This window comes from Lentilactobacillus kisonensis DSM 19906 = JCM 15041, from assembly GCF_001434135.1.
Lineage (GTDB): Bacteria > Bacillota > Bacilli > Lactobacillales > Lactobacillaceae > Lentilactobacillus > Lentilactobacillus kisonensis.
In genome coordinates this window covers 1-57,191 of the sequence record NZ_AZEB01000019.1, presented here as the reverse complement: position 1 = coordinate 57,191, position 57,191 = coordinate 1, and the positions used below count along the sequence as shown (strand labels likewise).

43 protein-coding genes, 1 tRNA gene and 2 pseudogenes are annotated in these 57,191 nt (G+C 41.3%); 30 read left to right on the top strand and 16 right to left on the bottom strand.

Annotated elements, in window-relative coordinates; translation table 11 throughout:
• Window positions 1–106: helix-turn-helix domain-containing protein (locus tag FC98_RS14320; protein ID WP_156637283.1), on the bottom strand; the 106-nt coding region annotated here is incomplete at its 3' end.
• 176 nt (window positions 107–282) lie between these two features.
• Window positions 283–795, bottom strand: a complete 513-nt coding sequence (locus tag FC98_RS09795) for an RNA 2'-phosphotransferase (protein ID WP_008855722.1) — start codon at window positions 793–795, stop codon at window positions 283–285.
• A 385-nt stretch (window positions 796–1,180) separates the two neighbouring features.
• Between FC98_RS09795 and FC98_RS09790 the strand changes: the two genes are divergently transcribed.
• Together FC98_RS09790 and FC98_RS09785 are read left to right on the top strand one after the other, a co-directional pair.
• Window positions 1,181–1,819, top strand: coding sequence for a histidine phosphatase family protein (locus tag FC98_RS09790; RefSeq protein WP_082602862.1), 639 nt, complete (start codon window positions 1,181–1,183; stop codon window positions 1,817–1,819).
• A 77-nt stretch (window positions 1,820–1,896) separates the two neighbouring features.
• Window positions 1,897–2,766: a helix-turn-helix domain-containing protein gene (locus FC98_RS09785; protein ID WP_056949503.1), complete on the top strand. Its 870-nt coding sequence runs from the start codon at window positions 1,897–1,899 to the stop codon at window positions 2,764–2,766.
• A gap of 100 nt (window positions 2,767–2,866) precedes the next feature.
• On the opposite strand, the pseudogene arfA reads toward FC98_RS09785, so the two are convergent.
• From arfA to lepB, 4 genes and pseudogenes are all read right to left on the bottom strand, one after another.
• A pseudogene (gene arfA / locus FC98_RS09780) lies at window positions 2,867–4,369 on the bottom strand (arabinosylfuranosidase ArfA).
• Window positions 4,370–4,384: 15 nt separating this feature from the next.
• A complete protein-coding gene (locus tag FC98_RS09775) occupies window positions 4,385–5,755 on the bottom strand; it encodes an MFS transporter (RefSeq protein ID WP_056949502.1) in 1,371 nt (456 codons plus the stop codon).
• A gap of 236 nt (window positions 5,756–5,991) precedes the next feature.
• Window positions 5,992–8,358: a hypothetical protein gene (locus FC98_RS09770; RefSeq protein ID WP_056949501.1), complete on the bottom strand. Its 2,367-nt coding sequence runs from the start codon at window positions 8,356–8,358 to the stop codon at window positions 5,992–5,994.
• Window positions 8,359–9,202: 844 nt separating this feature from the next.
• Window positions 9,203–9,790 carry a signal peptidase I gene (gene lepB, locus FC98_RS09765; protein WP_008855711.1) on the bottom strand — a complete coding sequence of 196 codons (588 nt, stop codon included), beginning with the start codon at window positions 9,788–9,790 and terminating at the stop codon, window positions 9,203–9,205.
• Window positions 9,791–10,095: 305 nt separating this feature from the next.
• Here lepB and FC98_RS09760 point away from each other — a divergent pair, with 305 nt between their 5' ends.
• On the top strand, window positions 10,096–11,301 hold the full coding sequence (locus tag FC98_RS09760) for a multidrug effflux MFS transporter (RefSeq protein ID WP_054655709.1): 1,206 nt from the start codon (window positions 10,096–10,098) through the stop codon (window positions 11,299–11,301).
• 311 nt (window positions 11,302–11,612) lie between these two features.
• Here FC98_RS09760 and FC98_RS09755 read toward each other — a convergent pair whose 3' ends face one another.
• From FC98_RS09755 to jag, 4 genes are all read right to left on the bottom strand, one after another.
• Complete coding sequence (locus FC98_RS09755) at window positions 11,613–12,362, bottom strand: SDR family NAD(P)-dependent oxidoreductase (RefSeq protein ID WP_008855707.1); 750 nt, start codon at window positions 12,360–12,362, stop codon at window positions 11,613–11,615.
• A 556-nt stretch (window positions 12,363–12,918) separates the two neighbouring features.
• Entirely contained in the window at window positions 12,919–14,868 is a 1,950-nt protein-coding gene (mnmG, locus tag FC98_RS09750; protein WP_156637281.1) for a tRNA uridine-5-carboxymethylaminomethyl(34) synthesis enzyme MnmG, read from the bottom strand.
• 17 nt (window positions 14,869–14,885) lie between these two features.
• Window positions 14,886–16,280, bottom strand: a complete 1,395-nt coding sequence (gene mnmE, locus FC98_RS09745) for a tRNA uridine-5-carboxymethylaminomethyl(34) synthesis GTPase MnmE (RefSeq protein WP_008857223.1) — start codon at window positions 16,278–16,280, stop codon at window positions 14,886–14,888.
• A 596-nt stretch (window positions 16,281–16,876) separates the two neighbouring features.
• Complete coding sequence (gene jag, locus FC98_RS09740; RefSeq protein ID WP_008857213.1) at window positions 16,877–17,587, bottom strand: RNA-binding cell elongation regulator Jag/EloR; 711 nt, start codon at window positions 17,585–17,587, stop codon at window positions 16,877–16,879.
• 235 nt (window positions 17,588–17,822) lie between these two features.
• Here jag and FC98_RS09735 point away from each other — a divergent pair, with 235 nt between their 5' ends.
• Window positions 17,823–18,785 (top strand): cation diffusion facilitator family transporter, encoded by a 963-nt coding sequence (locus FC98_RS09735; RefSeq protein WP_054655705.1) that lies wholly within the window; start codon window positions 17,823–17,825, stop codon window positions 18,783–18,785.
• Between the two features lie 741 nt (window positions 18,786–19,526).
• Here the strand turns inward: FC98_RS09735 and yidC are convergent.
• Genes yidC through rpmH form a run of 3 tightly spaced genes read right to left on the bottom strand, consistent with a single transcriptional unit; the run spans window position 19,527 to window position 20,918 of the window.
• Window positions 19,527–20,363: a membrane protein insertase YidC gene (yidC, locus tag FC98_RS09730; RefSeq protein ID WP_008857209.1), complete on the bottom strand. Its 837-nt coding sequence runs from the start codon at window positions 20,361–20,363 to the stop codon at window positions 19,527–19,529.
• Window positions 20,360–20,725, bottom strand: a complete 366-nt coding sequence (gene rnpA / locus FC98_RS09725) for a ribonuclease P protein component (protein WP_008857208.1) — start codon at window positions 20,723–20,725, stop codon at window positions 20,360–20,362. The genes yidC and rnpA overlap by 4 nt, the downstream gene beginning before the upstream one ends.
• 58 nt (window positions 20,726–20,783) lie before the next feature.
• A complete protein-coding gene (gene rpmH / locus FC98_RS14310; RefSeq protein ID WP_008857207.1) occupies window positions 20,784–20,918 on the bottom strand; it encodes a 50S ribosomal protein L34 in 135 nt (44 codons plus the stop codon).
• Window positions 20,919–21,420: 502 nt separating this feature from the next.
• On the opposite strand from rpmH, the gene dnaA reads away from it, so the two are divergent.
• From dnaA to rpsR, 15 genes and pseudogenes are all read left to right on the top strand, one after another.
• Window positions 21,421–22,773, top strand: coding sequence for a chromosomal replication initiator protein DnaA (dnaA, locus tag FC98_RS09720; RefSeq protein WP_008857206.1), 1,353 nt, complete (start codon window positions 21,421–21,423; stop codon window positions 22,771–22,773).
• Window positions 22,774–22,966: 193 nt separating this feature from the next.
• The gene (dnaN, locus tag FC98_RS09715) at window positions 22,967–24,106 is read left to right on the top strand and encodes a DNA polymerase III subunit beta (protein WP_056949500.1); all 1,140 of its coding nucleotides are present in this window, start codon (window positions 22,967–22,969) and stop codon (window positions 24,104–24,106) included.
• 419 nt (window positions 24,107–24,525) lie between these two features.
• Entirely contained in the window at window positions 24,526–24,756 is a 231-nt protein-coding gene (yaaA, locus tag FC98_RS09710) for a S4 domain-containing protein YaaA (protein WP_040471654.1), read from the top strand.
• Entirely contained in the window at window positions 24,753–25,871 is a 1,119-nt protein-coding gene (gene recF / locus FC98_RS09705; protein ID WP_056949499.1) for a DNA replication/repair protein RecF, read from the top strand. The genes yaaA and recF overlap by 4 nt, the downstream gene beginning before the upstream one ends.
• Window positions 25,872–25,886: 15 nt before the next feature.
• Window positions 25,887–27,830 carry a DNA topoisomerase (ATP-hydrolyzing) subunit B gene (gene gyrB / locus FC98_RS09700; RefSeq protein WP_008857201.1) on the top strand — a complete coding sequence of 648 codons (1,944 nt, stop codon included), beginning with the start codon at window positions 25,887–25,889 and terminating at the stop codon, window positions 27,828–27,830.
• Window positions 27,831–28,120: 290 nt separating this feature from the next.
• Window positions 28,121–30,682 (top strand): DNA gyrase subunit A, encoded by a 2,562-nt coding sequence (gene gyrA / locus FC98_RS09695; RefSeq protein ID WP_054655701.1) that lies wholly within the window; start codon window positions 28,121–28,123, stop codon window positions 30,680–30,682.
• Window positions 30,683–31,281: 599 nt separating this feature from the next.
• On the top strand, window positions 31,282–31,968 hold the full coding sequence (locus FC98_RS09690) for a response regulator transcription factor (RefSeq protein WP_008857198.1): 687 nt from the start codon (window positions 31,282–31,284) through the stop codon (window positions 31,966–31,968).
• Window positions 31,958–32,953, top strand: coding sequence for a sensor histidine kinase (locus FC98_RS09685; protein ID WP_056949498.1), 996 nt, complete (start codon window positions 31,958–31,960; stop codon window positions 32,951–32,953). Before FC98_RS09690 ends, FC98_RS09685 begins: the two co-directional genes overlap by 11 nt.
• 80 nt (window positions 32,954–33,033) lie before the next feature.
• Window positions 33,034–33,792, top strand: a complete 759-nt coding sequence (locus FC98_RS09680) for an ABC transporter ATP-binding protein (protein ID WP_008857196.1) — start codon at window positions 33,034–33,036, stop codon at window positions 33,790–33,792.
• Window positions 33,789–35,705, top strand: coding sequence for an FtsX-like permease family protein (locus FC98_RS09675; RefSeq protein ID WP_056949497.1), 1,917 nt, complete (start codon window positions 33,789–33,791; stop codon window positions 35,703–35,705). Before FC98_RS09680 ends, FC98_RS09675 begins: the two co-directional genes overlap by 4 nt.
• An 84-nt stretch (window positions 35,706–35,789) precedes the next feature.
• The gene (locus FC98_RS09670; protein WP_008857194.1) at window positions 35,790–36,155 is read left to right on the top strand and encodes a hypothetical protein; all 366 of its coding nucleotides are present in this window, start codon (window positions 35,790–35,792) and stop codon (window positions 36,153–36,155) included.
• A 462-nt stretch (window positions 36,156–36,617) separates the two neighbouring features.
• Window positions 36,618–37,728 (top strand): annotated as a pseudogene (locus FC98_RS09665) (lactate oxidase).
• A 390-nt stretch (window positions 37,729–38,118) separates the two neighbouring features.
• The gene (gene rpsF, locus FC98_RS09660; RefSeq protein WP_040471652.1) at window positions 38,119–38,415 is read left to right on the top strand and encodes a 30S ribosomal protein S6; all 297 of its coding nucleotides are present in this window, start codon (window positions 38,119–38,121) and stop codon (window positions 38,413–38,415) included.
• 34 nt (window positions 38,416–38,449) lie between these two features.
• Entirely contained in the window at window positions 38,450–39,013 is a 564-nt protein-coding gene (gene ssb / locus FC98_RS09655) for a single-stranded DNA-binding protein (RefSeq protein WP_008857190.1), read from the top strand.
• A 32-nt stretch (window positions 39,014–39,045) separates the two neighbouring features.
• Entirely contained in the window at window positions 39,046–39,282 is a 237-nt protein-coding gene (gene rpsR / locus FC98_RS09650) for a 30S ribosomal protein S18 (protein ID WP_008857189.1), read from the top strand.
• A 221-nt stretch (window positions 39,283–39,503) separates the two neighbouring features.
• Here the strand turns inward: rpsR and nhaC are convergent, their stop codons facing one another.
• Window positions 39,504–40,922: a Na+/H+ antiporter NhaC gene (gene nhaC / locus FC98_RS09645; protein WP_008857188.1), complete on the bottom strand. Its 1,419-nt coding sequence runs from the start codon at window positions 40,920–40,922 to the stop codon at window positions 39,504–39,506.
• Between the two features lie 806 nt (window positions 40,923–41,728).
• Here nhaC and FC98_RS09640 point away from each other — a divergent pair.
• The 4 genes from FC98_RS09640 (at window position 41,729) to dnaB (ending at window position 47,812) form a co-directional block, all read left to right on the top strand.
• Window positions 41,729–43,123, top strand: coding sequence for an amino acid permease (locus FC98_RS09640; RefSeq protein WP_040471649.1), 1,395 nt, complete (start codon window positions 41,729–41,731; stop codon window positions 43,121–43,123).
• A gap of 198 nt (window positions 43,124–43,321) precedes the next feature.
• On the top strand, window positions 43,322–45,334 hold the full coding sequence (locus FC98_RS09635) for a DHH family phosphoesterase (protein WP_172633922.1): 2,013 nt from the start codon (window positions 43,322–43,324) through the stop codon (window positions 45,332–45,334).
• A gap of 42 nt (window positions 45,335–45,376) precedes the next feature.
• Entirely contained in the window at window positions 45,377–45,829 is a 453-nt protein-coding gene (gene rplI / locus FC98_RS09630; protein WP_054655859.1) for a 50S ribosomal protein L9, read from the top strand.
• A gap of 594 nt (window positions 45,830–46,423) precedes the next feature.
• A complete protein-coding gene (gene dnaB / locus FC98_RS09625) occupies window positions 46,424–47,812 on the top strand; it encodes a replicative DNA helicase (RefSeq protein ID WP_008857183.1) in 1,389 nt (462 codons plus the stop codon).
• Window positions 47,813–47,993: 181 nt separating this feature from the next.
• Here the strand turns inward: dnaB and FC98_RS09620 are convergent.
• Window positions 47,994–48,066, bottom strand: a tRNA-Lys gene (locus tag FC98_RS09620).
• A gap of 264 nt (window positions 48,067–48,330) precedes the next feature.
• Here FC98_RS09620 and yycF point away from each other — a divergent pair.
• The 6 genes from yycF (at window position 48,331) to FC98_RS09590 (ending at window position 55,252) form a co-directional block, all read left to right on the top strand.
• Entirely contained in the window at window positions 48,331–49,047 is a 717-nt protein-coding gene (gene yycF, locus FC98_RS09615; RefSeq protein ID WP_054655861.1) for a response regulator YycF, read from the top strand.
• Between the two features lie 34 nt (window positions 49,048–49,081).
• Complete coding sequence (walK, locus tag FC98_RS09610; protein ID WP_056949496.1) at window positions 49,082–50,935, top strand: cell wall metabolism sensor histidine kinase WalK; 1,854 nt, start codon at window positions 49,082–49,084, stop codon at window positions 50,933–50,935.
• Window positions 50,925–52,223 (top strand): YycH family regulatory protein, encoded by a 1,299-nt coding sequence (locus FC98_RS09605; protein WP_054655864.1) that lies wholly within the window; start codon window positions 50,925–50,927, stop codon window positions 52,221–52,223. Before walK ends, FC98_RS09605 begins: the two co-directional genes overlap by 11 nt.
• A gap of 17 nt (window positions 52,224–52,240) precedes the next feature.
• Window positions 52,241–53,077: a two-component system regulatory protein YycI gene (locus FC98_RS09600; RefSeq protein ID WP_008857179.1), complete on the top strand. Its 837-nt coding sequence runs from the start codon at window positions 52,241–52,243 to the stop codon at window positions 53,075–53,077.
• A gap of 21 nt (window positions 53,078–53,098) precedes the next feature.
• A complete protein-coding gene (locus FC98_RS09595) occupies window positions 53,099–53,902 on the top strand; it encodes an MBL fold metallo-hydrolase (protein ID WP_008857178.1) in 804 nt (267 codons plus the stop codon).
• A gap of 96 nt (window positions 53,903–53,998) precedes the next feature.
• The gene (locus FC98_RS09590; RefSeq protein WP_008857177.1) at window positions 53,999–55,252 is read left to right on the top strand and encodes a S1C family serine protease; all 1,254 of its coding nucleotides are present in this window, start codon (window positions 53,999–54,001) and stop codon (window positions 55,250–55,252) included.
• A gap of 360 nt (window positions 55,253–55,612) precedes the next feature.
• Here the strand turns inward: FC98_RS09590 and FC98_RS14715 are convergent, their stop codons facing one another.
• The gene (locus FC98_RS14715) at window positions 55,613–55,756 is read right to left on the bottom strand and encodes a hypothetical protein (RefSeq protein ID WP_155805134.1); all 144 of its coding nucleotides are present in this window, start codon (window positions 55,754–55,756) and stop codon (window positions 55,613–55,615) included.
• A 605-nt stretch (window positions 55,757–56,361) separates the two neighbouring features.
• On the opposite strand from FC98_RS14715, the gene rlmH reads away from it, so the two are divergent.
• Window positions 56,362–56,841 (top strand): 23S rRNA (pseudouridine(1915)-N(3))-methyltransferase RlmH, encoded by a 480-nt coding sequence (rlmH, locus tag FC98_RS09585; RefSeq protein ID WP_040471647.1) that lies wholly within the window; start codon window positions 56,362–56,364, stop codon window positions 56,839–56,841.
• The last annotated feature ends 350 nt before the right edge of the window (window positions 56,842–57,191 follow it).

Here is a 57,191-nt window from a genome sequence, read left to right as displayed (position 1 = left end):
TTAACATTTGGTTCCAGACAAACCGATTATAACCAAAATTCAGCTTAATCTTGAGCTGTTGGGCCTGATTCGGATAGATTCTTAACTTCACCCCGGCCAAAACCATTTGGATCCCCCCTGATATTCAGATTCGATAATCATATTATATCATGGCGTTAACAATTTTTAGAAACTGAAGGCGGCCAAAATGGGGGAGTCGGATCCATCCCAACAATCACGGATTCATTTTTCAAAAACCAAGCAACAGCTCCAGTATGCCAAAGTCGTTGATTCATCTCGGCATTAAAATACCGGGTTTTCCCAACATCTATTGTGATAAAACAACCCACCATCATTGGCAGCTTCCATTGCCGCCACTTCAAAAATAACTGGTGATGGATCCCGGCGTTTACCCACTTGGACAGCCATCTGTTGATTAGCGGAAAGATGGACAAAATCACGGTCCATTTTTTTCAGCCCCTCATCCACAATAAACTTGGCCGCCGCATGGGTCGTGCCGTGATATAAAAATTTCGGTGGCATCTTCGGCGCTGTTAGCGGCTTGACAGGGACACTATGCCCATATAGTGCCCTAATTGTACCACCTTCAATGGCATAACGTTGCTTGTCACTTTGAGCCATAATTTCTTTAATTAAAGCTTCACTAATCGGCGTGCCATAGTGATGATTGAAATGGCTAATAAATGATTTTAAGTCCACCCGGCCATATGGATCCAAAGAGAGCCCAATCTTCTCAGGGTGATGGCGTAAGGTGTATGAAATTCGTTTACTAATTCTAGTTAACTGATGATCCATGCGGACTGGCCCTCTATCTCAAATTATAATAGCAATCCCATTATAGGCTGCAACATGCGTATAACCAACCCCCCTATCCATTACCAAAAAATACCACTAAACGCAAAATAAGGCTGAGACAAAATTTCCGTTTTGTCTCAGCCTTATCAACTTCGCATATCATATATTGAGGGGTAATTCTATGTTGAGGGGTTAGTAAAACTTGGGTTAAATTCGCTACTAGAGGGGGGTAGTGAATTTATTAATCAATATGGCTGTTCGTCATATTTGATTGTCTATAGATTACCGTCCCTACCTTAAATGGACCTTAAAATTCAAAAGTTTTTGCGGTGTTCTATTGTGATAAAATCAATGTAAAGCTTGTTTTGAAAGGACGAATCATCAAATGAAAACCATTTATTTCGTTAGACATGGACAGACCCTCTTAAACCAGTTTCATCGGATGCAGGGATGGGTGGATTCGCCCTTAACTAAAAAGGGGGAATCCCAGGCAAAGGCAACCGGTGAACGCCTTGCCGACGTAACCTTCAGCCTTGCCATTAGCTCCGATATGATGCGGGCAATTCACACCCTGGATATCATTCTAGCCCAAAATAAGCATGCTGATACCATCAAACGGGAAGTTCACCAAGACGTCCGCGAGATTTACTTTGGCTCTTTTGAGGGAATTGATAGCGTCCAAACCTGGAACATGATTAGTCGTCCTCTCGGTTACCTTACCCAAGAAGCTTTAATCAACCAGTATGGTCTCTTGAAGGTCCGCGATTTTATGCACGATGCGGATCCCTTTCACGAAGCAGAAACAGCCGATCATACTGAAATCCGAATCAAAAATGCCGTCAGCAAAATTACGAATGAACTGCAGGATGGCGAAAATGCGCTTGTTGTTTCCCACGGAACGTTGTTACGAAACCTCGCAACCATTTATTCAGCAGATGGAACGATTGCTAAACAACCTCAGAACGGCAGTGTCACTATTTTGGATGTTACTAGTGCGCCAAAAGTCATCCCAAGCGGTCAATAAAGCGCTTTCCAACCACCCTAAAAAAGGGCTATACTTTAGATACTGTAATCCGCTATTTCAGAAAAGGGGTGCCTCGCTTGGAAGACCATTACATATCAATTTCGTGCCTACCATTACCAACATTTATTCAAGGCGGTTACGCGATTTTTGAACCGGGTGAAAACCATCCGAATAGAAATGACCTTCAGTATTTCCTTCTCATCTTTATTGTGAAAGGACAGTTATTTATTTCAGAGGATGGCGAAAACTATACCATTAATGCCAACGAAATGTTTATCCTCCTGCCCCGTCATCACCACTATTCATGGAAGCCGACTGAAACCCAAACCGAGTACTACTGGGTTCATTTTTCCATCACGGGAAAGTGGGTACAAGCTAAGGAACCCGTCAAAGTTGGCTCAGAAATTGATATTCCTACTCTGCACTATTTCACTCCCACGGTCACCATGTATTTAAAAAAGAAACGGTCCTTTACCAATAAAGAGAATCTATTCTCCTTAATAAACCGAATCTTTAAAAATAGTGCCTACCAAAACAACGTTGGCTTCTGGCAAGCCCAACAACTATTTATTGATTTACTACAAATGATCCAACTGCCTAATCTAGGCGAATCACCAGCGACAGTACTAGCTGAACAAATCCAACGGTACCTCCGTGATCATTTTGATGAAAAAATTACCAATGAATCACTTGGCCAAGTATTTCACGTCCATCCCAATTCAATTGCTTCCAGTATGAAAAAGACCTTTGGTATCACGCCAAATAACTTTCTCCAGCGTTATCGATTAGAAGAAGCGGTAAAACGATTACTGACAACCAGAAAGCCAATTAGCACAATCGCATTGGAAGTTGGTTATAGTAATATTTATTATTTTTCTAATGCATTCAAACGAACCTATAACCTATCACCAGCAGAATACCGGAAGAAGTATACGAATGATGATTAGTGACACAGAAATGTCATGATATCCTATAATTTAATTATAGTGATTTCCTACTATGACAAATAATCGCACGCAAAAATAATCGAAATGTAATTAATTAGATTTAATGGTTAACCCTAACCCGAATCATATTCCACGACAACGGCTGTAAGGTTGCTGTGATCTGGTTATCGTCAATTGATGCCGTCAATGGTTGCAATCTCATTTGACCATCTCGGTTATCCTGTTTAGGATCATAACCATAAAATTGGGTCGCTTCAATGACCTCCGTAGCGTTTAATTCCTTTAATACGGTATTAAACGTTAGGCTATCCTTTTGATTTTTATTCTCCGCAAAAATGGTCAATTCATCAGTTTTCTGATCATAGGTTGCAATGCTATCCAGATAAGGAACTTCTGGAAACTCCCGGGACCGGTACGTTTCAACGGCCACGTTGGGTGCCAGCGCAACGCCCTTTCCAAAATTAGATACCTGCATAAATGGATAGAAGATCGACTGATACCAAACACCCTGGTCGTCCGTCATAATCGGGGCAATCACATTAACTAACTGAGCCAAGCAGGCAATTTTGACCCGGTCACTATTCTTCAACAATGTAATGAGCAGGCTACCAACCAATAATGCATCCTCAAAGTTATAAATATCCTCTAGCAGATGTGGTGCTTTCTGCCATGGTTTGACCTTGGTATCAGCGTCATTGGAATGGTACCAAACATTCCACTCATCAAAAGATAAATTAATTGTTTTATCGGTTCGTTTCTTGGCCTTAACTGCATCACAAATGGCTACCACGCCCTTGATAAACTGATCTAGGTCAACGTTTTTACCGAGATAATTATCCAATTCTTTTGGATCGTCATCGTTGTAGTAACCATAGTATCGATGCAAGGAGAGGTAATCAACATTGTCGTAGCACTGATCAAGAACGGTTGCTTCCCAATCACCAAAGGTTGGGTTATCCATTGATGAACTCCCACAGGCGACCAACTCAATTGAGTCATCTACTGCTCTCATTGCCTTAGCAGCTTCGTTAGCTAGGTGACCATACTCATAAGCTGTCTTTTGACCAATTTCCCAGGGGCCATCCATTTCATTACCTAGACACCACGTCTTGATATTGTAAGGCTTTTCTTGACCATTTTGCCGCCGTAAGTCACTCCAATAGGATCCTTTTTCAAAGTTACAGTATTCTACTAAGTTAGCTGCGGCCATAATCCCTCGGGTTCCTAAGTTAACCGCCATGTTAGCTTTTGTACCAACTTGCTTGGTCCAGTTCATAAATTCATGAAGACCAAACTCATTGGTTTCAATCGACCGCCAAGCCAAATCAAGCCTGGTTGGCCGCTTTTCCTTTGGCCCAATACCATCTTCTCATTTATATTGAGAAACAAAATTGCCCCCAGGATATCTCACAATTGGGACATTTAATTTTTTAATTGCATCAATCACATCTTGTCGAAGGCCATCCTTATCAGCGGTCACCTGACCTGGCTGATAAATACCGTTGTAAACGGCCCGGCCAAGCTGTTCAATAAACGAGCCATAAATTCTTTCATCAATCCTTGAAATTTGGTTATTTGGATCAATCGTTAACGTTCCCTTCATAATTTCCTCCTGTTATTATCCTTCATTGAGTTCACCACGTCGTTCAATTAAGGTTGTTCGAATCGTTTTCTCTTTCCGTTCAAATCGAACATAGAGCAAAATCAGTAACCCTCCGATGATAAAGAAGATAGCGGGTAACCATGAAATACTAAACTTGATTGCGGAAAGAACGCCAGCATTTTGAACAGCACCAGCTTTGTATCCCGCGTGTGCAAGCACCATTGAAGGCGCCCAGCCACCAAGACCAGAACCCATCTTAATCGCAAACGAACTTCCAATAGCGGTTAAGAAGCCACTAGCCCGGATCCCATTTCGCCATTCACCATAATCAACAGTATCCGCAAGCATTGCAAATGGTAATGTAACCGAGATTCCCGTTCCAACTGAGGCAAGTGCCCAAGCAAGCGATAAGCCAATAAACGAATTGCCGGTAAACGAAATTAAGATCTGACCAAAGGCAGCTAAGAACATCCCCGCCATCAAAATATAGGATTTTCGGAACTTCTTAACCAGGAACGGAATGGCAACCATCCCAATAATCTGGAACATTACGAGTGCATTTAGAATTGAGGCAAAATCTTTGTGTCCTAAGTTATATTGCGTGTAATAAACCACCACTGATGTTCGCGAAGCATTTCCTAACCAGTAGAAAATAAAGACAATTACTAAGATAAACCACGGCCAATTAGCTTTAGCAGCTTTGATAGACTTGAGAATTGAAATTCCTTTTTTAGGTTTGTTGATTTCACGAGTATCGAGAAAGGCAAACATCAAGAGCGCAAATCCGATCACAGCTAAGATCAACGCTGTGTTTCGCCAACCAGACTGGGGATTACTGCCAAAGAAGGCAGCGAAGCTCAAAGTAAACGTTGCGGTGATAAAGTAGCCAATCATCCCACCAATACTTCGGGTACTATTCAAGCGAATTCGTTCATTTGAGTCATTACTTAAATTAGGTAAGATCGACGTAATTGGGGTTCCAATTCCGGTGTATGAAATCCCAAATAATAGATAGGTTACTAATGCCCACCAGAACTTTCCAGATGTACTTAGATCTGGTGACCAAAACATCAGAATAAAGAAGATTGCAAACGGAAATGCCATCCATAACCAGTACGGGCGGCTTTGACCCCACTTGGTATGGGTATGATCAATGATGAATCCCCAAATTGGGGCATCAAAAGCATCTAATATCCGGGCTGCTAGTAAAATTGTTCCTGCAGCAGCGACTGAGATACCAAAAACATCTGTGTAGTAGTACAGGATAAACGTTGATACCGTGGTATAAAGCAGGTTACCAGCTGTATCTGTACTGGCATACGCCAACATTCGATGAAACGGGATTTTTGCTTTACTATTAATTGCGCTACCTAACGAACTTTTCATGATGAAACCTCCTAAAAATAAGTGAGCGGAGCCAGGCGGTTAGAAACTGGAACATAAGTCTCCTCTGACAGAAATCCCTGGTTTTGGGGATTTTTGGCAGAGGTGCTTATGTGGAAGTTTCTGCCTGGCGCAGCTGTCCTAAAATAAGTGAACGATGCACAACGTTTCTCCATAAATATAAATTCCCGGGCTTAGAATTTGTGTTTATGGTGCGGTTATTGATTTGCAAAGCTTTCCTAATTTTGAAACTTACGACTTCCAGCATCAAAGGTAACTTGTTTGGCATCGGATTTAAATTTTTCGTTTGTATTCAAGTTAACGTATTGATGGATATAGGGTGCAAAACTTTGAACTTGGTATTGATTACCGTCAGCTTTTTGAACCGTTCCATTAATTGCTTGATATTGGCCTTTATGATCAACGTATAGATAAGTTGTCTGGCCGAACCCGTTCAGATAAGCGACAAGCTCCTCACCCATATCCCAATCGTCTTCACCGGTATAACCATCCGGAAATAATCGGCTAAAAATACCGCCATCAGCAGCAAAAATGGACTGTCCAAACCGGTTTCGAGATAAGTCTGGTCGATTTAAGTTAGGACCAGCAATGCTATAGGTTGAAGCCGCCTCGCCTGGTTTTAGCATTCTATCAGTTGTTGAAGCGTTTGAATCATACATGTATAAAACAGCGTTGGTAGCCCGATAGCCAGCAGCCACCAGTTCAATATCCTGCAAACTCTCGCCGGTAATTTGAGCTGCCGCAGCAGTTACGCCACCCCACAAAGAATGAATCATGTAGGAGAGCGCTTCCCACCAACGATCAGGGCTCTGGGCTCTAAAGTCATTGCTAAAGCCAATATTCGCCTTTAATAATTCACCATACTTCTTAGCAGCAGCCACGTTCCCGGTTAATGCGAGTGCACCAGCAGCTGGTCCAAAGCCAGCGTTATCAAAGAAGTGCTCAGTCATAGCAGCAGCTAGTGTGTCACTGTTAGCAGTAACCCGACTCGTCGTTGCCTGCCAAGAGTTTGAAATCTCTTGATACTCTTTTGTAAGGTCTGCCTTTTTAACATCCTGTAATAAGTCTTCAATATATAAGAAATAGATTCCCAGCATTTGAGCTTCTTCCTTGCCTCGTTGATTATCATGAAGATCTGGATTAACCCGAACGTCAAACACCTGTGCTGCCCAATTGAGGTAATCCTTTGGGGAATGAAGTTTTAGGTATTTCGCAGGAACTTTTGATAATAGGTAGAATAAGTGAGCAATGTATTCTAAATCCATTACCCGATAAAAATCACCATACAGCTTGCGTGGCCGTTTAAAATCACCGGCCACAAACCACTTTGGCCGAACATACTTCACAGCACTTTCTTCGACTTGGGCAATCTTGTGTGCCAGGTCGTTCACTTGATTATCAAGTAAACACTCCTGAATAATAAAAGTCATCTTCCCAAGTGACTCCCCTTGATTAGAAACTGGTCCAAAGCTATATGGAACCTTACCAGTGCTACCAGCATAGGAATGGCTTGAAAGATAATCGACTCGGTTTCGTAATAACTGATTGATAGAACTCATGACGTTAAACACGCCCATATCAACAGTCCCGTCAGTAAATTTTAGAATAGCCTCGTGCTCACCGACGCTAGTGGGATTGTATATTAATTCATTATCATGAAATTGACTGGTAACATCATCTTCAATCAATTTAGAATTCTGCTTATGTTTAATCAAAATCTGTTTAATTGTTTGGTTAGCCGCAAGAGAAATTTTGAATTTTTGGGACTGTCCTTCTTGCACAAGCGGCTCAAAACTAAATCGGGGATGGCCAAACGATTTGGCAACCTGATAGAAATCTTGTTGATCACCAAACGGCTGTAAGGCAAATTCCCAGGTGAGCGTCTGTTGTGGCTTCATTTGGACCGCATTTTGAGGATAAATCCAGTCGTTATGGGGCCGCTTATCAGAATCGTAGCCACCGGCAAGAATAATTTCATGAAATAACATCCCATCTAATGACGGGGAAACGTTTTCAAAAAACCGGTTAGTATATTCATTGAAGGTTCCAACTGACAAAACGTTGCCACTAAGCTGATATAGCCCCATATTTGGTTTGGTATTATCCCGGCGAACCGCTGCGAGTTTAGTATAATTTTTGGAAATTGATGGAAAAACAGCAGTTGATTGATTAGCATTTCGATGAACATCCTTATCCCTAAACATTACGTAGGCTAAACTTACCCACAAACCAAGGTTATCAATTGTAACCTCTTTGGAATCATGATTAGTTACCGTGAATCGCCACCGAAGCGATTGGTCAATCAGTTCAAAATGTTGAACAAGCTTAAGCTGACCAAGTTGGTAAGTAATTTCGCTGGCCAAGTCACTGGTGACAACTTTCGGTGACTGATCAACACTGCGATATGCTTTACCGTTTATCGTAATATTAAATTCACCAAAGAGTTTATCTAAATCATGGTATTCTAATGACTTGAGATACGTTGGATCAATCACCCAGTTCATCTTTGATGGGTCATTGTTAATCCGAAAAGCTGTAATTGCCCCTCTTTCATTTTGAGAAATTGTCATAAAATCAGACTTCATTCATAAAACCTCCTATATGCGCACTAATTTAGAAATGTCCTTTAAGTATCTGTAACCGCTTACGTATATAAGGATACTGAGATTACTTAATTATTAAAATGGCAGATAGATCAGAGTTGTTACATAATTTAAACAAGTTAATTTATGTTTTTGCTAATAAAATTTATAAAAAATAAGCCAACTTGTAAGGAAGAAATCCTAAGTTGACTTATTGATAGTAAAGAATTCAATTGTGAAGGTCATTTGATTGGCATGATCGTTTTTAAAAGTTAATTGTTTATTTATAATTAATCACAATGGAGCGAGCAAAGTAGACGCTTGTACCGAAGTGCGATATGACCAAATTTCTCTGGTTATATAGATTGGAACCACTCCGCAAAGCAGGGATCGGAGCACAAGTAGCCTAAAAATTCTCAACGCCAAAAGATCAACCATTCTTGGCAACATTGTGAAAACGTGCTCAGACGAGCAACAATCGGAGTGTAATCACCTCCAGCAAAAATTCCAAACCCAGGAATTTCTGCTGGAGGAGACTTACACTCCGATTGTTAACCGCTCGTTTTCGCACTCTGACCAAACTTCTCTGGCTATACAGATTAGGACCGCTCCGCAAAGCAGAAACCTGCACCTAAGCCTCCTTCACCAAAAATCCAAGCCCAGGATTTCTGGCGAAGGAAACTTAGGCTCCGGTTTCTAATCGCTTGGTTCCGCTCACTTTTCTAGGACCGCTACGCAAAGCAGGAATCTGCGCATAAGCACCCCAGCCAAAAATCCCCAAGCCCAGGGATTTCTGGCTGGGGAGACTTATGCTCCGATCCCTAACCGCTTTGCTCCGCTCACTTTTCTAATACCCCAACCGGTTCACATTGGTTCGTTTTGTCTTATTGGTTTCCCAGAAGTAGGTCTTGGCAACTCCAATAATCTTCTTTTTTGGAACAAATCCCCAATAACGGCCATCATTTGAGACGCTTCGGTGATCTCCCAAGACGAAGTATTCACCCTTTGGAACCTTGGTAGCATGGGTATTTTTGGGCCAACTCTTTGATAATGACTTAATATCCCAATTCCCAGTTCCGGCTGTCCGTTCATTCATACTAATGAAGTTCTGCGGAACCACCTTACCGTTGACGTAAATATTACCGTCTTTACTTGATACGGTGTCACCAGGCAAACCGATTACCCGCTTAACATAATCGGTCTTGGGCTTCGTTGCCGTCGGATCTTCTCCATGAGCGTCAAAAACAATTACGCTAAGATGTTTAATCTTGGCTTGCTTCCAGACGATCAATCGTTCATTATTAATAAGGTTAGGTTCCATCGATGGCCCATCCACGCGGGCCATCGTGAAAACAAATTTTTCGACGATAAAGGCAATTGCCAATCCGACAAGAATTGGAACCACCCAGCTCGCAATTTCTCTGATTACTTTCATTACAATGCTCCTTTAAGGACTACAATAATTTACAAATTTTTACTAGAATGCAGTCGCCATTAATTTTAGCATACTTTCCCATCATGACAACATTTTAAGGAATAATTAACCGATTGGTAATCAGATTTTAAAGCAGCTAATTACTTTTACACTATGTTAAATACAAAGACAGTTGCTCCAGGCAGAAACCTGCGCGTAAGCACTTATCGAATAAATTCCAAACCCGGGAACTTACTCGATAAGAGACTTACACTCCGATTTCTAACCGCTTGGATCCGCTCACTACTTTATTAAGAGGTAAACTTATGAAAACTAGTTTCAATTTAGGTAAACGTATCTGGTTAGTATTCATATTAGGAACAATTAGTGCAACCGGGCCGCTGTCAATTGATCTTTACTTGCCGGCGCTACCCGAAATGACCCGAGACCTAGGAACATCAGCATCCTTGATTCAAATGAGCTTAAGCGCCTGCCTACTTGGTTTAGCACTGGGCCAGCTAATCTCCGGGCCACTAAGTGATAAGTATGGCAGAAAACGGCCACTAATGGTTGGTTTCTCAATTTTCGGCCTGGTTTCCATCCTAATTGCCCTGACAAATTCCGTTTATCTATTAATTTTGCTTCGATTTATTCAAGGCCTTGCTGGGGCCAGTGGTCAAGTACTGTCCCGAGCAATTGCTTCAGATATGTTCTCCGGCTCCTTATTGACCAAATTTTATTCAATGCTATCGGCAGTTAACGGTATTTTCCCGGTAATCTCACCAGTAATTGGTGGCTTCATGATTCAATACGTTAGCTGGAAAGGTATCTTTATTTTACTTGCCATCATTGGTTTTGTATTGGTTATCGCGCTCCTATTTGGCGTAGGTGAAACTCTGCCGGTCGAGAAACGAACTAGCGGCCATCCCCTCGAATCAGTGAGAGAAATGTTTGGCTTTCTTAAAAACGCTAAGTTTGTTCGTTTAATTTTAGCAACCGGCTTAGTTTCTGGTGGCCTGTTTAGTTACATATCAGCCTCGTCATTTGTTTTTCAGAATTTCTTTCACATGTCAGTTCAAAATTTCAGTTTTCTCTATGCATTAAATGGCATTGGAATCGCAATCGGCTCAATTATTCCGGGTGGTCTGGCAGCCCGTTTCTCGGAAGTTAGTCAAGCTAAATTTGTACTGTCGTCAACGGTACTCACAACCATTCTGCTAACGTTGAGTGCACTATTTTTCAACAACTTGCCCCTAGTTATTATTCTCGTTTTCCTAACAGTGACCCAATTTGGAGTACTATTTACCCTCACGACATCGATTATTATGAACCTCTCGCTACGAAACAACGGTGGCTTATCAGCATTACTCGGCCTATCGCAAAACGCAATCGGTGGCATAATGTCACCATTAGTCGGCGTCATGGGCAGTAACACTTATCTACCAATGGCCCTCTCAATTATGGGATGCATGCTGCTCAGTATGATATTGTTCTTTTCGATTCATGGTAAATTGGGTCGGGGTAACTTGTAAAAATTGAGCAGTTGTCATTTACTTCCACAACAGCAAAATTAAGGCCACCGTTCTTATTTCGAACGATGGCCTTTTGTTATTTGACAAAAATAATGGCCCAGTGAAAAGGCGCACTACATCACGCGGAAATGGGCTAAGCTTTCTTTTGATATACAGAAGTTCTTTAGTGATTGTTTTTCATTGGATAGATTAGGACCGCTCCGCAAAAGCAGGGATCTGCACATAAGCACCCCACCCAAAAATCCCCAAAGCCCAGGGATTTCTGGGTGGGGAGACTTATGCTCCGATCCCTAACCGCTTTGCTACGCTCACTATACTTTTACATCCGGATATCCCGTAATTTCCCAGCCACCATCGACAACCAACGTCGTACCATTGATATAACTTGCTTCATCACTAGTTAAAAAAATAGCTGGGCCAGCAATTTCTTCCGGGTCTGCCGGTCGCTTTACTGAAAGTCGCTTTTGCTCTGCCAGTGGGCGGCCAGTACTCGTTTTGACTACAGATTTTTTCCTAACAATCCCCGGAATGATCGTATTGACCTGAATATTGTCTTCTTCAAGTTCGAGCGCTGCGCTTTTGGTAAATAGACTAATTGCTGATTTGATGGCTGAATAATCTTTTGGATCATACGATTGAACGTGAGCGGCTAGCGACGAAATATTGACAATCTGGCCACTCTGCTGTCGTTTCATTTGGCGGCCAACGTACTTAACGAACGAAAAAACGCCACTCAATACTAAATTAATCATATAATTCCAATCAGCCAATCGCCTTTTAACAATCAAACCAAATTGCGAATCAGCCGCAATCTGAAAAGAATAGTTAATTTGACCATAACTATCAACAACATATTCCACAAAATTCTTGACTGCTGCTTCATTAGTTGCATCCACATATTGTCCATCAAAGAGTTTATAATCATGACTGACTTCCCCTAAGGCATCTTTATTGTCTCCGGCAGCAACAACCTGGATTCCCCGATCCATTAATTTCTTTGAAATTGCCAAGCCAATCCCATCAGCGGCATTTGTCACAACTGCAATTTTGTTACTCATCATATCTTTCCCCTTAAAAACAAGTGAGCGAAGCAAAGCGCTTAGAAGCTGGAGCCTAAGTTATCTTGGCCGGAAATCCTGGGCTTGGATTTCTGGTCGAGATGGCTTAGGTGCAAGCTTCTGCTTTGCGTAGGCTCTTTCCATAAATTAACGATGCCTTGATCAACAGAGTAGTAAAAAGAACAACCGGTTTGATATATTCTTGATCAGCGGTTTGAAAAGCAAGCAATTATTATTGAGTGAAGCATCAATAATCGCTGAATCATGGAAAGAGCCTTTGCGTAGCTGTCCTATAAACAAGTGAGCGGAGCAAAGCGGTTAGGGATCGGAGTGTAAGTCTCCTCTAACAGAAATCCCTGGTTTTGGGATTTTTGTTAGAGGTGCTTACGCGCAGATCCCTGCTTTGCGTAGCTGTCCTAAAATAATACATATCATAATTCGCATCTGTATCATAACTCATAGGTAATTATTAATGGGGATTTTTGCCTCGCTATTTTAAAAGAACATCAAAAAAGGCGGCAAGACAATCTCTGTCCACCACCTTAGCAAAACAAACGCACTATTGGGCTAATTTAGTTATTTTTCCTTGTTGAATATACACACTCAATATCGCAATGTCAGCAGGATTAACCCCACTAATTCGCGACGCTTGGGCAATTGTTTCTGGATGAATTTTCTGTAGCTTTTGACGAGCTTCAGTCGCGATTCCATCGATCGCATCATAATCAATTCGGTCAGGAATTTTTTTAGCTTCCATCTTTTTCATCTTGGCAACGCTCTGTTCAGCCTTTTTAATATAACCCGCATACTTGGTCTGAATTTCAACCTGTTCAATCACGTGGCGATCTAATTGTTGATCCGACGCCGGGATGAACCGCATTAAGGTCTGATAATCTACGTAAGGCCGTCGCAAGAAAATGGCCGCAATAACCCCATCTTGTAATGGTTTATCACCGTGCTCTTGAACAAAGGCGTTAACTTCATCAGAAGGCTTAATCCGAATGTTGCTTAAGCGGTCCAATTCTGCGTCAATCGCCCGCTTCTTAGCCAAGAATTTTTGATACCGGGCATCAGAAATCAACCCAATTTCATGGCCCTTCTCAGTTAAGCGCATGTCAGCATTATCCGTTCGTAGTAACAACCGGTACTCTGCCCGGCTGGTCAATAATCGATAGGGTTCTTTGGTTCCCTTAGTGACCAAATCATCAATCATAACGCCGATATAAGCTTCGTTACGCTTCAACACAAACGGTCCCTTTCCAAGTGCCCGCCGACCGGCATTAATCCCAGCAATCAAGCCTTGACCAGCCGCCTCTTCGTAACCAGAAGTCCCGTTAGTTTGACCAGCCGTAAATAGGTTTTGAACCACTTTTGTTTCCAAAGTTGGCTTTAGTTGATATGGCGCAACCACGTCGTATTCAATCGCATAACCTGGCCGCATCATTTGTGCATTTTCCAAACCGGCAATTGTATGGATCATACTTTGTTGAACTTCTTCTGGCATTGAAGTTGATAAGCCATCGACATACCACTCCTCTGTCTGACGTCCCTCTGGCTCTAAGAAGAGTTGGTGGCGGCTCTTATCCGCAAACCGAACAATTTTATCTTCAATGGATGGGCAATAGCGCGGGCCAACCCCTTCAATAACCCCAGTAAACATGGGTGCCCGGTCTAAATTATCACGAATAATTTTATGAGTTGTTTCATTTGTGTAAGTTAACCAGCAAGACAGCTGGTCCTTGACCGCTAAATAATCAGCATCATCCGACTCAAAACTAAAATGATGTGGATTTTCGTCTCCGGGCTGCTCTTCGGTTTTTGAATAATCAATTGTGGTACCGTCAACCCGTGGTGGGGTTCCCGTTTTGAATCGTTCCAGATCAAATCCCAACTCCTCAAGGTTACCAGATAGCTTTTCGGCTGGCTGTGAATTGTTAGGACCAGATGCATACATCAACTCGCCAATAATGATCTTACCGCGAGCAGCCGTTCCAGCAGCGATGACAACTGCTTTAGCTTGGTACTGGGCGCCTGTGTTCGTCACCACACCCTTGCAAATGCCGTCCTCAACAATCAGGGAATCAACAATCCCTTGGCGCAACGTTAAGTTTGGTTCTTTTTCAATCGTATGTTTCATCTCAGCGTGATAGGCATGCTTATCTGCTTGGGCTCTTAGCGCTTGAACCGCTGGCCCTTTTCCAGTATTGAGCATTCTCATTTGAATGTAGGTCTTATCAATGTTTCGGCCCATTTCGCCACCTAACGCATCAACTTCTCTGACAACCGTTCCTTTGGCTGGACCACCAACCGATGGATTACATGGCATAAATGCAACCATATCCAAATTAATTGTCAACAGAAGGGTTTTATTTCCCATACGGGCGGCCGCCAAAGCAGCTTCACAGCCAGCATGACCTGCACCAACCACAATAACGTCATAATCTTGTGCGCGATATTTTTGCTTAACATCGCTTACTCGTAAACTTTTCAACAAAATTCCTCCATACATGTTTCACATGAAACACGCTATTTTCCTAGACAGAATTGACTAAATAGTTGATCAATCAGTTCATCTTGGTAACTGTCACCCGTAATTTCGCCGAGAAAATCCCAGCATCGTGTCATATCAATCTGCACTAAATCAACTGGCATCTCAGCATCAAGTCCCTTAATAACATCTTCGAGTGCTGACTTGGCTTGGTTTAATAGCCCAATGTGGCGGGCATTCGTCACCATAATGTCATTTTGACTCGTTTCAATTCCTTCGTTAAAGAACATGTTTGCAATGAGTTCTTCAAGTTGCGACAAACCATTCGCCTTAATTGCAGAGGTCGAAATGATGTTTTTCCCGTTCGTAATTGCTTTAAGTTGTGTCAACTCAATTTTGGTTGGTAAGTCCGTCTTATTTAAAACGATAATTCGCTGTTTGGCTTTTGTTGCTGCCAATAACTTCTTGTCCTCATCAGTAAGGGCTTCGCTTGCATTAAGAACCAGCAGGACTAAATCAGCACTATCAATTGCTTTTCGAGATCGGTCCACACCAATTTTTTCAACTTTATCCTGGGTATCCCGGATACCGGCCGTGTCAACCAGTTTTAGTGGTACCCCGCGAACGTTAACGTATTCTTCCAAGACATCTCGTGTGGTTCCAGGAACGTCGGTAACAATTGCCTTGTCTTCGTGAAGTAAATTATTCAGCAAGCTAGATTTACCAACGTTAGGGCGTCCAATAATCGAAGTGGCTAGCCCTTCGCGGAGAATTTTACCTTGCTTAGCAGTGCTCAATAGCTGGACAATTCGGGCATGGACGTCAGTCGCTTTTTCACGAAGTAGTTTACTCGTCATCGTTTCAACATCGTCGTATTCCGGATAATCAATATTAACCTCAACCTGAGCAAGAACGTCGAGGATATCCTTTCTAAGGTGCTTAATCAGATGGGATAGATTACCATCTAACTGACTGATAGCTGCCTTCATCGATCGGTCAGTCTTAGCTTCAATCAAATCCATAACGGCTTCTGATTGTGATAAATCAATGCGCCCATTTAAAAATGCGCGCTTAGTAAACTCGCCCGGTTCAGCCATTCGTGCGCCAGTACTTAAAACTAGCTGTAAAATTCGGTTAGTTGCAACAATCCCACCATGACAGTTGATTTCTACAATATCTTCCTCAGTGTATGTGTGAGGCGCCCTCATCACGGAAAGCATGACCTCATCAATTTCTTCATTAGTCTCCGGATCGACGATATGACCGTAGTTAATGGTGTTGCTGGCAACTTTATCAAGGTTCTTTCCCCGATAGATTTTTTTCGCAACGTCTAAGGCTTCCTCGCCACTAATACGCACAATCGAAATACCACCTTCACCAGGTGGTGTCGAAATTGCGGCTATTGTGTCAAATTCTGTTGTTGTTAAAACCATGATTAAGCTTCCTTCCGAAATAAAGTGAGCGGAACAAAGCGCTTAGAAACTGGAACATAAGTCTCCTCGGACAGAAATCCCTGGTTTTGAGGGATTTTTGTTCGAGGTGCTTATGTGGAAGTTTCTGCTTTGCGGAGCTGTCCTACTAAATTAAGTGAGCGGAACAAAGCGGTTTACAATCGAGGTGTAAGTCTCCTCCAAGAGAAATTCCTGGGTTTGGAATTTTTCGTTAGAGGTGCTTACGCGCAGATTGTTGCTTTGCGCAGCTGTCCTATAATAAGTGAGCGGAGCAAAGCGGTTAGGAATCGGAGTGTAAGTCTCCTTTACCAGGAATCCCCGGTTCTGGGATTTTTGGTAAAGGTGCTTACGCGCAGATTCCTGCTTTGCGCAGCTGTCCTATAAAACCAACTAATCGTGTGACTATTAAACCACAAAACCATTATTAACGCACAAAAAAAGTGCCACTCCACGCTAAAAAGATCTAGCATGGATAAAGCACTTTGACTGCTTTACCTAGTTAAGATAAGAATGATTAACCTTATAATATTTTAAAGTGAGTACTTTGTCAATTGTAAATCGCGTTAGCACCGATGAATTTACTTTGGTGCAACAACAATTACCCGGTGTGGTTCTTTACCAGTGGAATAGGTAATGACATATTCATTATCCGACAACACGTTATGAATTTGTTTACGTTCAAAGGACGGCATTGGGTTAAGGTAAACTGGTTTTCCGTTCGCAATTGCATTTCGTGCGGTTTTTTCAGCCAGTTGTTTTAAAGCGTCACTTCTTCTAGAACGATAGTTGGCCGTATCTAGTTCGACATCGACATTATTAGCGCCCAACCGGTTAATAAATATTTGAGAAAGGTTCTGCAGTGCGTTAATCGTTCGCCCGTGCCGACCAATTAAGCGGCTCTCCTGATCGGTATCAATATCGATATAAATTGTGTGCTTATTTTTAATATCCAACTTTAATTTAAACGAAAAGCCCATCGCCTTAATGACATCACTTAAGTAGTTAGCGAGCTGTTGCGAAACATCTTCTAAGTCGATCGTTTTTTCGTCACTTGTAGTTGATTCATGGTCTTTATGATTGGTTTCTGATTTTAAATGAACGTTGCTATTATTAGCCTTAGCGAGGTTCTTCTTCGTTATTTCGATTTGAGCTGGTTTGCGACCGAAACCTAAAAATCCCTTTTTGGGTTGTTGAATAACCGTTACTTCAACTTGGTCCTGAGTGAGTGATAATGCAGTAAGTCCTTGTTCTACGGCGTCTTGGATGGTTTTTCCAGAGTAAATTGTCATAATAAACTCCCTTTATTTGAATGGATTTAACTAATTTATATTAGCATAAAAACAATCATTTATAAATGGTTTCCGATAAAAAACGCAAACTAATCGGAAACTTTGAAATAAATGATGACTTTAGAGCCATCATTTAACCAAACCTTTATCAAATCGGTATAATAGACGGTAATAACTTCTATATTTTTATTAGCTTAACAGTGATATAGAAATCTAATAGTTTTCGTTTTAGGAAGTGTCAATTTTGGCAAATATTAATCAGTATGATGCTGGTCGAAACATTCAAATAGACCGTCAGCACCGGCTTAGTAAGCTTCAAGAGGCCCAGAAGATAACGTACGCAAACTTAACGTCCTATGCACTTATCATGACCGCCGAACTAATTGTTGGTTATTGGAACCATATCACCGTCTTGATTGCCGATGGTCTCAATAATTTAACCGGTGTCTGTGGCGCGGCAATTTTAATTATTGGCCTCAGAGTTTCTCGCCGGCCACCAGATTCAAATCATATTTTAGGCCACTGGCAGTATGAAAATATTGCCGCCCTTTTATCAGCCACCATTATGTTCGCAGTTAGTATTCAAATTTTGGTTGATGGTGGTTTTGCAGTTCGTAATTTCTTTGAGGGCCACTTGGTCAATCCGAATATTTGGTCGCTAGGCATTAGTCTTTTGTCAGCGTTCATCATTTCGATTTTAGCAAAGTACAACTCATTAAAGGGAGCGGAATTAAATAACCAAGCCCTTAAAGCATCTGGTCAGGATTTAAAAAGCGATGCGTGGACTAGTTTAGGGACATTCCTGTCAATCGGTGGTGCCTACTTAGGTGCTCACTGGCTTGATGGGGTTGCAACCATTGTCGTTGGTTTCTTAATTTTACACGCCTCAATTTTGATCTTTAAAACAACTATTATGAGACTCACAGAAGGTTTTAACCCTGCCTCAATTGAAAAATATAGTAAGACAATTAGTGAAATCCCCGGGGTCCTCGGTGTTCAAGGGATTGAACCCCGCTGGCTGGGCGATCAAGTGGTAATGAAAATCGGTGTCTACCTAGATGACGACACCAACTTAAAAACCGCCTTCTTAATTGGCGAAAGGGTTGAACATGCTTTAATGACTCAGTACGACATTTTGGATGCAGACGTTATGGCCTATCCGGTAAGTTTGAAGGATAATCCGGTGAACGTAGATTAGTGAGCAAAGCAAAGCGCTTAGAAACTGGAACATAAGTCTCCTCGGACAGAAATCCCTGGTTTTGGGGGATTTTTGTTCGAGGTGCTTATGTGGAAGTTTCTGCTTTGCGGAGCTGTCCTACTAAATAAAGTGAGCGGAGTCAGGCGTTTAGAAACCGGGGTGTAAGTCTCCTATCCCAGAAATCCCCGGGTCTGGGATTTTTGGGATAGGTGCTTACGCGACGGTTTCTGCCTGACGTAGCTGTCCTAAATAAAATGAGCAAAGCGGTCAGAGTGCGGAACCAAGCGTTTAGAAAGCGGAGCCTAAGTTAGGCCGTTCAGAAATCCTGGGTTTGGATTTTTGAACGGCCTAGCTTAGGTGCAGCTTTCTGCTTGGTTCAGCACGTTTTCTCTATGTCGCCAAGAACGATTAATCTTTTGGATTTGGAGATTTTTCCTTAACAGGTGCTTACGCACAGATCCTTACTTGGCGTAACAAGTTTTCACTATTTTGCCAAGAAGTCTAATCTCAACTGGAATACTTATAGGCAGTTGCCTGGAGAAGCTGTCCTAATGACAAATTGCCCAAGTCGCCGCAAACAATCAAAATAGCACTATCTCAATCTAACTATTTTCAAATCAAAAACTCCCCATCCAAGGCTGTTGCCAGCCCTAGACGGGGAGTTTTTTTGAATCTTATAAGTAAGCATCTCAGATAACGATTCTGCGACCTTAACTAATAAAGATTTATTCAATGACATATTTACTTCTTTTTACTTCGTTTTGCTTTTCGAATTGCCTTCTTAACGGCTCGTTCCCGATCACGTTCTTCTCGCTGTTTTTGCTCACGCTCACGACGAATCTTCCAAGGATTTTGAATAACCAATGTTTGGCCTACTTGGAAGGCGTTGGTGATCACCCAGTAAAGTGACAAAGCGGATGGTAAGCTAACGGCCATAATTAGAATAAAGAATGGCATTCCAACAGTCATCATCGTTGTCATTGAATTTGACTCTGGCTGGCCCTTCATTGCTAACCAAGATGAAATAAACGTAAAGACAGCAGCTAAGATCGGCAAGATAAAGTACGGATCCGGATGTCCTAATTGTAACCAGAAGAAGGTGCCGCTTCTTAAGATATGTGTTCGCCAGATTGCTTGGTACAAAGCAAACAGAATTGGCATCTGAACAATCAGTGGCAAGCAACCAGCAATTGGGTTAATTCCAGCTTCAGCGTAAAGTTTCTTTTGTTCCGCCTGTAGCTTTTGCATCGTCTCAGCATCCCGTGAAGAATACTTCTTCTGCAAAGCTTTCAGCTGTGGTTGAACCTCTTGCGTCTTTCGCATACTTCTGGTTTGGTAAATCATCAGAGGTAAGATCACAATTCTAACTAAAATGGTGAAGATAATAATTCCCATTCCATAGTTATCGCTAAAGAACCGAGACAACCAGATAATCGCCCGTGAGAAGTTCAGGACAACCCAACCATCCCAAATTCCCGTACTGTGCTCAGTAATCGGGGCATTACTACAAGCTGAAAGAACAATGGTTAAGCTCACTAATGATAGTAATACCAGTATTTTTTTTATTCTCTTTTTCAACGTTTTTCCCCACTATCATAGTTGGAATCGATCAGCTTTGCCAACTTAAGTACGTGAATTAAACCAGCCTTAATTTCGGTCATCGCCATCTGATCGGTTGATGGGCGTGCTATCACGATAAAGTCAACATCTTGTCGCAAATCAGGCTTCAACTCCAGCAAAGCTTGGCGAATCCGCCGTTTGACCCAATTCCTATGTACGGCATTGCCAATTTTTTTACCAACAGAAATACCGACGCGAAAATGTGGCTGGTTAGGTTTGTCTAATGAATAGACAACAAATTGACGATTTGCAACCGAGTTATGAGTTTCAAATACTTTTTGAAACTCCGCCTCTTTTTTTACTCGATATGATTTTCGCATGATCCATCTCCACAAATTTATAAAAAAATATGAAAAAGACCACTGAATGGTCAGTGGTCTATACAGACAATGATTTTCTACCCTTTTGACGGCGACGTGCTAAGACTTTACGACCATTGCTGCTGCTCATGCGTTTACGGAAACCATGAACGCGAGCGCGATGACGCTTCTTTGGTTGATATGTTCTCTTCATTATAAAATCCTCCTTTACTTCGAAGTCGCGTTTAAGCATTTAATGACAGATGTTCAAATGCATTTCCCAAACATATTAACATACATTGCTCATTAATGGAATAGGGTTTTATGTTCTAATCAAAAAATAAAAAAATTTAAAATTTGTTTCATGAACAAATAGTGTGGATAACTTAAGTTAAATTTTGAGCAGAATATTGAGATATGAACAGGGTTATCCACAGAGTAACAGATTGTTTTTAAAGTTATCCACAGGTTGTGGATAGCTTTCTGTTTTTCACGCGCAAAGTTGGTAACATCAGTTTTAGTTATCCACAGATACCTGTGGGTGACACGTCATTTCTAACCTGTTTTCCACTTTTCCACAGGTGGATTATACCTTTTTGCACTCCCTGTGAAACATTTATGCACAGGTCCCTTTTGCCTGTGGAAAACTTTTATAGACAATGCTAGAATTAATTTGCATTTCGTAACCGACTCAAATCAGAGGGGGAAAAATCACCGTGCTCGATAAGGATGCTTTATGGCAAAAATTAAGCAAACAATTTCGTAGTAATACGACTGATCTCACATATGACACGTGGATCAAGCCGGTTACTCCTGTTAGCTTTGATGGCGCCACACTTACTTTATCTCTACCTTCTGAATTACATCTGGACTATTGGAAACAACAATTGGCCCCTAACTTGATTGAATATGCCTACATCATTACTAAGGGAAATATCGAACCAAAGTTTGTTCTCGACTCCGATGTACAAAAAGAAGAACCAAAGACAGCAGACCTTCACCAACAAGATAGCGATAATTTATCAAACGATGATCTCTCGTTTAGCAAAGATAACCATTTAAATCCGAGTTACACTTTTGACAACTTTATTATTGGCAAGGGAAACCAAATGGCCCACGCAGCGGCGTTAATCGTTTCAGAAGAACCTGGGAAGCTGTATAATCCCCTGTTTTTCTACGGTGGAGTTGGCTTGGGAAAAACTCATTTAATGCAGGCTATCGGCAATAAACGGCTAGAAGACCATCCGGAAACTAACGTTAAGTACGTTACCAGTGAAGCTTTTACAAACGACTTCATCAACGCAATCCAAACTAACCGGACAGAAGAATTTCGCCGTGAGTACCGGGACGTCGATATTTTAATGGTCGATGATATTCAATTCTTTGCGCAAAAAGAAGGTACGCAAGAAGAGTTCTTCCATACCTTTAACGCGTTATACAACAATAACAAACAGATCGTGTTAACATCCGATCGGGTTCCCCAAGAAATTCCAAAGCTGCAAGAACGACTGGTATCAAGGTTTGCCTGGGGACTCCCAGTCGATATTACCCCACCTGATCTAGAAACGAGAATCGCCATTCTAAAAAACAAGGCCAAGCTTGACAACTTAGCAATTCCAAACGACACATTGGCCTATATTGCCGGTCAAATTGACTCTAACGTTCGGGAGTTAGAGGGCGCACTTTCCCGAGTCCAAGCTTATTCCAAACTCAAAAATGAGCCAGTAACAACGGACCTCGTTTACGAAGCGCTCCGTGGCCTCAAGTTAACTAAGGCTAACCGTGAACTATCGATCGTCGACATTCAAAATAAAGTTGCGACCTACTTTCATATCTCAATTAACGACTTAAAGGGCAAAAAACGGATGAAATCCATCGTGATGCCTCGACAAATTGCGATGTACCTTTCAAGAGAGCTAACCAGCAACTCGTTGCCAAAGATTGGTAAGGAATTCGGTGGCAAAGATCACACGACTGTGATTCATGCTTGCGATAAAATTGCCGAAATTGTCAAAATCGATGCCGATTTAAGAAAAGAAATCGCCGATATAAAAAGCGCACTCAACTAAAATGGTATAATTGGCTGTGGATAATTAATAACAAAAAGTAAAAGTTATGCACAGATTTATCCACAGCTCTTTAAGCGATAACAAAAGACTTAAGAAAAGTTATCCACATTTCCACAGTGCCTACTGTTACTTCTTTTTCTTTTATTAATTAAATTAATCTTATTCACCACTTTCCGGGAGGATGATTCAACGTATGAAATTTACAATTGGCCGAACAGCATTTACTAAAGCTTTAAACACCGTTTCTAGAGCAATCTCTACTAAAACAACAATTCCCATTTTAACTGGCCTTAAATTAGTGGCCAGTCAATCAGCAATCGTTTTAACTGGTAGTGACGCTGATATTTCAATTGAAACAACCATTAAGGCTGATAACCCAGATAACTTATTAGCAGTTGAATCTGAAGGTGCCATTGTGTTACCCGCACGATTCTTTACTGATATCGTTAAAAAATTACCTCAGGACACCATTACCCTTGAAGTTGGTGAGAATTTTCAGACAATGATTACATCCGGCCAATCTTCATTTACTATCAATGGATTAGACGCTAATAATTATCCTCATTTACCTGAAATTCAAACAAACACATCGATTCCATTAGCTTCCGATTTATTTAAACAAATTATCAGTCAAACGGTTGTTGCTGTATCCAATCAAGAAAGTCGGCCAATTCTGACAGGGGTTCATTTTGTTATTTCTGAAAACCACGTAATGGCAGTTGCAACCGATAGCCATAGATTAAGTCAACGGAAAGTGACCCTCGAGAAATCAATTGAAGGTTCCTACGATTTTGTTATTCCTGGAAAAAGTTTAACTGAGTTATCTCGAATGATTGATGACGATCAAGAAGAAGTTTCATTATCAGTCACTGAAAACCAGGCTTTATTTGTTATTGGTGATACTTTGTTCTATTCACGGCTTCTTGAGGGTAACTATCCAGATACTGGTCGCTTAATTCCAGATTCACACGACACCCGAGTTTCATTTGATGCCCCAGACTTGTTGGCGGCAATTGAACGAGCTTCATTGCTATCCCATGAATCCAGAAATAATGTGGTTAAAATTACCATTGATCCAGACAAAAAGACCGTTACTATTTACGGGAATTCTCCTGATGTTGGTAACGTTGAAGAAGATATGGAACCTAATCAGGTTGAAGGGAATCAACTTGAAATTTCATTTAACCCAGATTATATGAAGGATGCTTTGCGGTCGTTTGGCCAATCGACAATTAATGTTGACTTTACATCGGCCCTAAGACCTTTCACGTTAACGCCAACTGAAGATAGTGATCGTTTTATCCAGTTGATAACACCAATTAGAACGTTCTAACTAGCGATAATGACTAGTAGGAACTAAGTGTGATCTCTAAGGTAGCATCCACCATCCTAATAGAAGGCTGAGCAAGAACCCCTTTGTTTCAGTCTTTTTTTCTGCTTTGAATTAGTCACTTGCCAGTTAATTGGGGGCTAAACTGATGTGTCATTTTTCCCAAAGCAATGACAACCTAACTGTCATGAACTTTGTGAAAGATTCCTAATAAACGGCACTTGATTAATTGTGTTAAGAGTAAAAAAATCGCTTATCCTTATTTAATTGCTCATATACGGACTTTTTAGCAATTTTCGCTATTTTTTGATAAAACTATCTAAAAAGTCAAAAAGGTTCTGAGAGTGCCCAAGAATCGTTACTATCATGTACTTTTAATAAAATAAGGGGTATAATGTTATATGTAAAAGGTGGGTGAAATTGTGAAAAAAGAGATACTCATTGATGGACCATATATTACGCTCGGCCAATTGCTTAAAGAAGAAGCCATTATTAGTAGTGGTGGTCAAGCTAAATGGTTTTTAAAAGAAAATGCAGTTAATGTCAATGATGAACCGGATGATCGTCGTGGCAGAAAACTATACGACGGGGATCATGTTGAAGTTCCTGATGTTGGCTTATTTTTTATTCATTTAAAGCAGGAATCTGAATGAAATTAACGAAAATTGAGCTCCATAATTTTCGTAACTATGTTAATCAAAGCCTTGATTTTTCGGATGGTATCAATGTCTTTTTAGGTGAAAATGCTCAGGGAAAAACAAACTTGCTTGAAGCAATTTATGTTTTAGCCTTAACCAGAAGCCACCGAACAAATAATGAACGGGAATTAATTAATTGGGACAGTCAGACTGCTCAAATCAGGGGCATTCTGCAAAAAAGACTCGGATCCGTCCCGATTGAACTTGATTTGGGGCTAAAAGGAAAGCGTGCCAAAGTTAACCATTTGGAGCAGGCCAGACTATCAAGTTATGTGGGCCAGCTAAACGTTATTTTATTTGCCCCCGAGGACCTTTCAATCGTTAAGGGCGCTCCTCAAGTCCGCCGAAAATTTATGGACATGGAATTTGGCCAGATGAGTAATCGCTATTTATACAATTCCACTCAATATAAGAAGATTTTAAAACAACGCAACCGGTATCTAAGAGATTTACATCACAAGACTCAGTCCGATCGGGTTTATCTAGATGTTTTGTCCGATCAGCTTTCGGCTTATGGGGCGGAAATCATTTTCCAACGACTTCAGCTAGTTAAAAAGTTAGAGAAGTTTGCTAAAGTGGTGCATTCAGAAATCTCTCAGGGCAAAGAAAACTTAGCGTTTGCATATAAAACAGCGGTGGCTGATGACCAATTAACGTCAGTTGAATCGGTATATCAAAATCTATTGAAACAATTTTCCAAAATTAAGGAAAAAGAAATTATGCGTTCAACGACGTTAATTGGGCCGCATCGAGATGATTTACACTTTGTCATCAATGATAAAGAAGTTCAATCTTTCGGTTCTCAAGGCCAGCAGCGGACAACTGCGCTTTCAGTTAAGCTTGCTGAGATCGACTTAATGAAGGAACAGACCGATGAATATCCGATATTGTTATTAGACGATGTGTTATCGGAACTTGATGATTTTCGGCAGACGCATTTATTAACTGCCATTCAGGACAAAGTTCAAACGTTTTTAACCACTACCAGTTTGAGTGGTGTTCAACAGGAATTATTAACTAACCCGAAGATATTTCGAATCGATAATGGCAATGTAAGTTTGGAAAAGTAGTTAAGGAGAAACAATATGGCTGATGAAAAAGAAACTAAAAAAGAGTTAGCTCATGAATATGATGCGAGCCAAATTCAAGTTTTGGAAGGACTTGAGGCGGTTAGAAAACGTCCCGGGATGTATATTGGAACGACTAGCTCACAAGGCCTTCACCATTTAGTATGGGAAATCGTGGATAACGGTATCGACGAGGCTTTAGCTGGTTTTGCAAGTAAAATTACTGTGACGGTTGAGAAGGATAACAGTATTACCGTTATTGATGATGGCCGGGGAATTCCCGTTGATATTCAAAAGAAAACTGGTAAGCCCGCTCTTGAAACCGTTTTTACAATCTTACATGCGGGTGGTAAATTTGGCGGTGGCGGCTATAAAGTTTCTGGTGGTCTTCATGGTGTGGGGGCTTCGGTTGTCAACGCATTGTCATCTGAATTAGACGTTGAAGTTACCCGTGACGGCAAAGTCTATTACATGGACTTTACCCGCGGTCATGTTAAAACAAAGATGAAGGTTGTCAAGGAAGTTTCCGATGATCTTCATGGAACTAAGGTTCATTTTCTTCCCGATCCAGATATTTTTCGGGAAACAACAACTTATGACATTAAGGTGTTAACTGCTAGGCTTCGTGAACTAGCCTTTTTAAATAAAGGATTACGAATTGTCATTCGCGATCTTCGTCCTGAGAAGCCCACTGAAAAAGACTTTATGTATGAAGGCGGAATTAAACATTACGTCGAATACTTGGATAAGAGTAAAGAGACGTTACTTGATGAGCCGATTTACGTAGAGGGTGTCATGAACGGCATTACCGTTGAAGTTGCGATTCAATATACTAATGATTATCATAATACGTTAATGACGTTTACTAATAACATTCATACTTATGAAGGTGGGACCCATGAGGAAGGCTTTAAGCGGGCATTAACCCGGGTAATTAATGATTATGCCCGGAAGAATAAGCTACTTAAGGATAATGAAGCTAACCTGTCTGGTGAAGATGTTCGTGAAGGTACAACCGCCGTCGTCAGTATTAAGCATCCTGATCCTCAATTCGAAGGTCAGACTAAGACGAAGTTAGGTAACTCAGATGCGCGAACCGTCACTGATCGGATTTTTAGTGATCATTTTGCAAAATTCCTGATGGAAAATCCTAAGATGGCCCGCAAGATTGTTGACCGCGGCTTGTTAGCATCTAAAGCCCGTTCAGCAGCTAAACGAGCCCGGGAAGTGACTCGGAAAAAGAGTGGCCTTGAAATCAGTAATTTACCTGGTAAGTTAGCCGATAATACTAGTAAAGATCCCCGAATATCTGAATTATTCATTGTCGAAGGGGATTCAGCCGGAGGTTCGGCTAAGCAGGGACGTTCCCGGTTAACCCAGGCAATCCTACCCATCCGTGGGAAAATTTTGAACGTTGAAAAAGCCAGCATGGATCGAATTTTAGCAAATGAAGAAATTCGGTCGTTGTTTACGGCAATGGGAACCGGTTTTGGTGAAGATTTTGACCTGTCAAAGATTAATTATCATAAGTTAATCATTATGACCGATGCCGATGTCGACGGTGCCCATATTCAAACGCTATTGTTAACTTTGATTTATCGCTATATGAGACCGTTGATCGATGCCGGCTATGTGTACGTTGCTCAGCCGCCACTGTACCAAGTCCGTCAGGGAAAGATGTCTCGTTATATCGATTCAGACGAGGATTTAAGTCAATTTTTGGGAACGCTCCAGCCATCCCCTAAGCCGGTTATTCAACGGTACAAAGGGTTGGGTGAAATGGATGCGGAACAGTTATGGGATACAACAATGAACCCAGAAAATCGTCATCTGTTACGCGTGGAATCGTCAGATGCTGCGGAAGCTAACAAAGTCTTTTCAATGCTAATGGGAGACAAGGTTGAACCCCGACGCGAGTTTATTGAAGATAACGCAACGTTTGTGGAGAATTTGGATGTATAGAGATAGTGAGCGTAGCAAAGCGGTTAGAAGTCGGAGCCTAAGTTGCTCCGTTCAGAAATCCCTGGGTTTGGGATTTTTGAACGGAGTAGCTTAGGTGCAGACTTCTGCTTTGCAAAACGGTCCTAATCTGAGTTGCTAAGCGATTCATACCCTAATTAAAGAGGACTACCACATAGATTTTTCTCTTACGAAACGTGTTTCACAAAGTAATTTCCGCGTTACTACAATTAATTCAAAATTAAATTTCATCAATGTTTCACATGAAACATCTGCTTCTTCCCTTGATATGAATGGAGGTAAATAGTTTGGCCAACGAAAATGATAACAATGGCGACTTTCCAGGTCGAATAACGAATGTTGACCTATCCAAGAAAATGCGGACATCTTTTCTTGATTACGCAATGAGTGTTATTGTTGCGCGTGCTTTACCTGATGTTCGTGATGGATTAAAACCAGTTCATCGCCGTATTTTATACGATATGCATGAATTGGGGGTTACCCCAGATAAACCTTATAAAAAGTCTGCCAGAATCGTTGGGGATGTTTTAGGTAAGTATCATCCCCACGGTGATACAGCCGTTTATGAATCGATGGTTCGGATGGCGCAGCCGTTTAGCTATCGTTATATGTTAGTTGATGGTCACGGTAACTTTGGTTCTGTCGACGGTGACGGTGCCGCTGCCATGCGGTATACCGAAGCCCGGTTAAGCAAAATTGCGATGGAAATGTTGCGTGACATTAACAAAGATACGATTGATTTCCAACCTAACTACGATGGCACTGAACGAGAACCAAGCGTCTTACCATCCCGATTCCCTAACTTACTAGTCAATGGGGCATCTGGAATTGCTGTTGGAATGGCAACGAATATTCCACCGCACAATTTATCTGAGGTCATCAGCGCCATTCATGTGCTCATGAATAATCCGGAAGCAACTACCGCTGATTTAATGGAAGTATTGCCTGGCCCTGACTTTCCAACGGGTGGCGTTGTCATGGGTAAATCAGGAATCCGAAGGGCCTATGAAACTGGTAAGGGATCAATTATTGTTCGGGCTAAAGTTGAAATTGAAGGTAAGTCAGATGGTAAGCAACGGATCATTGCCACTGAATTACCATATATGGTCAATAAAGCCAAATTAATTGAAAGAATCGCCGAACTTGCTCGGGATAAGCGAATTGAAGGCATCACCGATATTAACGATGAATCTGATCGTGAAGGGATGCGGGTGGTGATTGATGTTCGCCGTGATGCAAGTGCCGAAGTGATTTTAAATAATTTATACAAGTTAACGTTGATGCAGACGTCATTTAGCTTTAACATGTTAGCAATTGTTAAGGGGACCCCAAAGATCCTCAGCTTAAAAGAAATTCTTAATTATTATTTGGAACATCAAGTTGAAGTTATTAAACGCCGGACTCAGTACGAACTTAAGAAAGCACAAGCTCGGGCTCATATCCTTGAAGGTTTGCGGATTGCTTTAGATCACATTGATGAAATTATTAAGATTATTCGTGGTTCTCAAACTGGGGATGTTGCTAAGAACCAGTTAATTGATGGATTTGGCCTAGATGATAAACAAGCGCAGGCCATTCTTGATATGCGACTGGTTCGATTAACCGGCTTGGAACGCGACAAAATTGAAAAAGAATACGCCCAGTTAATGAAAGATATCGAAGATTACAAGGCTATTTTGGCAAGTCGTGACCGGGTTAACCAGATTATTTATGAAGAATTACTTGAAATTCAGCATAAATTTGGTGACCCTCGAAGAACTGAACTCTTGGTTGGTGAGGTTCTCAGCCTAGAAGATGAAGATTTAATTGAAGAAGAGGACGTCATTGTTTCGTTAACTCATAATGGGTATATCAAACGGCTGCCAACCACTGAGTTTAAAGCTCAAAATCGTGGTGGCCGGGGTGTCCAAGGGATGGGTGTGCATAATGATGACTTCGTGGAACATCTTGTCTCTACGTCGACTCATGATGTGCTTCTATTCTTTACCGATGCAGGTAAAGTTTATCGAATGAAGGGGTATGAAATTCCTGAATACGGCCGTTCGGCAAAGGGAATTCCAATTATTAACCTGCTTAATATTAATAATGACGAAAAGATTGAAGCCGTTATTAATATTTCCGATAAGCATAAAGATATTGAAAAGGACTTATTCTTCGTAACCTTGCATGGCACGGTTAAACGGACACCAGTTGAAGAATTTGCTAACATTCGAAGTAATGGTCTGAAGGCAATTCACCTTAAAGATGATGACCAGGTGATTAATGTTTTGATCGTCGATAAGGATCAAAATATTATCATTGGGACTCATAAGGGATATGCGGTTAGTTTTAAGGCTGCAGACGTTCGGTCAATGGGCCGTTCAGCAACCGGGGTTCGTGGCATTCGACTTCGGGACAGTGACTATGTTGTTGGGGCAGATACGTTGAAACCTAATAGCGAGGTGTTTATCATTTCTGAAAATGGTTATGGTAAACGAACGGCAGCTGTTGAATATCCAATTAAGGGCCGTGGTGGTAAAGGAATTAAGACTGCTAATATCACCGAGAAAAACGGGCCGCTTGCGGGACTGACAACCGTTACTGGTGCTGAAGATATCATGTTAATTACGAATAAAGGTGTTATGATTCGTTTTGACGTTGATGATGTTTCTCAAACTGGTCGGGCAACCCTTGGTGTTCATTTAATCCGAATGGATGATGATGCTAAGGTGGCAACGATGGCTAAAGTTGAGAAGCAAGATGATGAGAATGAAACGACTGATACTAATTCACAAACACCAGCCGATGGATCGGATCAACAATCAGATTCAGATGACTCTCAAAATAATGACTAACTAATTGGAAACTGGGAATCCTTAAAATTAAGGATCTCCAGTTTTTTTGCTGGGCCAAATGGTATTATTGGGGTATCGGTACTTTTAAGACAGCTTCACAAAGCCGAGACTTGCACCTAAGCCTTCTCTGCCAAAAATCCAAGTCCGGGATTTCTGACAGAGAAAACTTAGGCTCCAGTCTCTAATCGCTTTGTTCCGCTCACTGATTTTAGGACAGCTCCTCCAGGCAGAAGTCTGCGCGTAAGCACCTCTAACAAAAATCCCAAAATCGGGGATTTCCGTTAGAGGAGACTTACACTCCGACTTCTAAATCGCCTGGATCCGCTCACTGATTTTAGGACAGCTCCTCCAGGCAGAAACCGGAATGTAAGCACCACCGAGAAAAATTCCAAACCCGGGAATTCCCCTCAGAGGAGACTTACATTCCGGTTTCTAACCGCCTGGATCCGCTCACTTTTTTAGGACAGCTCCTCCAGGCAGAAACCGGAATGTAAGCACCTCCGAGAAAAATTCCAAACCCGGGAATTTCCCTCATAGGAAACTTACATTCCGGTTTCTAACCGCCTAGATCCGCTCACTTTATAAGAGGAGGCAAAGTAATGCCAAAGATTTTTATCGTTGAAGATGATCGGACGATTACTAATGCCATGATTAAAGAATTTAATAAATGGCAGTATCTCTCTCAGACAGTTCAAGATTGGAACAGCGTTGTTGCTGAAATTCGCACGTTTCAACCGGATATTGTGATTATGGACATTACCTTGCCAACGTTTGACGGTTTTTACTGGACTAGTCAATTGCGGCAAGTATCGGACGTCCCGGTTATCTTTGTTTCGGCTGCTGACATGGATCCCAATGCAGTTAGGGCGATTGCAACTGGGGCAGATGACTATGTTGTTAAGCCGTTTTCACTTAATGTATTGATTTCAAAAATTCAAGCAGTTTTACGGCGGACAAAGCGGGAGGCTATCCCTATGGAATCCTTAACTTACGAGGATTATCGGCTGAACATTTTAACCAATGAATTAAAGTATCAAGATCATACGGTGAAATTAACTCCCACGGAAGGAACGATTCTTAAGATTTTCTTTCTCAATGCTGGCAAATTGGTAACTAAACAACAATTAATGCAAAACATTTGGCAGGGCGGCTCGTTTATTGAAGATAGTGTTTTGAACGTCAATATGAGTCGGCTGCGAGAAAAATTAGATCAAGTTAATTTGCGGGGTCGCCTCGTAACAGAGCGAGGGCGTGGATATCGGTTGGTGACAGCTGATGAAAGTTAAAAATCAAATCTGGCAACTCCTGTTATCACAAATTCCACTGGTCCTTTTGTACGTTGGTATCTTGACAATATTTTGGGGGCTTTGCTGGCTGTATCGCATCCCTGAAAACATTGTTGGCAATCTATTTCGGTTTACTTGGATTCCAATCCTTATTGTGCTCGGGTACCGGATAATGACGCAATATTTGGTTATTAAAAAATTAGATAAAGCACTTGAGCAAAATATCCTCCCGGAGGAACCCAAACAAACTTTATTAAAACCATATTGGCGGGCGTTGGCAAAAATTAAACAACAGCAGGATGAAAATCAAAGAAGGTTAGAACAACGAACGGCCCAAAAACAAGATTATTTAATGCTTTGGAGTCATGAAATCAAGTTGCCTTTAACGGCATTGCAACTGCTGGCAGAAAATAATGACGCTGTTGCTAGTGATGAATTACAGCAGCAAATCCAGTTAATAAGTAACCAAATGGACTTATTACTGAATTACGAACGATTGGAAGATTTCCACCATGACTTAGATTTTACTTGGCAGCTTCCGCAAGATATTATCACGCCAATTATCAAAGACTATTCAATCTTTTTTATTAACAAGAATTTAACGCCACGATTACAAGTTGGGCAGACGCAAATTTTAACCGATAAAAAGTGGTTAGGCTTTATTTTGAGGCAAGTTATTTTTAACGCGCTAAAATATTCTAACCCAAACAGCACGATTGATATCACTTGGCGGCAAAATCAGTTAACCATTGCTGATCATGGTGTTGGGATTTCAGCTAGTGATCTTCCTCGGGTTTTTGAACCAGGATTCACTGGCGAAAACGGTCGCCAACAGCAGGCAGCAACTGGAATGGGTCTATATATGGCTCACCAGGTTGCGACCTTATTAGGCGAAACGTTGGCGATTGTGTCCACGGAAAATAGCGGCACCGCTGTCACCCTGACTTTTCAAAAGGAACATCTCAGGTTAAATAACAAACTGTAAGGTTGCTAACTAGACCGTAACTGGTCTGAGTGCTAGCAGCCTTTTATACTTGCCTTAATAAATCAAAGGAGATCAGAATAATGCCATTATTAACCTTGGAACATGTTAGACGGGTTTTTAAAGAAAATAGTCAGCAGGTGGTTGCCTTAAAAGATATCTCACTTAGTGTCAAAGCCGGAGATTACGTGGCAATTATGGGTGAATCTGGAGCTGGGAAAACGACGCTGCTCAATATTATTGCCACTTTAGACAAGGCAAGTAGTGGCACGATCAAGCTTGAAGGCCAGAATTTAAATGAATTAACAGAGCGAAATGCCGCAAAGTTTCGCAGGGAACAGTTGGGATTTGTTTTTCAAAACTTTAATTTGTTAAATACCTTCAATAACCGCGATAATATTTTCCTGCCGCTGGTATTGGCAAAGAAATCACATTTGGAAATGGCTAAACGATTAGCACCATTGGCAGCTCAGTTGGAAATCACTCCCATTTTGGACCGATTTCCATATGAAATTTCTGGTGGTCAACGGCAAAGAGTGGCCGCAGCCCGGGCACTCATCACGCAACCACAATTATTATTGGCTGATGAACCGACTGGTGCCCTGGACTCACATAACGCTGCGGGGTTACTGCGATTATTTGATCAGGTAAATGACCAGGGGCAAACGATTTTGATGGTTACCCATAGTGCAGTAACCGCCAGTTATTCTAAGCGGACGCTCTTTATTAAAGACGGGGTTATCTATCATGAGTTGATACGGGGTGACCAAGACAAACAGGATTACCTAACAAAAATTACTCAGAGTCTAACTGCCTTAGCTAGTGAGGAGGCGCGATCATGATTCATTGGAAATTAGCTAGCCATAGTCTGACCCATCATGTTAGAGAGAATGGCCTATTTATTTTGGCGAGTTCAGTGCTGATTGCTATTAATTACATTTTTTGGAGCCTACTGGGAAATGACAGTTTAAAGCATTCAGTGAATGGCGATATTATTATCAAAATCATTGGAATTGGTTTGATGTTTGTGGCTTTGATTGCCGTCATATTTATGTTTTATGTCAATAGTTTCTTGATAAAACAACGGAATCAGGAGTTGGGCTTATACAACATGCTGGGACTGACCAGAAATGATTTGCGACTGATTTTAATCATTGAGAATTTCTGTTTATATATTGTCAGCTTGATCATTGGATTTGTGTTAGGCGTCACCTTTGTTAAATTAGCATTCCTAGTTTTACAGCGACTACTAGACGATTATCGAATCAAGGAGACCTTTTCACCGACCGCGTTGCTTACCGTAACCATTTTGTTCGGATTGACCTTTGTGGCCATTTTGATTTACGATTTTCTGCTTATCCGCCAAATTCACCCAGCTGATCTTTGGAAGCTTTCTGAAAAGGGGGAACAGGAGCCTAAGAGCCGTTGGTTAACTGGCATAATTGGTGTTTTGCTTTTGGGTGGTGGTTATTTTATTGCGGTAACGACTAAACCGAGTGCTGGTTCAATTCTCAGATTCATGGTTGCTGTTATTTTGGTCGTGATGGGCACTTACCTTGTCTTTATTACGGGCAGTATTATTTTCCTTAAGTTTTTGAAGTCAAAGCCGAATTACTACTACAAACCTAATCACTTCATCTCGGTTTCTGGGATGCTCTACCGGATGAAACAGAATGGGGCTGGGCTAGCATCTATTTGTTTATTGTGTACGTCAATTTTGGTCACAATTATTGCGACCACGAGTTTGTTTGTAGGTGAGCAGAACTTGGTTCAACTTTGGAATCCATACGATATTATTACCGCAACACCACAACCCATCAATAAGCAGGCAAAATTGGCAACTGAGCAAATTGCTCATCAGAGTGATGTTAAAATTGGGAGCCGCCACCAATATCGGATGACGACTCCCACGGATGGCATTTTAAAGGACGGTCAATTTGTAAAAAATGAATCAGCTAAGACTTCTCATCAACTAGGCACCATGACGATTAATGACTACAACCGGGTTCAAGGAACCCAACGAAAATTAGTAGGAAATCATTTATTGATCTATACCCCAGACAACAGTTATCAGAATAAGTGGCTAACGATTAATGGGAAAAAGTATCCGGTTAAAGTGGTTCATCACTTTAAAATGGTGGTCAATTACCAGCATTCAATTTTTCAACCGGTCTTTGTCATTACCGCTAATGAACGGCTTGCTAAACAACTTAATCCAGCGCCGTGGTTATATCTCCAAGGATTTAATCTTAGCGGGTCAAACCAAAAGCAAAAGCGTTTCTCATTGGTTCTTCAGCAATCACTCCGTTTACAAAATACCGAATTATCTTCTAAGGTTATTCAGCAAGCCTTATTTAAGTCGTTGTTTGGCGGATTTCTATTTGTTGGCATTTTGATTAGTATGACGATGAGTTTCGCGACTGCCTTGATCATTTATTATAAGCAGGTCTCTGAAGGGATTGCCGATGCGAAACGCTTTAAAACGATGCAACAAGTTGGACTCAGTCAAGCGGAAAGTAAGAAAGCAATCCATAGTCAGGTTCTACTGGTATTTATGTTGCCAATCATTGGTGCGGTAATTCATCTTGGTTTTGCGTTTCCGGCGATTAAGAGTGTTTTAACCATCTTTTCTATGTATAACCTTAAGTTGTTGGTTACGGTTAGTGTTGCCACGATTGCTTTATTAGTCGCCTGTTATCTCGGTATTTATTGGTTAACGACAACCGTTTATCAGCGATTGGTAAATCGATCGTAACAAGCGCCGGTTAATTCTTAAAGCCATTTTAATCGTGAGCGTTTTTGATACTACCAGTTTTAAAACGAAAAGAGACGACCTAAAATGAAAAATCAGATTTGGTCACATTTTTTAAATGTACTACTAAGTGTCTGTGTGGTCATTATCATTTCGGAATATCAAATTCTGGGGAGCAATACCTATGGGAAACCTGGCATGTGGTATGTGATGGCAGTTAGCATTATCATTCAATTAGTTGTTATTGGGACCAGTTTAATCACAGGTGCAACCGTTATAGGGGATCTCTATCAAGGATTCTGTGCGTTTGTCTTTGTCATGTTCATTTCAGTTGCATTGCTTTGTTTACCCGGTAATTTGGAACTAATCAGTATCTTGGTTGGCGTGATTGGGATTGCTAATTGCAGTTGTTACTTTATTTTAAAATTACGAAGTGGTGAAAAACGGCCATGACGGCAACTGATATGCCAATTCTTAATTGATTGTTTTTGAAATGTGCTCCAACAAGTAGGAATCTGCATATAAGCACCTGTGAAAAAAATTCCAAAACCCGGAATTTCCTTCACAGGCGACTTATATTTCGATTCCTAACCGCTTGTTTCCGCACTCTGATTGAAATGTGCTCCAACAAGCAGGAATCTGCATATAAGCACCTAACGGAAAAATTCCAAGCGCGGGAATTTCTGTTCCTTGGCGACATTGCAGAAACGTGCTGCACCAAGCCGAGACTTGCACCTAAGCCTTCTCCGCCAAAAATCCTAAACCGGGATTTCTGGCGGAGAAAACTTAGGCTCCAGTCTCTAACCGCTTGGTTCCGCACTCTAAAAATAAAAAAGCAATCCTTTGACTTACTAATCGTAAGTGATACACTTGCCATAATGAAATGAGTAGACTGATTTTATGGAGGCTTCAATTATGGCTGTTGTTAATGGATACATGCAAAATGAGAATGAAAAGAAATTAGATATTTTAAATTTACCATCACTTGAGGAGCAGGCTAAGCAAATCCATTCCAACCGGTGGATTTGGTTACATAGTCGGCGGCTCCGAGGATGAGTGGACGTTGCGGGCAAACCGAAAGGCATTTACCCATAAGCAAATTGTCCCTAAAGCCTTAAGTAATATTGAAAATCCAGGTCTAGACACGAATGTGTTTGGCATTTCATTGAAGACCCCACTTATGATGCCACCAATCGCTGCTCAGGGATTGGCGCATGCCCAAGGTGAAAAGGATACGGCTAAGGGGCTTGCAGCCGTTGGCGGCTTGATGGCCCAGAGTACCTATTCATCAACTTCAATTGCTGAAACCGCCGCTGCTGGTGGTGGTGCCCCGCAATTTTTCCAACTTTATATGAGTAAGGATTGGACATTTAATGAGTCCCTCCTTGATGAAGCAAAAAAGGCGGGCGTTAAGGGCATTATCCTGACCGTTGACGCAACGGTTGATGGCTACCGTGAAGCTGATATTATTAACAACTTCCAGTTCCCAATTCCAATGGCTAACTTGACTAAGTTTAGTGAAGGTGACGGTAAGGGTAAAGGAATTGCTGAAATTTATGCGGCCGCTGCTCAAAAGATTGGCCCAAAAGACGTTGAACGAATCGCTAACTACACTGATTTGCCAGTTATCGTCAAGGGAATTGAATCTCCAGAGGATGCTTTATATGCAATCGGTGCTGGTGCAGCCGGTGTCTATGTATCTAATCATGGTGGTCGTCAATTAAATGGCGGTCCAGCTTCCTTTGATGTTTTGGAAAGCGTTGCTAAAGCAGTTAACGGACGAGTACCAGTGATCTTTGACTCTGGCGTCCGAAGGGGTTCGGATGTCTTTAAAGCCTTAGCATCTGGAGCCGATTTAGTTGGCGTTGGTCGCCCTGCTGTTTATGGATTGGCGCTTGGCGGAGCTGAAGGCGTTCAGTCAGTCTTTGAACATCTAAATGACGAATTGCAAATTATTATGCAGTTGGCTGGTACAAAGACAATTGAAGATGTTAAGAAGACAAATCTATTAGATATTAAGTATTAACTTTAAAAACGTGTGTCACATGCCATTGATGCCCTCTAAAGAATTACGTTAAGCAATTCTGATTCTCAATGGAATATAAACTTAGAGGGCACTAGTGGTTGGGACACATTCTGGGAACGTCCCCTGCGTTTCCAACCCCCAATTTATACAAGATGAATTGCAAGAAAGTGGGTGGCTGATGAGCTGCTCGCTTTTTTGTATATCATAATGAAATTTAAATAATTATTGGTGCTGTTTGCGTATATAATTAATGTATCGTAAATCAAACATTAGGCGTATTGATATTTTTGACGTTACATGGTATAGTTTTACATTGTGAGTATCTGGGTAAAAGCAGAAACTCTCCTTGCTCTCGGGAAGAGGGCCATAAGTCCACAAGGAGGTGCAATCATGGAAGAAAAGAAATACGAAATTACTTACATCATTCGACCAGATATCGAAGAATCAGCTAAATCAGCATTGATTGAACGATTCGACAAGATCGTTACTGATAATGGTGCTAAGATTATTGATTCAAAAGACTGGTCAAAGCGTCGGTTCGCATACGAAATCGGTGGGTATAATGAAGGAGTCTATCACATTATTACCTTAACAACTGATTCAGATGCAGCGCTTAACGAATTTGATCGGCTTTCAAAGATCAATGACGATATCTTACGTCATATGATCGTTGTTCGCGATGACTAATCATTCATTCTAATATGAGAGGAGCAAATTCAGCATGCTTAATCGTGCAGTTCTAACGGGACGCCTAACCCGCGATGTCGATCTACGATACACACAGAGCGGAACCGCTGTCGGTTCATTTACATTGGCCGTTGATCGGTCATTTACCAATCAACAGGGGGAACGTGAGGCTGATTTCATTAACTGCGTAATCTGGCGTAAGTCCGCTGAAAATTTTGCCAACTTCACACATAAGGGAGCACTTGTTGGAATTGATGGCCGTATTCAGACCAGAAATTATGAAAATCAACAAGGACAACGTGTTTATGTAACTGAAGTCGTGGTAGATAATTTTGCATTACTTGAACCCCGGGGTGCCCGGAGCAACTCAGGTAATCAACAAAATGGCAATGCTCCTCAACAAAATAATGGGAATGCCAATCCGTTTGACAATGGTTCAAACAATTCATCTTCCAGTAACAATAATGGTTCCGGTAATAACCCGGGTAATAATCCAAGTAGTGGCAACAGTGGTAACAATGGTGCTAACAATCCTGGCGACCCATTTGCTAATTCTGGAGATTCGATTGACATTTCCGACGATGATTTACCATTCTAGTGGTAAACAAGATACTTTGAGGAGGAAATACTATGGCTTATCAAAGACGTGGCGGCCGTCGTCGTCGCAAGGTTGATTTTATCGCTGCTAACCACATCGAATACATCGACTACAAAGATATTAACTTGTTGGAACGCTTTGTTTCAGAACGTGGAAAGATTCTTCCACGTCGAGTTACTGGAACGAGTGCTAAGAACCAACGGGCATTAACAATTGCAATTAAACGAGCACGGATTATGGGCTTAATGCCATTCGTTGCTGCTGACTAATTGTTAACCTTAAAAGCTATCCTGAAAGGGATGGCTTTTTTCTATCCCCTTTTGCAGAGAGAATTAAAATTTTAAGTTTAGATTTACGAGGGAAAATAGTTAGTTACGGCTTTCTATATTTTTCTCGTTTTTTAATGCGATTTGATTAAATTGGAAAATATCAGAACAGTCAAAAAGGGCGAGACGGTTAATTCCTGTCTTGCCCTTTGAATATCACGATATTAATTTTGAGTTGCGACTACTTGACCATCCTTCTTAGCATTATCTGATGATTGCGTTCGTTTTAGTCCAATCCCAGTAAAGCCACTTAGCAGTGAAAATACCGGGCACAGAAGGCTGAAGAATACAAATGGCAAGTATTGGATCGTTGGGACGCCCAGCGTGTTGGCGATGAAGACCCCGCCAACTCCCCAAGGAACTAAGTAGTTAAGCACGGTACCACCATCTTCGAGAACCCGGCCGAGAGCTCTACTGGCAAGCCCACCATTGTTAAATGTTTTCTTGAATGCCCGTCCTGGCAGGATAATTGAAAGAAATTGCTCGCCAACGAAGATATTAACGCCAATGCAGGCGCCTAAAGCAGCGGTAACTAGTTTAGCGGGACTGTTTAAATGAGCAGCTAATGGTTCCATGACGGCGCCAATCAAGCCAAAGTGGACTAACAAGCCACCTAACGATAAGGTTAAGACGATCAAAGCAACGGTCGGCATCATGCTGATAATGCCTCCACGGGATAATAATAGGTTAACTTCGCTATTGGAAGTTTTGGCGATAAAGCCATTAGTAATGATATTGCTGGCTTTTGTAATGGTTAAGCCGGGATTGTTAATAAACATCATCCCCGCTGATACGAAAATATTGAGTAACATGGTTGGAATTGCGGCCATTTTAAAGGCGGCACAAACGAACACGAGAATGATTGGGATTAGTGAAATAATTGAAATATGAAAATCATTGCTCAGCGCGGCAACCGTCGTATTAATCTTTGCCATATCAGCATGATTGTGACCCATCCCCAGAGCGGCAAACGCAATTGTCGAAATTGTGGCGGCTGGAAGGGTTGACCAGAGAATGGTTTTCATGTGATCAAACAAATCGGTATCCACAACGGCAGCGGCTAAGTTATTGGTTTCAGAAAGTGGTGATAACTTATCGCCAAAGACGCCGCCGGCAACGATTGCTCCCGCTACTAATGCGGGATTAAAGTTCATTGTAACGCCAATTCCAAAGAAGGCGATCCCAACCGTTGAAACAACCGTGAAACAGCTGCCAACCGCGGCCCCAACTAGTGAACAGACTAGAAAGACAGTGGGTAAGAACCATTGCGCGCTAATTGCTTTAAAACCAATGACCATCAGTGTTGGAATGGTTCCAGCAGCGATCCAGGTACTGATCATAGCCCCGATTAGAATAAAAATAACGATGGGAATAATTCCCTTGTCGATGCCGTCTTTAATGCCGGCATTAATAGCATCCCAGTTGAATCCGGTGATCTTAGCCCAAAAAATAACGACGGTGATGGCAAGTAGGACGGGCACTTGGGGGGATAAATGAAGCCCAATAACACCAGTTCCCATAATTGCTAAAGCAACGACTAATACAATGGCTGATTCCCTTAAACTAATTTTACTATTTTTCATAATGATAACCTCTTCTTATTAATAGATAATCGTTCGAAGCGTGTAAAAAGCGGTTTATCAATATCGGATGAGTCCTCCGTTAGTTGATCTTTCCATAAATAACATTCCCTTCTCTGATGGCAAACAAAAAATCGTCCCTATCACATTAAAATGTAATAGGGACGATTTTTACCGTGGTACCACCCAACTTGTGTATTCTAGAAAAAATACACCGCTCACTAGAAGATAATGGATTCTAGTTATTGACCATTGTCGTGATATTACGGTATTTCGTCACCCTCACCCTGATTGGCTCGCAGCGACCGCCAACTTCCTGACACCCAGATAAGGAACTACTTCATGTAATTCGACTTTAATTATTAGAGTGAGTATAAAACTTGATGAGAAGAAATGCAAGAATTATTTATCAACTGGCATAAAACTAGGCCCTTGTATCGCCTAAATACAAGGAAAACTATCTGAATTAATGGCGTCACCCGATTGGTGCAGCACCACCCCTATTGGAATGGACAACGTTGGGTTGATATTTTCATAAGCATTAAGCAGGGAGAAAATCAGAATGAATAATTGACTTTGGAATTTAAGTAATCATTTTGCGATCCTTCTGGCTAATTAATGTAAAGAAATATTACATATTATCCTAATAATCAATAAGTATTTTTGAAAAATGCCTTATTTTATAATGTAATTGCTTTCAAATGTAAGAGAAAATAACATTAGCAATAAAATTTATGGTAAGATACTGACATTAACATGAGAACATTTTTAATCGCAATCTTATTTTTCCTTAATTTAGGAGGATGCTTATGAAATCTACAATTACAGAAAATCAGGACGGCACAATGCGGGCGTTAAGTAATCGTCACGTGCAAATGATTGCAATCGGCGGCACAATTGGAACGGGGTTATTCTTAGGTTCTGGAAGTACGATTAGTAAAACGGGCCCATCGGTAATGCTGGTTTACGTTGTTTTAGGACTTTTTTTCTTTTTTATGATGCGTGGAATTGGTGAGATGTTTTATTCTGATCCATCCCAGCATACGTTTGTTTCATTCATCTCTCGCTACCTTGGACCAACCGTTGGCCACTTTACCGGCTGGACTTACTGGATTGGGCTCGTGTTCGTTTGTATGGCTGAGCTAACGGCCACCGCGACATACGTTCAATATTGGTTCCCCCATATTCCGGCTTGGTTAATTGAAATTGTTTTCTTAGGGATTTTAGCTGGGATTAATTTAATTGCCGCTCGGGTATTTGGTGAAGCTGAATTTTGGTTTGCGATGATTAAAATTGTGGCGATCTTAGCAATGATTTTTACTGGTGTATTCATGATGACACGAAATTCGACGACGCCGTTGGGACATGCTACCCTGGCTAATGTGTTTACTAACTTTACCCTATTTCCTCATGGCCTTTATAGCTTCGTTGCGGCATTTCCAATGGTGTTCTTCGCGTTTCAAGGGATTGAGTTTGTTAGTATCACGATTGGGGAAGCTAAATCGCCTCATCGGGTAATCAAAAAAGCGGTTAATGAAACGCTACTGCGAATTCTAATTTTTTATATTGGTGCGTTAGTTGTGATTATGGGAATTATCCCATGGACATCAATTACCCCCAATGCCAGTCCGTTCGTTCAAGTGTTTAAACTAGCAGGTTTTCCAGCTGCAGCGGCTTTGATTAACTTTGTCGTTCTAACATCGGCTGCCTCGGCATTAAATAGTTGTATCTTCTCAGCTGGCCGTCATTTTTATCAATTGGCGACTGAAGTTCCTGAAAATTCCTGGATGCATAAAACGTTTGCGAAAATTTCCAACAACGGGGTTCCCGCAGCTGCAATTATTTTCTCAGCAGTACTTGTGTTGATTACACCACTCATGAGTTTAACGAGTGTATTGAGCTCTGTTTTCACCATTGTAACGGGGGTTTCTAGTGATATGTATATTATTGTCTATACCTTGGCAATGGTAGCTCATCGGAAATACCGGGCGTCAAGTGATTTTCTACCCGATGGTTTTTTGATGCCAGCATATAAAATTATGAGTCCGCTAACGATTGCGTTTTTCGCCATTGTGTTCTTTACATTATTTTTAATTCCCGAAGATCTTTTTGGAGCAGTGGGGGCAATTGCTTGGACCGTTATCTTTGGCGGTGTAACTTACTTACATCAGAAAAAATTGGTACCTAATACGAACCAAAGCTAATTTAGTGCTAGCGTTCGGGTTACTAACAGTTGAGTTACATTAAAACCAGCAATTATGCCTAATCTGGGGGGATAGTTGCTGGTTTTAGTGTGGGTAGCGCAGCTGAGTACGCTTGACTATTGCTGCCGCTGGCTAGTCGTCATCTTTACATTTATGGTAAAATAAGACCATTAACCATATTGAGTAAGAGGACATAAGATGAAAAATTGGTTTTCAAATAACAACGGCGAATTACCACCGTTTGTTCATAATCGACGTCTACGGCGAATCATGATGTTTATTGCCCTGATCGTGATCTATGGCATCGTGGTTTCAACGCTATATAACTTAATTGTTGCGACTATTCTAATCGTTATCAGTGTTGCTGGCTTAATTTACACAATTGTGATGATGAATGAGATTAGTTCGGACACCAATCGCTACATTACGGATTTATCCTATCGAATTCATCGGGGTGAACAAGAAGCCTTGTTGGAGATGCCCATTGGCGTGATGGTCACTAATGGCGATGGCCTAATTGAGTGGACTAACCCATATTTGATGCGGTATTTTAAGGATGATAATGTTCTTGGTAAAAAAATCAATGACATTGATCCTGATTTACAGCAACTCATTATGAAGTATGAGGAATCAAATGAGTTTCACACGATTACCTGGCGGGATCATAAATTCACAATGCTGATCCAAAAGGAATACAACTCGATTTACTTAATGGATATTACTAAGTACGCCAATATTCAGGAGCGTTACGAGTCAGAACAAATTTCTGTCGGCCAGATTTTCTTGGATAACTATGATGAAATTACCCAATCAATGACCGACCAAGAAATTTCTAACTTAAGTAATTACGTCACTAATGAATTGGCTACTTGGTCTCAGAAGTATGGGATGTATCTGAAACAAATTGATGACGATCACTTCTTCTTGTTAGCTTATGCCAAGTCGTTAACTAAAATTGAGAATGATAAGTTTAATATTCTAGACATCGTTCGAGAAACGACTTCTAAGCAAAACTTCCCGTTAACGTTAAGTATTGGGATTGCCTATGGTGAAGATGATCTGAATAGTTTGGCGGATCAGGCTCAGAGTAACCTTGATTTGGCGTTAGGCCGTGGTGGTGATCAGGTGGTTGTTAAATCACTTGATGGAACAGCCAGGTTCTATGGCGGTAAAACTAACCCAATGGAGAAGCGGACACGGGTTCGGGCCCGAATGATTTCACAGGCGCTAAATGAATTAATGAATGCATCTGATCAAGTCTTTGTTCAGGGACATACGCGACCTGATATGGATTCTTTAGGCGCTTGCTTAGGGATTCGCCGAATTGCCCAAATGAACAATAAGAAGTGTTGGATCGTTCTTGATAAGGAAAAGGTTCATTCAGACATTCAACGATTACTTGAGGCGGCTAAGAAGTATCCAGAAATTAGTGAGTCAATTATTACGCCCTCTGAAGCACTAGAGAAGGCAACGGATAGTAGTTTACTAATTATGGTTGATCACTCTAAGCCATCCATTAGTATTTCCCAAGAATTGTATGACAAGATGGCTCAACGAGTGATTATTATCGATCACCACAGACGGGGGGAAGAATTCCCTGAAAATCCAATGCTGGTTTATATTGAACCCTATGCATCGTCAACTTGTGAACTCATCACCGAAATGTTTGAATATCAACCACACGAAGAAGAACCTATTAATCGAATTGAAGCAACGGCTATGCTGACGGGGATCTTTATTGATACCCAATCGTTCTCAATGCGGACGGGGACGCGAACCTTTGATGCGGCCAGTTATTTGCGGTCAGCTGGAGCGGATTCGACTGAAATGCAGCAGTTGATGAAGGAAAATATTGATAATTATCTGCAACGTAACCACCTCATTTCGATGGTTGAATTCTTCCATAAAGACATGGCGATGATCGTTGGTGAAGAAGATCGGGTTTATGACCCGGTTACCGCGGCGCAGGCGTGTGATTCGCTATTAACGATGTCTGGGGTTGATGCCTCGTTTATTATTACGAAGCGCTCCGACGGAAAAGTCGGTGTTTCTGCGCGGAGTACTGGGGCAATTAATGTCCAAATTATTATGGAACGAATGGGCGGTGGCGGTCATTTATCTAGTGGCGCTACCCAGATTGAGGATAAGTCGATTGCGGATGTCAAACAATTACTGCTTGAATCCATTCAGTATATCGATGATAATGAATAAAGGTATTTAATTTAATTTTGAGGATAGTAGGAGTGATCAATTATGAAAGTAATTTTTCTAGAAGACGTCCGTGGTAAGGGTAAACGTGGCGAGGTAAAAGAAGTTCCTGATGGCTATGCTCAAAACTTTTTAATTAAAAATGGTAAAGCAAAGAGGGCTTCACGATCAGCAATGAGTCAGCTTGAGGGTCAACAAAAAGCTGAAGAACGGCGTGAAGCTGAAGAGCTAGAAGAAGCCAAGAAAGTTAAGGCCCATTTAGAAGACGATAAAACGGTTGTTGAATTGTCTGCTAAAGCTGGCACAGACGGCAGATTGTTCGGGTCAATTCCAAGCAAACAAATTGCTTCGGCGTTGGATTCCCAGTATGGGATTAAGCTGGATAAACGCAAGATTGAACTAGCAGATCCAATCCGAGTAGCCGGTTATACGAATGTTCATGTTAAGCTACGGCCAAAGGTTGAGGCTAGGATAAGGGTGCATGTAAAGGAAAAGTGAGCGGATCCAGGCGGTTAGAAGTCGGAGTGTAAGTCTCCTCTAACAGAAATCCCCGATCTTGGGATTTTTGTTAGAGGTGCTTACGCGCAGACTTCTGCCTGGAGGAACTGTCCTAAATAAGTGAGCGTAGCAAAGCGGTTAGAAAGTGGAGCCTAAGTTTTCTCTGGCGAAAATCCCCGGGCTTGGGATTTTTGCCAGAGAAGGCTTAGGTGCAGCTTTCTGCTTTGCGGAGCGGTCCTAATCTATGAAGCCCAAGAGATGAGATCCAAATATATGAGGAATACATTCCCGGGCTTGGGATTTTTGTTAGAGGTGCATACGCGCAGGTTTCTGCTTTGCGGAGCGATCCTAATCTATGTAGCCAGAGAAATTTGGTCACAGTGATTAGGTGCAGCTTTCTGCTTGGTGTAGCACGTTTTCTGCTATCATGCCAAAAATTTCAACCTTGATTTAATAATTACCAATACGAACCTAAAAGGGGACTGGAACCAAAACTAAGATGTTTTGGCCAGTCTCTTTTGCTACGAATGTTAAAATGGGATAGAATATCAATACTAATGTTTTAGTTACTATGAATGAATTTGGGGAATTTAAATGAGCAATGATTTTGTAAATGAATTACCACCACAGAACATTGACGCGGAAAAAGCGGTTTTAGGATCGATTTTCCTGAGTACCGATGCGCTGATTGAAGCGATGGAATATTTAGAACCCGATGATTTTTATAAACGATCTCACCAGATTATTTTCCAAGGAATGGTTGAGCTTAACGACCGTGATCAGGCGGTCGACGTTGTGACGATTACCAATTTACTAACCGAACAAAATAATTTAGACGATGTTGGCGGAATGGAATATATTGCTGACCTTGCGGGTTCGGTTCCAACGGCGGCCAATGTGTCGTACTATGCCAAAATTGTGAAGGATAAATCACTTTTACGCCGTCTAATTCAAACTGCGACCAATATTGTGACTAACAGCTACAGTACTGATGATGATATTTCGACTGTTTTAGATGATGCTGAACGCGATATCATGAACGTTGCTGAAAACCGGAATCAATCGGGATTTAAGGCAATCAAGGATGTTTTGAATAACGCGTTTAACGAAATTGATCGGCTCTCCCAGGAGGGGGATACGGTCACTGGTGTTTCAACGGGTTATCCTGAACTTGACAAGATTACAACGGGGCTGCATGAAGATGAATTGATCATTTTAGCTGCCCGGCCGGCTGTTGGTAAAACCGCCTTTGCGTTGAACTTGGCACAAAACGTTGGAACTAAGACGGATAAAACGGTCGCCATTTTTAGTTTGGAAATGAGTGCAGAATCGCTGGTTAACCGGATGCTGTGTGCGGAAGGTAGTATCAATGCCAACCATTTGCGAACGGGGCAGTTGACTGAAGATGAATGGCAAAACTTAGTTGTGGCAATGGGAAGCTTATCTCGGGCGCACATCTATATTGATGATACAGCCGGAATTAAAATGTCTGAGATTAGGGCTAAATGCCGCCGGCTCGCTAAGGAATCTGGAAACTTAGGTTTAGTTGTTGTCGATTACCTACAGCTAATTGAGGGCAGCAATGCTGAAAACCGGCAACAAGAAGTTTCTGGTATTTCCCGGCAGTTAAAGAAGCTGGCAAAAGAACTACATGTTCCAGTTATCGCGCTATCACAGCTTTCGCGTGGAGTTGAGCAGCGTCAGGATAAGCGGCCCGTATTGTCAGATATCCGTGAATCAGGCTCAATTGAGCAGGATGCTGATATTGTGGCTTTCCTTTATCGTGAAGATTACTATCGGGATGAGGATGAAGACGATGATGATCAATCAAGCGGTTCTAGCGGTGAAGACGACGAAAATGATGTCGGCGAAGTTGAAGTTATTATTGAGAAGAACCGATCTGGCCCACGGGGAACGGTTAAGCTGTTGTTTGTGAAGTCTTATAATAAGTTTTCGTCGATTTCGTATGCGCAACAGGGTTAGGCAAAAGAGATATAGTAGTTACATTAGTTAAGACAATTTAAACAATAACAATGTTTTTTGGATGATATTGGAGGCGACTTATTATTTGGTCGTCTCTTTTATATGGGCCAATTTTAAACAAAAAAATAACAACCATGGCTGCAAGCAGCTGCATGATTGTTATTTAGTAGTATGTAATAAGTGGGCAGTCAGGGGCTCGAACCCTGGACCCACGGATTAAGAGTCCGTTGCTCTACCAACTGAGCTAACTGCCCATTACTAACCGACTTAAATATAATAGCATGAGAATTTTTTTTTTGCAACAGCTTCTCCAAAAATATTTCAAAATAAAAGCAAATCAATCATTATTTTGGAAGTTGGGCTGTCGTTTACTAATCCGTGACAGGCCTGTTGCTGCCTGCTAGTCAGCTTTATTACGCGAAAAAGTACCTGTGTTATAATAGCAACATGTTGGCGTGTGCAAATTACAAATTAAATGAAAAATAACAATACCAAATCCATGTTAGGAGAAATTGTTAATGGCAAAGAAAATTTTAGTAGTTGACGATGAAAAACCAATCGTTGATATTGAGAAATTCAATCTAGTTAAAGAAGGTTATGAAGTCTCCGTCGCGTATGATGGTGAAGAAGCGCTTCAGCAAGTTAAAGATGTCGATCCAGACTTAATTATCTTGGATTTAATGCTGCCTAAGGTGGATGGCTTAGAAGTTGCCCGGGAAGTCCGCAAGACAAAGGATACCCCAATCATTATGGTTACCGCAAAGGATTCAGAATTGGATAAGGTCCTCGGCTTGGAATTAGGAGCTGATGATTACGTTACTAAGCCATTCTCTAATCGGGAGTTAGTTGCCCGGGTGAAGGCTAATTTACGGCGGCAAGGAACTAATAGCAGCAATGCTAATGAGGGTGATGATAATCAAGATATTAAGATTGGTGACTTGGTTATTCATCCAGAAGCCTATTCAGTTTCCAAACGGGGTGAAAATATTGAATTAACTCACCGGGAATTTGAATTGCTCCATTATCTAGCACAACATATCGGTCAAGTTATGACCCGGGAACATTTATTACAAACGGTTTGGGGTTATGACTATTTTGGTGACGTTAGAACCGTTGACGTTACTGTCCGAAGGCTTCGTGAAAAGGTCGAAGATAGTCCAAGCCACCCAACCTGGTTAGTAACTCGTCGAGGAGTCGGTTATTACCTCAGAAATCCAGAAAGTGACCAAGCATAATCATGAATTTAAACGTAAGGGGTATTAGCTGGTTGTGAATAATCGAATTAAATTTTACCAATCAATTAAATTTAAGATAGCACTAGTTTTCGCCCTGGTACTACTCGTAACCCTTGAAATTGTTGGGGCTGTCTTCGTGAGGCAGCTAGAACATCAGAATTTATCAACGTTCAAAAACCAAATTCAGCTCCAGACTTACGTGACCAATTCGTTGACCACGCAATTGTCGCGGTCAAACGAGGCAGCAGCTAATCGACGGATCCGAACGATTTTGAATGACTCTGACAATAGTAATAATGCTCAAATTCAGGTTATTGATACAAAGGGGACTATCCGCGGAACAAACCAAGTCAATAACCAAGCGATTGTCGGTCAAAAAACAACGGACGATAACGTCAAAAACGCGATTTATGGCAGAACGACAATTGAGAAGAATACCTATGATGCCACAACTGATACGCGTTACTACACGTTAGTTTCGCCATTAATTAAAAGTTCTGGTAATAACAGCACCATCGTTGGTGTTGTGTACACGAAGGCTAACTTAGATAGTGTTTATCAAAATATCAATAGTATTACGGTTATCTTCTTATTTGCCGCGTCAATCGCGATTATCCTGGGATTATTAATTTCAATCGTCATTTCAAGAGCGATTACCCGGCCGATTGAAGAGATGAAAAAGCAAACAATTCGGATTGCCCGTGGTGACTACTCGGGCCAAGTTCATGTATATGGAAACGATGAACTGGGCCAATTAGCAAGTGCAGTTAACAACTTGTCAGTCAGGGTTGAAGAGTCTCATGAGTCAACTGAGTCTGAACGACGACGGCTTGATTCAGTCCTTGCCAACATGACCGATGGGGTTTTAGCGACCGATCGCCGTGGAAACGTCATTATCATTAACGAAACAGCCACGAGTTTTCTAAATAGTGATGAAAATCAAGTAATGGGGCAATCCATCCTTGATGTATTAGATATTCGAAAGGATTACAGCCTACGTGATTTACTAGAAAAACCGGATGAGTTAATTCTTGATTTTTCTAGTGACGATCACAGCCTAATCTTACACGCTCATTTTTCACTTATTCAACGAGAATCGGGCTTTATTAGTGGATTGGTTTGCGTTCTTCGAGACATTACTGAACAGCAGCGAATCGATCAGGATCGGAAACAATTTGTTTCAAACGTCTCCCATGAACTGCGAACACCACTTACAAGTGTTCGTTCTTATATTGAAGCCTTGTCCGATGGAGCCTGGAAGGACCCGAAGCTTGCACCAAAGTTTCTAAAAGTGACCCAAGACGAAACCGATCGGATGATCCGAATGATTAATGATCTGCTAACGCTGTCACGGATGGATTCAGGAACCCAAAAGATGGAAGTTGAACTGGTCAACATTAATGAACTTTTTAATTACGTTTTGAATCGGTTTGATATGATCCTTAAAAAAGATGATCATCCTGAAAAGACTTACACCATCCAGCGCAAGTTTACGAACCGGGACCTTTGGGTAGATCTGGATACTGATCGTTTCACTCAGGTGCTTGATAATTTGATGAATAATGCGATCAAATATTCACCTGATGGCGGCGTCATTACCTGTCGACTATATGAGACCCGAAATAAGGTCATTTTAAGCATCAGTGATCAGGGATTAGGAATTCCACGGAAAGATATTCCCCATATTTTTGATCGGTTCTATCGGGTTGATAAGGCCCGTTCTCGCCAACAAGGTGGTAGTGGCCTTGGATTAGCCATTTCAAAAGAAGTGGTAGAAGCGTTGAAAGGCCAGTTGTGGGTTGAAAGTGTCGAGGGAAAGGGGTCAACATTTTATATTGCCCTGCCATATGAACCAATAAAAGAGGAGGACCTCTGGGATGAAGTTTAGTAAATACTTGATACCAATTGCGTTAACCATTGCGGTTATCGTCAGCCTCACGCTTTCGATGGTTCTGTGGACCAATCCGGCTAATTACCGAAGTAAACAAAATACCAAGCAGAATTCGCAAACTGAGTCCATGATTAAGCCTAAGCACTATGTCTACACCCCCACGCAGGCGGTTTATACCAATAGTGAAGGTGACCAAGAGATTCTGGTTAATGAGTTGGTTAACGTTATTTCAGAAATTAAGAAGACAATGCGGGATTATCAGAAACCAAGTATTTCAGAGTATCGTAGTGGTTCGCAAACTGATTATTTCAAAGTAGCAAATCGCCCAAATTCAATCATGCTCAGTTATCCAACGCCAGTGTCAATGAAAATATTGAACGCTAACGTTAATAATCGCTTCAAAAAGTTTCCGAATGTAACCGTCAACCGAATTGTTTTACCAACGGATGACCAGACAAAGCTTTATTTACTCAATGACCAAGACTTTAAGGTTTATCAGGTCAAAGTTAAAAAGCACAGCTTAAAGGCGTTAAACAAAGTGTTAACGATGAGTATTTGGACGATTTCGGCGACGTTTAAACTGTTTAATAACAAACCACTCGTTTACGTTGATTCCAGTGTGCAGATGGAACCCTACAAGTACCTAATTGACCGGCAGTCGGAAGATTACTACGTTAGCCGGTTATTAAATAGTGACGATTCTCAAAATATTAGTGCTAAGCGGCGGAAGAACGTTGTCATCTATGGTGATCAAAATTCGATGCAGTTACTGTTTAATTCTAAGATGCGGATGGGAAGATTCTCTGATTATCGGCCAAATAAGAACAAGAGAAACATTACGTCTGCATTGAATAACTCATATAACAAGTTGGCTGACCTTGGCCTACCGTTAGATAACGTCCGTTTCTTCGATTATGATAGCCAAAGTAGAACGGTGATGTACCGAACCTTTGTGGAAGGCTTCCCGATTTTTCGGGCAAATGGGTTCGGGACAATTTCGACACGGACGATCAATGCCAGTGCGCAAAGGATGGATTTCTCTTTAGATAATCCGGAAGTACCAATTCCAAGTAAAAAGGGGTATACGACCCTGCCATCCACGACAACCATGATCAAACGGTTAGTTAATCATGGATATAAGGCTAAGGAGATTGCTAAGATCCAAATTGGCTATGGTTGGCGAAAGGATTCTTCGTCACCATTGTTAATTAATTTAACGCCAGATTGGTATATCCTTTATAACGGAAAATGGCAAAGCTACACGGAGATGATTAATCAGTATTAGGAAAGGAGGGGAGCCATTTGAATTTTCGGAGAATTGAGATCATTTTTTTGGTAACATTTATCGCGATTGATATCTTTTTGTTTGGGATGTTTGAAAAGAACACTGATTTACAAGCGGAGAACGTGTCTCAGGGTGATTCAAATTCCAAGATCATCAAAGAAATGCGTAATGATCAAATTAAAGTAGATAGCTTGTCTAATAAGCAAGGGTTTGCTTACTACATTTCCGGTACACAAAGCGATATCTTACGAAATCAAATGGGTCAATTAGTTAATCAGACTCCCCACTATATCGGTCATGAGTTAGAGAGCGAATTTAAGGAACCGGTCACTGTTAGTAAGAATGCGCCCCAGAAGACCATTGACAAAATGCTGACGGATCCGACGTTTATCTTGTTTGGCGATCAGTATACGTACAATAAAGAATTGTCGACATCCCAAACTTTAGTGTATTCTCAAAAAGCGATGGGCGGCTCAATGTATTCATCTGAAGCCCAACTGAGATTTGCGTTGAATTCTAATCATCAAATTGTCAGTTATAGCCAGACCTATCTCCAAGACATTAAGAGTTTGCGGGAAAAATCGGAAACAATATCAGAAACCCGTGCATTAATCTGGCTATATCAGTATAATGAAATACCAAATAACACAAAGGTTGCATGGACTAAGTTAGGTTATACGAAGTTGCTATCTATTGATAACGACCGGGTATTTATTCCAACTTGGATCATTGCCATCAAACCGCAAAATTCCACTCAGGTCCAAATTAAGCGGATCAACGCCTTTACTGGTGGCATTATCAAAGAAACTGATGAAAATTTAAAGAATAGTCAAAGTTCGTCTGAAATCAACTAAGGTTGGGAAAGAATAGCAATAATGGATAATGATGATATGCAAATTAGTGTCCTTGCCAGTGGTAGTACTGGTAACGTCACGTACATTGAAACACCGCAGCATAAAATCTTGCTGGATGCTGGGTTAAGTGGTAAGAAGATTGCGAACCTAATGAGTTCAATTGGACGTGACCTTAATGATGTTGATACGCTGTTGGTAACCCATGAACACTCGGACCATCGGCAGAGTGTTGGCGTTTTAGCCAGACGATATAACCTAAGTGTTTATGCAAACCAGGGAACTTGGGATGCCATGAGTTCCAGGATTGGTAAGATTCCAGCAGAAAAGAAGAATATTTTTCCGCCGGATACGGTAAAAGACTTTGGTGACATTGATATTGAGAGTTTCTCAGTTTCCCATGATGCCGCTGAGCCCCAATTCTATGTATTTCATCATAACAATAAGTCCTTCGTTGTCTTGACCGATACGGGTTACGTTTCTGACCGGATGGAAGGCGTGATTAAGGATGCGGATGGTTACCTACTAGAGTGTAACCACGACATTGAAATGCTGGAAAATGGTGAGTATTCGTGGCCGTTGAAGCAACGGATCTTAGGTGATCAGGGTCATTTGTCGAACGAGGACGGGGCTAACACGATGTTGGATGTCATTGGTCATCGTACGAAGAAAGTCTTTTTAGGTCACCGTAGTCAGCATAACAACATGAAATCATTATGCCATCTAACGGTCGCTTCAATCTTGGCTGATCATGACATGGGTGTCGGTAAGGACTTTAAATTATATGATACGGAACCCGAAATTGCCTCACCTTTAATGATTGTTTAGATTTCCTTTAGATATTTCTAAAGTTTTCAACACACTTTTTTCAATAAAAAAGGGTATTATTATAATGTAATAGAAGAAGAGAAGGGGGAATACTAATTGGCAGAAAAAAATGGTTTTGGAAAAATTATCGCAACCGCTGTAATTGCCGGTGCACTTGGCGGTGGCATTACTTACGGTGGTATTTCATATTTTGATAATAGTAATAATACTACCGGAACGGAAATGATTTCCGGCAGCAATAAAAACGGTAACGCCAAGGTCAGCAACATGAAAGTAAACCTCAGTACGCAAGCTGAACAAGCATTTAATGCGACTAAGAGTACGGTTGTATCAGTTATTAACCTTCAACGGCAAAGTGAAAGTGATAACCCATTGGCGGGTATTCTTGGCGGCGATACTTCTTCAAGTAAGAGTAAGAAGAGCGGTGAACTAGAAGCATCTAGTGAAGGCTCTGGAGTCATCTATAAGAAGAGTGGTAATACTGCCTACATTGTCACTAATAACCACGTGGTTTCTGGTGCCAATGCCCTTGAAATTATTCTGAGCGATGGTTCGAAGGTTTCCGCTAAGGTTGTCGGTAAGGATGCGGTTACTGATTTGGCAGTTATCAAGATTGATTCTAGTAAGGTTAATAAAGTCGCAACCTTTGGTGATTCCGACAATATTAAGGTTGCTGAACCGGTATTAGCAATTGGATCACCACTTGGATCCCAATATGCAACTTCAGTCACTCAGGGAATTATTTCCGCTAAAAAGCGTGAGGTTCCCCAAACTTCAGAGAGTGGTCAACAAATTGGTAACGCAACGGTTATCCAGACCGATGCCGCAATTAATCCTGGAAACTCAGGTGGGCCATTGATTAACCTTGCTGGTCAAGTTGTTGGAATTAACTCAATGAAATTGGCTTCTGATCAACAGGGAACGAGTGTTGAAGGGATGGGCTTTGCCATTCCAAGTAATGAAGTTGTGACGATCATTAATCAATTGATTAAGCATGGTCAAGTGGTTCGCCCAGCATTGGGGATCGGTTATACTGATCTCTCGAATGTTTCCGAAGAGCAGCAGCGGTCCATATTGAAGCTTCCTAAGAGTGTGACGCAGGGAGCAGTTGTTCTTCAAGTTAATGCTAATTCACCCGCTAAACGGGCAGGAATTGCGAAATACGATGTCATTACGAACCTTGATGGTCAAAACATTACGGAACAGAGCCAGTTGCGAGATATTTTGTATAAACACAAGATTGGCGATCGGGTGTCCGTAACTTATTACCATAAGGGTGAAAAGAAGACTGGCACGATTACGTTAAATCAAAAGGCAACTAATAAGGTGTTGAGTGAGGCAAGTAAGTAACAGTGCGGAACCAAGCGGTTAGAGACTGGAGCCTAAGCTTTCTCCACTAAAAATCCTGGGCTTGGATTTTTGGTGGAGAGGGCTTAGGTGCAAGTCTCTGCTTGGTGTAGCATATTTCTGTTAGATAACAGCGATTCAGGAAATCTTTGGGGCTTGGCCGTTAGGGCGCTTAGGTGTGCAAGCATTTGCTTTACGCAGCGGTCCTAATCTAAGTGAAATAGGACAACACAACTCCCATGGATAATGTCGCTTAACTAAATTCAAAGTAGCATGACGATTCGATTTCTTAGTTGAAACGGGTCGTTTTTATTTTGCCAATAATGCATTCGTATATTGTTAACTTGGTTACGGTTGGCAGAGTTATTTTTCGGTGTCGTGAACCGGGATGAATAGGATAACACCGTCGTCAGCTTGAAAGACGTTGTAGTGTTCAGCTTGGGGATGGATATTATTTGGCAATAAGAACAGGTTCATATTATTAATGGATTGAATTCGAATGGGCATTTTAATCACCTCCATATAACTAAATACGGAAAAATTACCTAGTTACTTTGTGGCTGCTGTTAAAAAGGTCAGGAGAGGAACATTCGCGTCAGCAAAAATCAATCATAGAACTCGTTTCCGAACGGTCTTGGGTCGTTGAATGAATCTTGCGGGGTACATGATAACTAAAAACCGAACTTCAATGTAAATTCTTGAAAAATAATTAACTAATAAACTGACAAAACAAAATCTATCCACATTTTAGTTGTGGATAACTCTGTGGATAATCCACAAGGAAGGCGCAATTCTTGTTATATTAACACTCAGAAGTTATCCCCCAAATGGGTAAAGTTATCCACAGAAATTGTGGATAACTTTTTATGTGTAAAAAAATAGCTTTGTTCGTCGCTGAAGTTGCTGGTATAATAGGGTTTGCACTAGTGGATTGCGAACGCACGTTTTCCACAGTTCTGTGGAAAACTAATTTGACCCTTGACAATTTCCAAAAAAATGCGGGTCCGAAAATAAATAGTTATGTGCATAAACCTGTGGATAACTTTGTGGACAACTTGTTAATAAGCCACCTTTTGTGCACAGATAAAATCACCTTGGAGGGAAAATCTGAATTGAACATTAAATTAGTCGTTGTGGGTAAGTTAAAGGAAAAATATTTCAAACAGGGAATTGCGGAATATGCCAAGCGGTTATCGCGATTCTGCAAGTTTCAGATTATCGAAGTTCCCGATGAAAAAGCACCCGAATCACTGAGTCAAGCGGAAATGGATGACGTAATGGCAAAGGAAGGTTCGCGGATTTTGGCTAAAATAAAAGATCGCGAGTACGTCTATGCACTCGCAATCTTAGGCAAAGAGCGGTCATCTGAAGCGTTCGCAAAGGAAATCGCGGACTTAACCACTTATGGTCATTCGGATATTACGTTTGTGATTGGTGGCTCACTTGGCCTGTCGAAGGAAGTTCTCGATCGGGCGGATACCCAGATTTCGTTTGGGAAGTTTACGTTGCCGCACCAGTTAATGCGATTAGTGCTGACTGAGCAGATTTACCGGGCGTTTATGATTAATGAGGGGAGTCCGTATCATAAGTGAGGTTTGTAGAAAGTATGAGCTGAGGTGTGAGTTGGAATAATGGTTAATGAAGCGCTTCTGGTAGCTTTTTTGCTGTTTTAAGGTATTAGCTTAGGTATGGGTTAGGGTGCCATATGGATAATGAATTGGAGACTACTATTTCAATAAAATTAGTACTGGCAAGGTCGTAATTCTCGAATCTGTCAGACTACAGTGGAGTGATGAGAATGTTATTTACAGTTGATGTAATCGATATGAGTCAATTATATATTGAAGAAAATAATCCATTCAAGAAGGTATCATCAAGTGAATTAAAGGGATTGTTGAAGGACTATTATACCCTGATTTATTCACAAAGATATGCAAAATAC

Coding starts and splice junctions, on each gene's coding strand:
- FC98_RS14715 (WP_155805134.1), bottom strand. CDS start 55,756: ATGCCCATTCGAATTCAATCCATTAATAATATGAACCTGTTCTTATTG.
- ssb (WP_008857190.1), top strand. CDS start 38,450: ATGCTTAATCGTGCAGTTCTAACGGGACGCCTAACCCGCGATGTCGAT.
- FC98_RS09795 (WP_008855722.1), bottom strand. CDS start 795: ATGGATCATCAGTTAACTAGAATTAGTAAACGAATTTCATACACCTTA.
- FC98_RS09685 (WP_056949498.1), top strand. CDS start 31,958: ATGAAAGTTAAAAATCAAATCTGGCAACTCCTGTTATCACAAATTCCA.
- rpmH (WP_008857207.1), bottom strand. CDS start 20,918: ATGAAGAGAACATATCAACCAAAGAAGCGTCATCGCGCTCGCGTTCAT.
- gyrB (WP_008857201.1), top strand. CDS start 25,887: ATGGCTGATGAAAAAGAAACTAAAAAAGAGTTAGCTCATGAATATGAT.
- FC98_RS09635 (WP_172633922.1), top strand. CDS start 43,322: ATGAAAAATTGGTTTTCAAATAACAACGGCGAATTACCACCGTTTGTT.
- mnmE (WP_008857223.1), bottom strand. CDS start 16,280: ATGGTTTTAACAACAACAGAATTTGACACAATAGCCGCAATTTCGACA.
- dnaN (WP_056949500.1), top strand. CDS start 22,967: ATGAAATTTACAATTGGCCGAACAGCATTTACTAAAGCTTTAAACACC.
- FC98_RS09790 (WP_082602862.1), top strand. CDS start 1,181: ATGAAAACCATTTATTTCGTTAGACATGGACAGACCCTCTTAAACCAG.
- FC98_RS09690 (WP_008857198.1), top strand. CDS start 31,282: ATGCCAAAGATTTTTATCGTTGAAGATGATCGGACGATTACTAATGCC.
- rpsF (WP_040471652.1), top strand. CDS start 38,119: ATGGAAGAAAAGAAATACGAAATTACTTACATCATTCGACCAGATATC.
- yycF (WP_054655861.1), top strand. CDS start 48,331: ATGGCAAAGAAAATTTTAGTAGTTGACGATGAAAAACCAATCGTTGAT.
- FC98_RS09670 (WP_008857194.1), top strand. CDS start 35,790: ATGAAAAATCAGATTTGGTCACATTTTTTAAATGTACTACTAAGTGTC.
- FC98_RS09755 (WP_008855707.1), bottom strand. CDS start 12,362: ATGATGAGTAACAAAATTGCAGTTGTGACAAATGCCGCTGATGGGATT.
- FC98_RS09595 (WP_008857178.1), top strand. CDS start 53,099: ATGGATAATGATGATATGCAAATTAGTGTCCTTGCCAGTGGTAGTACT.
- FC98_RS09775 (WP_056949502.1), bottom strand. CDS start 5,755: ATGAAAAGTTCGTTAGGTAGCGCAATTAATAGTAAAGCAAAAATCCCG.
- FC98_RS09770 (WP_056949501.1), bottom strand. CDS start 8,358: ATGAAGTCTGATTTTATGACAATTTCTCAAAATGAAAGAGGGGCAATT.
- gyrA (WP_054655701.1), top strand. CDS start 28,121: ATGGAGGTAAATAGTTTGGCCAACGAAAATGATAACAATGGCGACTTT.
- rplI (WP_054655859.1), top strand. CDS start 45,377: ATGAAAGTAATTTTTCTAGAAGACGTCCGTGGTAAGGGTAAACGTGGC.
- FC98_RS09760 (WP_054655709.1), top strand. CDS start 10,096: ATGAAAACTAGTTTCAATTTAGGTAAACGTATCTGGTTAGTATTCATA.
- recF (WP_056949499.1), top strand. CDS start 24,753: ATGAAATTAACGAAAATTGAGCTCCATAATTTTCGTAACTATGTTAAT.
- FC98_RS09605 (WP_054655864.1), top strand. CDS start 50,925: ATGAAGTTTAGTAAATACTTGATACCAATTGCGTTAACCATTGCGGTT.
- dnaB (WP_008857183.1), top strand. CDS start 46,424: ATGAGCAATGATTTTGTAAATGAATTACCACCACAGAACATTGACGCG.
- nhaC (WP_008857188.1), bottom strand. CDS start 40,922: ATGAAAAATAGTAAAATTAGTTTAAGGGAATCAGCCATTGTATTAGTC.
- mnmG (WP_156637281.1), bottom strand. CDS start 14,868: ATGTATGGAGGAATTTTGTTGAAAAGTTTACGAGTAAGCGATGTTAAG.
- FC98_RS09680 (WP_008857196.1), top strand. CDS start 33,034: ATGCCATTATTAACCTTGGAACATGTTAGACGGGTTTTTAAAGAAAAT.
- rpsR (WP_008857189.1), top strand. CDS start 39,046: ATGGCTTATCAAAGACGTGGCGGCCGTCGTCGTCGCAAGGTTGATTTT.
- rnpA (WP_008857208.1), bottom strand. CDS start 20,725: ATGCGAAAATCATATCGAGTAAAAAAAGAGGCGGAGTTTCAAAAAGTA.
- lepB (WP_008855711.1), bottom strand. CDS start 9,790: ATGAAAGTAATCAGAGAAATTGCGAGCTGGGTGGTTCCAATTCTTGTC.
- FC98_RS09640 (WP_040471649.1), top strand. CDS start 41,729: ATGAAATCTACAATTACAGAAAATCAGGACGGCACAATGCGGGCGTTA.
- jag (WP_008857213.1), bottom strand. CDS start 17,587: ATGACAATTTACTCTGGAAAAACCATCCAAGACGCCGTAGAACAAGGA.
- FC98_RS09675 (WP_056949497.1), top strand. CDS start 33,789: ATGATTCATTGGAAATTAGCTAGCCATAGTCTGACCCATCATGTTAGA.